Raw genomic sequence first — 56,991 nt, forward strand, 5'->3', positions numbered from 1 at the left:
GCCGCTGCGCGACCCGGCGTCGTACGGTCGCACCGTCGAGCATCCCCTCTTCACGCCGATTCTCGGCGACGAGGACAACGCAGCCGACCCTCGCTTCGCTCAAGAGCGGGAAAGCCTGTTGGCCCGCCTCCGGCCGGCGGCGCCCGCCGAACGACTCAGCAGCCCCTGAACTTCAGGCGAGGGCGGAGGGGCCCGGTACGAAATCCGGGTCCACCTGGGCGGCGAGGTCGAGGCCGGTCGCCTCGTTCGCCCAGGAGCGCGCGTTGCGCAGGTGGAACTCGACGGCGTGGCCGTGCATCGCGGGCCAGTCCTTGGCGTGGGCGTCGACCGTCTCGCGCAGGATGTTCAGGGCGTGGACGTTGTGGGACTCCAGCTCGCCCTGTTCCCGGCCCTGTTCGGCCGCGCGGATCCAGGAGGAGTGAACCAGGTGGGTGAGGAGGTCGTCGCCGACCTCTTCCTTGAGGAAGAGCAGGTCGTCCTCGCACGTCACCTTGTTGCCGATGACCGCGATGCGGATCCCGAACTCCCGGGCGTGGTCGCGGTACTGGCGGTAGACCGAGACGCCCTTGCGGGTCGGTTCCGCGACCAGGAACGTCATGTCGAAGCGGGTGAACAGGCCCGACGCGAAGGCGTCCGCGCCCGCCGTCATGTCGACCACCACGTACTCGCCGGGGCCGTCGACCAGGTGGCCCAGGTAGAGCTCGACCCCACCGAGCTTGGAGTGGTAGCAGGCCACGCCCAGGTCGGTCTCGTCGAACTCGCCCGTCACCATCACCGGCACGTCGCCCACGCGCCGGACGTGCCGCGCGTGCAGTTCGTCGTCGCCGAGCAGGGTCAGTAGTCGGGAGCCTCTGCCGGGCGGAGTGGTCTTGATCATGGCGTCGGCGGAGGGGATGCGCGGGTTGGTGCCGCGCAGGAACTCCTTTATGTCCCTCAGGTGGGCGCCCAGGGGCGGCGCGTCCAGGGTGTCCCCGTCGTGGCCGAGCGCCTCGGCGAGATGCTGGTTGATGTCGCCGTCGATGGCCAGCACGGGCGCGCCGGCGCGGGCGAGGTGGCGGGAGAAGAGCGCCGACAGGGTGGTCTTGCCGCTGCCGCCCTTGCCGACGAACGCGATACGCATCAGCGAACCGCCTTCGGGACCAGAGTACCCTTGTTGAAAATGGATGTCATATGGCCAGGCTGGCCGGGCTCGTGATCACTGTCAAATCGCTTGGTCCGTAAGGGGGTTGCGAGGGTCGAGGGGGCTGCGACGATCACTGCTTTTGCTTAATGCATATGATGTGCAAGTGCACGACTACAGCATCAGGGCGGCGAGCCCGGACGACCTCGACGGTGCGCGAGCCCTGATGCTCGACACCGTCTACCACGACTTCGGCACGGGCTATGTGCCCCGTTGGCACGCGGACATCATCGACCCGGCCGCGGCCTACCTCGCCCCGCGCCGCCACACCCTCCTCGTCGCCCTCGCCCCCGGCGACAACGCTGTCGTGGCCACCGCGGCCCTCGACTCCCGCGGCCCGGCCCACCCGCCGAACCCGCGCCACCTCGCCGAGCGCTACCCCTGCGGCGAGACCGCGCAGCTGCGCCGCGTCTACGTCCGCCCCGAGCACCGCAGGCGCGGCCTCGCCCGGCGGCTCGTCGACGAACTCCTTGCCTTCGCGGCCGCGGACGGCGGCTACCGCGCCGTCTATCTGCACACCGACCCGAAGGTGCCCGGCGCCGAGGGTTTCTGGCGCTCGCTCGGCAAGGTCGTGCACGACGAACGCGAGGACACCGGCGGCGCCGGCGGCGTCGTCCACTTCGAGATACCGTTCGACACACCGATGGAGCGATAGACCGTGCCACGCCGAACCCGTCCGCTCCTCGCCGCCCTCGCGCTGGCGCCTCTCCTCGCCGGCTGCTTCGCCTCCGGCGGCGGCACCGACGCCACGGGCGACGCCCAGGACGGCTCCCGCCTCCGCGTCGCCCTCGCCTTCCCGCCCGCCGAGAACCTCTCGCCGTACGGCGCCGACTCCACCATCCTCAGCCGACTCGGCGTCACCGAGGGCCTGACCGCGCTGGACGCCAACGGCACCGCGGCTCCCGCCCTCGCCGCCTCCTGGCGTCAGGAGAACGACCGCACCTGGCTGTTCACCCTGCGCGAGGCCACCTTCCAGGACGGCTCCGCCGTCACCCCGGCCGCGGTCGCCGCCGCCCTCACCCACGCCACGCAGGCCGAGCCCGCCCCGGCCGCCCTCGCCGGCGTCACCCTCACCGCGAAGACCGAGGGCAGCACCGGCGTACGGATCACCACCGGGGACCCCGACCCCGTCCTGCCGTTGCGCCTGTCCAGCCCCTCCCTCGCCATCCTCTCCACCAGGGCGTACGACAAGAAGGACGACGTCGACCCCGTCGGCACCGCCACCGGACCCTTCGAGCTCACCAAGGTCATGGGCGCCACCGCCGCCACCCTCGACCGCTACGACGACTACTGGGGCGGCCGCGCCCAGGCCGCCGGCATCGACGTCAAGTTCGTCGCCGACGGCACCGCCCGCGCGAGCGCCCTGCGCACCGACCAGGTCGACCTCGCCGAGGCGATCCCCGTCGCCCAGGCCGCCACCCTCGACAAGGCGACCCGCGAGGCCACCGCCACGACCCGCACCACGAGCCTGCTCCTCAACACCGAGAAGGGTGCCTTCAAGGACGCCGGGCTCCGGGCCGCCGCTCGGCAGGCGGTCGACACCTCCGCGTTCGCCAAGGGGGTCTATGAGGGGTACGCCGATGCCGGCGTCGGTATCTACGGGCCTGCCGTCACGTGGGCCGCCGGCAAGCGGACCGAGCCGGTCGGGCGGGCCGAGCCCGAAAAGCCCGAGGGGACTCGTATCACGCTCGCCACCTACGACAACCGGCCCGAACTCCCGGAAGCCGCCCAGGTGTTGAAGCAGCAGCTGGAGAAGGCCGGGTTCGACGTCACGCTGGAGGTGCGCGAGTACTCGCGGCTGGAGAGCGACGCGCTGGCCGGAAAGTTCGACGCCTTCGTCCTCGCCCGCAACACCCTCGTCGACACCGGCGACCCCATCTCCGTCCTGGCCAGTGACTACACCTGCGACGGCGGCTACAACATCGCCCAGCTCTGCGACAAGGACGTCGACCGGGCCGTGGCCAAGGCCGAGGACACCGGCGACACCGCCGAGCGGCAGGACGCGGCGATGGCCGCCGAGGCCCGCATCCTCGGCACGGACGCCGTCGTACCGCTGGTGCACCAGCGCATCATCACCGGCGTCGGGACCCACGTCCGGGGCGCGCTCCTCGACCCGTACGAGCGCACCCTCGTCGGCATCGGCACCCGGCGCTGACGCGTGCGGGGTCAGGTAGTCACGCTCCTGTGGCGTGCGGGGATCGCGGCCGCCCTGGTGTGCGCCATCGGCGTACTGCCCTGGCTCTCGCACGCCGACCCGGCGCTCACCGTGCTCAAAGCCCGGTCGGCGGACCGCGATCCCACCCCCGAGGTGCTCGCGGACATCCGCGCCCAACTCGGCCTGGAAGACGGCCCGTTGCATCTGCTCGGGCGGTGGCTGGACGGGCTGTGGCGCGGGGACGCCGGCCGGTCGTGGATCTCCGGCAGCGAGGTCACGCCCGCGGTGCTCCAGGCCCTGGGCGTGTCCCTGCTGCTGATGGCGGTGGCCCTCGCGGTCGCCGTCGTCGTCGCCGCGCTGATCTGCGCCCGCACCCTGTGGCTCGGCGCCCACCGGCGGCTCGACGGGCGGCGCGCGGGAGGCAGCGGCTCTGCCGTCCTCGCCGCGCTGCCCGAGTTCCTCACCGCTTCCGTGCTCGCCACGGTCGTCGGCGTGCAGCTCGGCTGGCTGCCGGCGCTGGGCTGGTACGGCCCCCAGTGGACCGTGCTGCCCGCACTCGCCCTCGGCCTGCCCGCCGGGGCGGTACTCGGCCGGCTCCTCGACGACCTGCTGCCCGGCGCCTTCGCCGAGCCCTGGGCCCTGGCCGCGACGGCGCGCGGACTGCCCGGCCGCACCGTCGCCCGCCAGGCCCTGCGCCGCTGCCTGCCCGGGCTCCTCCCCAACACCGGCCTGTTCGTCGTGGGGCTGACCGGCGGATCGGTCACCGTCGAGCAGATCTTCGACATCCCCGGCCTGGGCCGCACCACCCTCCAGGCCGCCCTCGCCCAGGACCTGCCCGTCCTCCAGGCCGGCACGCTCGCCCTCGTCCTGCTCGCTGCGGCCGCCGCCGGACTGGCCCACCTGCTCGCCCGCCTGCTCACAGGACCGGCCCTGCGCGACGGGGCACTGCCGTCCCTGCACCGGCCGTCGCCGCCCACCCACACGATCCTGCCGTTCGCCCACGGTGGCCTGCTCGCCGGCGTCATCGCCCTCGGCCTGCCCCGCGATCCGCTCGCCCTCGACACGGCCGAGCGGCTCAAGGCACCCTCCTGGGCGCACCCGTTCGGCACCGACGCGCTCGGCAGGGACGTCCTCGCCCGCGTCGCCCACGGCGCCCTCGACACCCTGCTGCTCGCCTTCGCGATCACCGTCGCCACCCTGCTCACCGGAGTGGCGCTCGGCCTGCTGCCCCGGCTGACCGGCCCGCTCGTCGACACCGTCACCGCGCTGCCGCCGGTCCTCGTCGCCCTGCTCGTCACCGCGGTCGTCGGCAGCGGAACCGCCACGCCCGCGCTCGCCGTGGCCGCCGTCGCCTGGACGCCGCTCGCCGCCCACACCTCCGCGCTGCTACGGCAGGAACGCGCCGCATTCCACCTGACCGCCACCCGCGCCCTGGGCGCCGGCCCCTGGTATCTGCTGCGCCACGAACTCCTCCCCGCCGTCGTGCCGCCCGTCACCCGCCACGCCCTGCTCCGCCTGCCCGGCATCGCCCTCGCGCTCGCCTCGCTGGCCTTCCTCGGCCTGGGCGCCCAGCCGCCCTCGCCGGAGTGGGGCCTGCTCCTCGCCGAGAACCAGCCCTACGCCGAGCGCGCCCCCTGGGCGGTCCTCGCCCCCGCCGCCGTACTCGCCCTGCTGGGCGCGCTGGCGGTGACGGCGGCGAGCGGAGCGCGATGGGCCTCCCCCCGGACGAAGGCCGGTGGAGGCGTACGGCTCGGGCGGCGACGGCGCCGTAGGACCGAGCCCGTCGTGCCCCTGCCCGAACAGCCCTCAGCCACCGAGAAGATGGTGAAGACCGGATGACCTCGCTGCTCTCGCGCGGCCTGCGCAAGGCGCCGGACCGGCCCCGCCTCTCGCCTCTCCTGCGCCTGCTCATCCTCACCCAGCTCGCCTTCAACATCGGCTTCTTCGCCGTCCTGCCCTTCCTCGCCGAGCACCTGGGACAGGCCGTCGGCATGGCGGGCTGGCTGGTCGGGTTCGTACTGGGGCTGCGGACGTTCAGCCAGCAGGGGCTGTTCGTGGTGGGCGGGGCGCTGGCCGACCGGTACGGCATCCGGCCGGTCGTACTCACGGGCTGCGTCCTGCGGATCGCCGGGTTCGCGTGGCTCGGGTACGCGCGGGAGACGTGGGCGGTGATCGGTGCCGTCCTGATCATCGGGTTCGCCGCCGCGCTGTTCTCGCCCGCAGTGGAGTCCGAGGTCGCCCGGCAGGCGGTGGTGTGGGAGGAGTCCGGCGCCGGCTCCCGCACCCGCGTCCTCGCGCTGCTGACCGTGGCCGGGCAGGCGGGCGCGTTCGTCGGACCGCTGCTGGGCGCGCTGCTGCTGTCGGTGGACTTCCGTACCGTCTGCCTCGCCGGCGCCGGGATCTTCGTACTCGTCCTCGCCGGGCACGCGTGGCTGCTGCCCCAGCACATACCCGGGCGCGGAGGCGTCCGGCTCGGCGGAGGCATGGGGAAGCTGCTGCGCAACCGCCGCTTCCTCGCCCTGTGCTGCGCGTACGGCGCCTACCTGCTCGCCTACAACCAGCTGTATCTCGCCCTGCCCGACGAGGTGGAGCGCGCCACGGGCTCCCAGGCCGCGCTGGCCTGGCTGTTCGCCCTGTCCTCGCTGCTGGTGGTGATCGCCCAGCTGCCGGTCACCCGCTGGGTGGGGGAGCGGCTCAGTCTGCGCCGGTCCATGGTGGCCGGACTGCTGCTGATCGGGGCGGGGTTCGCGGTCGTGGCCGTGGCCCGGCCCGCCGACTGGACCGGTACGGCAGGGCTGTTGCCCGCGGCCGGCTTCGTCGTGCTGCTCACGCTCGGCCAGATGCTCGTCGCACCGGTCGCCCGCGCCTGGGTTCCCGACCTCGCCGAGGAGGGGCGACTCGGGCTCTACACCGGCGCGTTGTCGTCGGTCTCCGGCCTGATCGTCCTGGTCGGCAGCTCGGCGACGGGTACGCTTTTGGACACGGGCCTCCCGGCGGCGGTGCCCTGGCTGGTGTTGGCGGCCGTACCGGTGGCGGCGATCGGGTTGCTGCCGCGCCGGTAACCGACCGGCTGCTGCCGATGCCCTCGCCCCCGCCGCCCCTACCCGTCCCATCCCCAGGGGCTCCGCCCCTTCGACCCCGCCAGGGGGCTCCGCCCCCTGGACCCCCGTCGGCCTGAACGGCCTCGTCCTCAAACGCCGGACGGGCTGACATTGCCTGGACCGGCGCCGAAAGGTGGCCGTCGGGCCCGTGAGGCGAAGCCCCTGTGGGTGGGTGGGGGCCAGGGATGGCTCGGCGTCGAGAGATGACCGCCTCCGCCCGTGATGCCACGCCCCCCTTCGGCGCGGCCCGCCCCCCAAAGGCCGCGCGGGCCGCCGCAGGCATCTCAGGGGCGCGGGGAACTGCGCGATCAGCCCCCACCCACCGAGACGGGCCGCCGCAGGCATTCTCGCTCAACCGCCGGAGGCACCCGCAGGCATCTCAGGGGCGCGGGGAACTGCGCGATCAGCCCCCACCCACCGAGACGGGCCGCCGCAGGCATCCCCGCTCAACCGCCGGAGGCACCCGCAGGCATCTCAGGGGCGCGGGGAACTGCGCGATCAGCCCCTACCCACCGAGACGGGCCGCCGCTGGCATCCCCGCTCAACCGCCGGAGGCACCCGCTCAGGACGCCACCAGCTCCCGCACCTCAGCCACCGGCGCCTGCCGCACACGTGACGGCCGGTTCCGGTACAGCCACAGGATGTCCCGGCCGAACGACCAGACCAGCGCTGCCAGAGCCGTCGCGGTGACCGCGAGCGTCGCCGCGTAAGGGAAGAAACCGGACGCGGCCATGAGCAGGAACACGCCCTGCATCGCGGCGACCGTCTTGCGGGCCGTGCTCGGCGGGAGCGGGGCGTTCAGCCAGGGCCAGAGGCGGGCGGCGGCGACGAAGCCGTAGCGCATGGCGCCGATGAGGAGGACCCAGGGGCCCAGCGACATCGAGACGTACACGCTCAACACCAGGATCAGGAACGCGTCCACCTCCATGTCGAAGCGGGCGCCCAGGGCTGTCGACGTGCCGGTGCGGCGGGCCACCTTGCCGTCCACGCCGTCGAGGATCAGCGCCACCGCCGTCAGGCCGACGAACAACGTCACCGGCGGTGAGCTCTCGAAGGAGTCCGCCACCAGAGCCGTGACGCCGCCCACCAGCGTCGCGCGCCCCAGGGTGACCCGGTTCGCCGGGCCGAAGGAGCGCAGCCTGGACCGGTGCAGGGCCAGCGAGAGCAGCGCCCAGGAGGCGATGGCGAAGACGAGGCCGGTCAGCAAGCCCGCCGGCCCCATACCGATCGCCGAGCCGAGCAGGGCCAGCAACAGGATCTGCACGCCCGCTCCCACCGCGGTCTCCTGCTGGACCAGCCTTGCTTCGTAAGTGTTGTTCAGGGCCACCGCACATTCCTCCGGCCAGATGACAGAGTCGATCAAGGCCGCGTACTGTGCGCGACCTGTGCACACCTCGGTACGTGAACAGCTTCCCGATCGTTCAGGAGGATTCCGATGAACCGCACCGCACGTGCGTTCTGGCTCAGCTCTCCGGGTGAAGGAGAGATCCGGGAGGTCACACTGCCGGAACGGGGCGAGGACGAAGTGCTGGTGCGGTCGCTGTACTCCGGAGTCAGCCGGGGCACGGAGACGCTCGTGTTCCGGGGCGGGGTCCCCGAGAGCCAGTACGCGGCCATGCGAGCGCCGTTCCAGGAGGGCGAGTTCCCCGCCCCCGTGAAGTATGGGTACCTGAGTGTCGGGGTGGTGGAGGAGGGGCCGGACACGCTCGTCGGGCGCACCGTCTTCTGCCTCCATCCGCATCAGACGCGGTACGTCGTCCCCGCGAGCGCGGTGACCGTCGTACCGGACACCGTGCCCGCCGCTCGGGCCGTCCTCGCCGGCACCGTGGAGACCGCCGTCAACGCGCTCTGGGACGCGGCTCCCCTGGTCGGCGACCGGATCGCCGTGGTCGGCGGCGGCATGGTCGGCTGCTCGGTGGCCGCCCTGCTGGCGCGCTTCCCGGGCGTACGGCTGCAGTTGGTCGACGCCGATCCGGGCCGGGCCGAGGTTGCGGGGGCCCTCGGTGTCGGATTCGCCTCGCCCGAGGACGCGCTCGGTGAGTGCGATCTCGTCGTCCACGCCAGCGCCACCGAGCAGGGCCTGGCCAGGGCCCTGGAGTTGCTCACCGCCGAGGGCACGGTCCTCGAACTCAGCTGGTACGGCGACCGCGAGATCAGCCTGCCGCTCGGCGAGGCCTTCCACTCCCGGCGGCTCGTCATCCGCAGCAGCCAGGTCGGCACCGTCTCCCCGGCCCGCCGCGCCAGCCGTACGTACGCCGACCGGCTCGCCCTCGCCCTCGACCTGCTCGCCGACCCGGCTCTCGACGCGCTCGTCACCGGGGAGAGCGCCTTCGAGGATCTGCCCGAGGTCATGCCGAAGCTCACCTCCGGGGAGGTCCCGGCGCTCTGTCATCGCGTCAGGTACGCGGACACGCCCTGACGGGCTCGTTCAGTCCGGGACGACAAGAGCGCCTGACCTGAGAAAAGAGTGAGAGACGGCTGAACAACGGGAAGCCAAGAGCCGTACTACACGGCATCCTCGGCAGCGATGAGCCGGGGACTAGGCGTACCGCACCTGGAGGGTCGTCCGTTGTTCAGCATCACCGTCCGCGATCACATCATGATCGCCCACAGCTTCCGCGGCGACGTCTTCGGACCCGCGCAGCGCCTGCATGGAGCGACGTTCCTGGTGGACGCCACGTTCCGGCGCGAGCAGCTGGACGACGACAACATCGTCGTCGACATCGGACTGGCCACGCGGGAGCTGGGCGCCGTGGTCGGCGAGCTCAACTACCGGAACCTGGACAACGAACCCGACTTCGCCGGGATCAACACCTCCACCGAGTTCCTGGCCAAGGTCATCGCCGACCGGCTCGCCGAGCGGATCGAGAAGGGCGCGCTGGGTGAGGGCGCCAAGGGTCTCGCGGGCCTCACCGTCACCCTGCACGAGTCGCATGTCGCGTGGGCGAGTTATGAGCGTGCGCTGTGACCGACACGACCATCGACCGGGCGGCGGCCCCGACCCGCCTCGGCTATGTGCCCGTACAGCACTCCGTCCTGAAGAACGCCGAGATCATCCCCATGTCCCTGCGCTCCGTGCACTTCGTCATGCCGGGCGGCGTCGACGACCCCGTCGCGCCGAGCGGCGGCAACGCCTACGACCGGCGCGTGAGTCTGGATCTGCCCGGCTTCGGCTGGCAGGTCCACAAGCACGCGGTGGACGGGAGCTGGCCCAGCCCCGGGGCGGCGGCCCGTGCGGAACTCGCCCGTACGCTGCGCGAGTTCCCGGACGGCACGGTCGTCCTCCTCGACGGGCTGGTCGCCTGCGGCGTGCCCGAGATCATCGTTCCGGAGGCGGAGCGGCTGTGCCTCGCGGTCCTCGTCCACCTGCCGCTCGGCGACGAGACGGGGCTGGACCCGGCCGTCGCCGCGGAGCTGGACGCCCGGGAACGCACCGTGCTGCGGGCCGTCCCCGCCGTCATCGCCACCAGCGACTGGGCGGTCCGTCGCCTCGTCGCCCACCACGGCCTCGCCCCCGAGCGGGTCCATGTCGCCGCCCCCGGCGCCGACATCGCGCCCCTCGCGTCCGGCACGGACGGCGTTTCGCGGCTGCTGTGCGTGGCCGCCGTGACGCCGCGCAAGGGACAGCACCGGCTGGTGGAGGCGCTCGCGGCAGTGACCGACCTGCCGTGGAACTGTGTCTGCGTGGGCGGGCTGAACCAGGATCCCGAGTACGTGGCCGGGCTGCGGTCCCTGATAGCGAAGCACGGCCTGGAGGACCGGCTGATCCTGGCGGGCCCGCAGTCCGGCGCCGAACTCGACGCCAGCTACAACGCCGCCGACCTCATGGTGCTCACCTCCTACGCCGAGACATACGGCATGGCGGTGACGGAGGCGCTCGCGCGTGGCATCCCCGTGCTGGCCACGGATGTCGGTGGCCTGCCGGAGGCGGTCGGCCGGGCCCCCGACGGCGGAGTCCCCGGCATCCTCGTCCCGCCGGAGAACCCCGCCGCGATCGCCGCCGAGCTGCGCGGCTGGTTCGGCGAGGCGGACGTACGACGCCGACTGAAGGCGGCGGCCCGGGGACGCCGGGCCGCCCTGAACGGCTGGGCCGGCACGGCCCGCAGCCTGGCCGCGGTACTGGGCCGACTGCCGAGTGAACCCCGGAGGGCGGCATGAGGAAGACGGCAACGACACAGAGCGGGGGGACGATTCCTGCCCAGCCGGGCCCACGGGACGCGACGGATTCGACGCGCCGGGAGGCCGCGGTGAGTGGTGGATCGTCGTCGGTGGTGGCCGCCGGGGAGTCCGGGCCGCAGAGCGGGATCGTTTCGGCGGAGGGTGACATGAGCGGTGCGTCCGTATCGGCGGCGGTTGACGCGGACGCCGTGATTCTCGGGGCCGGGCCCAGCTTCCGTCCCGGTGAGCGGGCCACCGTACGGCTGCGGGACGCCGATCCTGACGACCCGCCCCGCTACGCCCCCGAGTGGCTGGAGCTGCGCGAAGGCGCCGATGCCGCCGCGCGGGCGCACGACCTGCTCGATCCGCTGCGGATCCGGCTCGCCAACCTGCCGGGACGGTCCGGAGTGGTCATCCACGACGTGGGCTGCGGCACCGGCTCCATGGGCCGTTGGCTCGCGCCCCACCTCGACGGCTCCCAGCACTGGGTCCTGCACGACCGCGACCCCTACCTCCTGCACTTCGCCGCCGTGGCCTCCCCCCGCTCCTCCGCCGACGGCAGCCGCGTCACGGTCGAGACGCGCCGCGGCGACATCGGCCGCCTCACTCCGGACGCCCTCGTCGGCGCCTCGCTGGTGACGGCCTCCGCACTGCTCGACGTCCTCACCCGCGAGGAGGTCGCCACCCTCGCCGCCGCGTGTGCGGGCGCGGGTTGCCCGGCGCTGCTGACGCTCTCCGTCGCCGGCCGCGTCGAACTGAGCCCGTCCGACCCGCTGGACACGGAGATCGCCGAGGCGTTCAACGCCCACCAGCGGCGCTCGGGGATGCTGGGCCCGGACGCGGTCACGGCGGCGGCCGAGGCCTTCTCCGAGTACGGCGCGACCGTCCAGGTGCACCCGAGCCCCTGGCGTCTCGGCCCCGGCGAGTCGGCGCTCACGGCCCAGTGGCTGCGCGGCTGGGTCGGCGCGGCGGTCGAGCAACGCCCCGAACTCCGCGAGCGCGCCGACCGCTACCTGCAGGACCGCCTCGCCGCCTGCGAGGCGGGCGAGCTGCACGTCGTGGTCCACCACAGCGACCTACTGGCGCTGTGCCGACCGACGGGCGGAGCGTCATGAGCGTGGAGACGGTGGCGAAGGCGCGCGCCGCGCGACGGGGCGCCAAGCCGCGAGGGCCGCGAGAACAGCGAGAGCAGCGAGTGAAGGCATTGGCCGCGAGCGCGGTCGTCGCCCTCCCCGAGGCGCCCTCCGCCGCCCGACTCACCACCAAGCCCTCGGCACCCTCCACGCCCACTCCCAGCCTCACGCCCACCCCCGTCGCCGTAGCCGTCTCCCCCTCCCGCATCGGCGTCATCGTCGCCGAGCCCCGCAAGGAAACCCCGACCCCGAGCACAGAACGCCCCCGTACGTCGCTGCGCACCCTCCTGTCCCGCCTCAACACCCCCGCCTTCCGCACCCACCTCGGTACGGCCGTCGGCGTCGTCATCCTCGCGGTGCTGTTCTGGCGGCTCGGTACCGGCGTCTTCCTCGACGGGCTGCGGCGGATCGACGGGCCGGCACTGGTCGCGGCGCTCGGGATCGGGGCCGTCACCACCGTGTTCAGCGCGTGGCGTTGGCAGTTGGTGGCCCGAGGGCTGCGGATCCGGCTGCCGCTCGGGCCGGCCGTCGCCGACTACTACCGCGCCCTGTTCCTCAACGCGGCCCTCCCCGGCGGCATCCTCGGCGATGTGCACCGGGCGGTGCGGCACGGGCAGAGCGCCGGTGACCTGGGGCGCGGTGTCCGCGCGGTCGTCCTCGAGCGGACGGCCGGCCAGGTCGTCCTCGCGGTCGTCGGCGCCGCCGTACTGCTGACCATGCCGTCGCCGGTGCTGAACGAGGCCCGGGACCTCACGCCCGTCCTGCTGTTCGCCGCGGTGGGCGCGCTCGCCGTGGTGGCCGCCGTACGCATGAACCGCGCGCCCTCCCGCCGAGACCGTGCGAACCCCACGGCGCTGCGCAGCACGCTCGGTGAGGCGCGGGAAGCCCTGCTGTCCCGCCGCAACGGGCCCGGGGTCGCCGTCTCCTCCGTCGTCGTCCTCGCCGGCCACATCGCGATGTTCGTGGTCGCCGCCCGGATCGCCGGCTCCGCCGCCTCCGTGGCCGTCCTGCTGCCGCTCGCCGTCCTCGCCCTGCTCGCCATGGGCCTGCCCCTGAACGTCGGCGGCTTCGGCCCCCGGGAGGGCGTCACCGCCTGGGCGTTCGGGGCGGCGGGGCTGGGCGCCGAAAGCGGCCTGGCCGTCGCCGTCGTGTACGGCGTGCTCAGCTTCGTGGCGGCCCTGCCCGGCGCGCTCGTCCTGGTCGCCCGCTGGTACTCCGGCCTGCGCGCCGGCCCCAGGACCGCCGCCGTCGAGGCGGCCCCGGAACCCGGGCGCTATGCCCTTGCGTCTCCCGTGTCCCGTACGGAATCGTCCGCGGAGGTCAGCAGTGACACATACGCGCCGAAGGAATCCGCGAGGCTCTCCAGCAGCCGCTTTCCCTTTTCCGCGGAGCCCAGCGAAGGACGGCCTATGACACCCGAATCGGTATAGGCGGACATACCGAGGGTCAGTAGATGCCGGCGGTCGTCCGCCACGAAATCGGAAGTCTCATAACCGGGTCGGATCAATTCGGGATGAGTGTGCAGAAGGATGGAGGTCTCAATTTCCCCCGCGTGCATGTCGGTGAGCAGCGAGGTCTCCACCCCCGCCCGCTCCCGCGCCGCCTCCCAGTCCTCCGGGGCCGGGAACAGCGCCATCCGCTCGCCCCGCGCGGAGGACTCCTGAACGACATTGCCCAGTACGTAGTTTCCGCCGTGCCCGTTGACCAGCACCAGGGCGTCCACGCCGGAACGGCGGAGCGAAGCCGCTATGTCCCGTATCACCGCATGAAGGGTCACTGAGGAGATGCTGACGGTCCCCGGCCAGGCCGCGTGCTCGTGCGAGCAGGAGATCGTCACCGGTGGCAGGAGGTGCACCGGGTGCGTGGCGGCTATCTCGCGCGCGACGGCACAGGCCACGAGCGTGTCGGTCGCCAGCGGAAGGAACGGACCGTGCTGCTCGAAGCTTCCGACGGGCAGGACCGCGACCTGTCGTGAGACGCCCGCGCCGCGCGTCCGTACGTCTTCGGTGGTGTCCGCCGGCACCAACGAGTGTGCCGTCGGCCGCGTTTGTGAACCACTCATCTTTTCCCGGCCTTTCGTCTCTGCTTAGGAACTGAAGAATCATGACAGAAAAAATTGGTGTGCTCGGCAAGAAGTCCGCACAGCTTACGCAGCGTTCCGGCGTGGAACGCGTGGTGAATGCCCCCCTGCCCACCGTGTACGGGGAATTCCGCGCGATCGGTTACCTCGACCACGACCGCGGTGACGAACAAGTGGCCCTCGTCTACGGCGAGATCGGCACGGACGACGTCCTGACCCGGCTGCACTCCGAGTGCCTGACCGGCGACGCGTTCGGCTCCCAGCACTGCGAGTGCGGCGACCAGCTGGCCTCCGCCTTGCGCGCGGTCGTCGCCGAAGGAAGCGGCATAGTCGTCTACTTGCGGGGCCACGAGGGTCGCGGCATCGGTCTGCTCGGCAAGCTGCGGGCGATGGCCCTGCAGGCGGAGGGCCTGGACACCGTCGAGGCCAACCTCGCGCTCGGCCTGCCGGTGGACGCCCGCGACTACGGCGTCGCCGCCGAGATCCTGCACGACCTGGGGGTGTCGAGCGTCCGCCTGATGTCGAACAACCCGCGCAAGCGCGAGGCGTTGCTGCGGCACGGCATCCAGGTGGCCGAGCAGGTCCCGCTGCTGATCCCGCCGTGCGAGAACAACATCACCTACCTGCGCACCAAGCGGGAGCGCCTCGACCACCACCTGCCCCATCTGGACGCGGTCGCGCACCTGTCCTGATTTTCGTCTGCGGCAACGTCGTGGCTGGTCGCGCAGTTCCCCGCGCCCCTTTGGGGCGCTGCTCGCCCGGCTGGGGCTGCGCCGTACGGCTGTGGAGTCCGACCGCGCGGAACCGTGTCCGCGTGGCAGAGTTTCCCGAGAGCCGGACCCGGCGACATCGTCTGCTACAACAGCGTCGGCCAAGGAGGTCCGCCCGTGAACACGAGCGCGAGTGTCGTCGTCATCGGAGGCGGTGTGATGGGCACCAGCATCGCCTACCACCTCGCCCGCGCCGGAGTACGGGACGTCGTCCTGGTCGAGCGGGACGAGCTGGCCTGCGGCTCCACCTCGAAGGCGGCCGGCGGGGTGCGGGCGCAGTTCTCCGACGAGCTGAACATCCAGCTCGGGGCGCGCAGTCTGGAGGCGTTCGGCCGGTTCGAGGAGGAGACGGGGTACGACATCGGGCTGCACCGGGTCGGGTATCTGTTCCTGCTCTCCACCGCGGAGGAGGTCGCCGGCTTCGAAGCGAGCGTCCAGCTGCAGAACTCCCTCGGTGTGCCGAGCCGGATGATCGACCCCGCCGAGGCGCAGCGGCTCTCCCCGCTGATCACCACCGACTCACTGCTGGCAGCCGCGTTCTCCCCGGACGACGGCCACTGCACCCCCGAGTCCGTGGTCCACGGCTATGCATCCGCCGCCCGCCGGTACGGGGCACAGATCCTGCGCCACACCGACGTCACCGGCATCGAACTGCGCGGCGACCGCATCACAGCCGTGACGACGACCATCGGCCGGATCGCCACCGGCACGGTGATCTGCGCGGCCGGCCCCTGGTCACGGGCGGTCGGGGCGATGGTCGGCGTGGACCTGCCGGTGGAGCCGCTGCGCCGCCAGATCGCGGTCACCGAACCGGTCGACGGCCTGCCGCCGAACCTGCCCATGACCATCGACTTCAGCACCAGCCTCTACTTCCACGGCGAGGGCCCAGGACTCCTCCTCGGCATGTCCGACCCCGACGAGCGGCCCGGTTTCGCCACCGACCCCCACGACCGGTGGATCCCTCGTCTGGCCGCCGCCATGGAGCACCGCGCCCCCGCCCTGCTCGACCTGCGCCGCACGGGCGGATGGGCGGGCCTGTACGAGGTCACCCCGGACCACAACGCGCTGATCGGCGAGGCGACTTCCGTATCCCGTTTCCTGTACGCGACCGGCTTCTCCGGCCACGGATTTCTGCAGGGACCGGCCGTCGGCGAGGTCGTCCGCGACCTGTACCTCGGCCGCGTACCCTTCGTGGACGTCAGCCCCTTGAGCGCCGGCCGGTTCGCGGCCGACGCCCCGCGCCCGGAGGCCAACCGCGTATGACCGATCTCCACCTGTGGCTGCGCCACGAGGTCCGTTCCACCGAGCGACGCACCCCGATCGTGCCGTCCGACGCCCGGCGGCTCGTCGAGAGCGGAGTGACGCTGACCGTCGAGGAGTCCCCGCAGCGGATCTTCCCCATCGAGGAGTACGAGGCGGCCGGCTGCCGTATCGCGCCCACCGGCTCCTGGGTGTCGGCCCCCGCGGACGTCGTCGTCATCGGGCTGAAGGAACTCCCGGACGGCCCAGCCGAACTGACGCACCGGCACATCTTTTTCGGCCACGCCTACAAGCAGCAGCCCGGCGCCGCGGACCTGCTCCGTCGGTTCGCCGACGGGGGCGGTGCCCTGCTCGATCTGGAGTACCTGGTGGACGACCAGGGCCGGCGCCTCGCCGCCTTCGGCTTCTGGGCCGGCTATCTCGGTGCCGCCCTGGCCGTCCTCCAGCACCGGGGCAGGCTGGTCGCGCCGCTGACCCCCACGTCGAAGGAGGAACTGGACGCGGCCCTCCAACCGGCCCCCGACGACGAGGAGTTCACCGCCCTCGTGATCGGCGCCCTGGGCCGCAGCGGCCGCGGCGCGTGCCTCGCGTTCCTGACCGCCGGCATCGAGGCCACGCCCTGGGACCTCGCCGAGACCCGCGACCTGGACCGCCCGGCCCTGCTGGCGCACGACGCGATGGTGAACGCCGTCCTCGCCACCACCCCCGTCCCGCCCTTCCTCCGCGAGCAGGACCTCGACGACCCCGCCCGCCGACTGCGCACCCTCTGCGACGTCACCGTCGACGTCGGCTCCCCACTGAACGTCCTGCCGGTCTACGACCGCACCACCGAGTGGACCGAGCCCGTACGCCGCCTGCGCAAGGAGCCTGCGCTCGACCTCATCGCCATCGACAACCTGCCCTCCCTGCTGCCCCGGGAGTCCAGCACCGACTTCTCCTCGGCGCTGCTGCTCCAGCTGCTGGAGTTCGAGACGGGTGGGCCGTGGGGGCGCTGTCTGGACCGGTTCCACCAGGCCTGCCGTGAACTCGGCATCGCAGAAGGGGAGTTCCCCCATGTCTGACCACTCCGCCGTGCCTGATCGTCCCGCACGCGTGCCCGCGAGCGGCACCGTCCACTGGGTGGGCGCCGGTCTGTCCACCGGCAGCGGTCTGGCCCGGCTCTGCGACACCGCCGACCGCGTACGGCTGTGGCACCGCACCGAGGACCGCGCCGCCGACGCCCTGGCCCGACTGGGACTCACCGGACGCGCCGAGCCCCGCGCCTACACGCTCCCCGCGCTCACGGCCGAACTGGCGCCCGGTGACGTCGTCGTATCGATGCTGCCCGCGCCGGAGCACGCCGCGATCCTGGCGGCCTGTATCCGGCAGCAGACGCACTTCGCCTGCTCCAGCTATGTGTCGGACGCGGTCGTGGAGCAGGTACCCGCGGCCGTCGCGGCCGGGCTCGTCGTCCTCACCGAGGCCGGCCTCGACCCGGGCATCGATCACCTCTTCGCCCACTGCCTCGTCGGCCGCGCCCGGGAGGCCGTCGGCGACGACACGGCAGCCTCGTACAGCCTGACGTCGTACTGCGGTGGCGTGCCCGCGGTTCCGAACGACTTCAAGTACCGCTTCAGCTGGGCGCCTGCCGGTGTGCTCAACGCCCTGCGCTCACCGGCGCGTTATGTGCGCGACGGTGCCGAGACGGTCGCCGAGCGGCCGTGGGAGGTGACGCGGCGGCATGTGGTGGACGGGGAGGCGTTCGAGGTCTACCCCAACCGCGACAGCGTTCCGTTCGTCGAGCAGTACGGGCTGCCGCCGGCCTGGAAGCCGCAGGCCTTCGTGCGCGGCACGCTGCGTCTGGAGGGCTGGCTGCGTGCCTGGGACGCCGTCTTCGAGGAGCTGAAGGCCGGCGACGACGCCCGAATCGCCGCCCTGGCGGGGGAGTTGGCGGCGAAGTACCCCACGACGGACGCCGACCGCGACCGCGTCGTCCTCGCCGTGTCGCTGGACGTGCGCGGCGGGGACGGGCGGGCGTGGTCCGGCAGTTACCTCCTCGATCTGGTGGGCGACGAGGAGGAGAGCGCGATGGCCCGCTGTGTCTCCCGTCCCCTCGCCCTGGGCGTGCGCCACATCCTGGACGGCTCCCTGCCGGCGGGCCTGAGCCGTGCCGCCGAGACGGCGGCCCGCTCGGAGGAGTGGCTGCGCGAACTCGCGCTGGAGGGCGTGGAGTTCGCGCTGCGCGTGGACCGGTAGGGGCTCAGTCGCCCGTGACGGCCTCGTGCACGAGCCGCTTGAGGTCCTGGAACATCGTGTGCGAGGTCCTCGGCCGCACCTGCGTCATGAACTGCACCGTCAGGTCGCGGCCCGGGTCGACCCAGAACGTGGTGGTCGCGACCCCGCTCCAGCCGTAGGTGCCGAGGCCGGCCGGGGCCCTCGTACGGGTCGGGTCGATCACCACGGAGACGCCGAGGCCGAAGCCGAGGCCGTCGTTGCCGGGCTCGTCATGGGCGGGGCGGCTGCCGAAGGCGCGCAGGTCGACGCCGCCCGGGAGGTGGTTGGACGTCATCAGGTCCACGGTCCCGGGGGACAGCAGACGGGTGCCGTCGAGTTCGCCGCGGCGGCGCAGCAACTCCATGAAGCGGTGGACGTCGTGCGCGGAGGCCGCCATGCCGCCGCTGCCCGACAGGAAGCGGGGGCGGCCGTGCAGGGGGAGACCGGGGATCGGCTCGATGCCGCCGTCGTCGGTCTCGCCGTACAACTCGGAGAGCCTGCCCGCCTGTTGGTCGCTCACGCAGAACCCGGCGTCGGTCATCCCGAGCGGCCCGAAGATGCGCTCGGCGAAGAACTCGTCGAGCGGCTGCCCGGACACGACCTCGATGACCCGGCCCAGGACGTTGGTGGCGACCGAGTAGTTCCACTGCGTCCCCGGCTCGAACTGCAGTGGCAGGCTCGCGTACACGTCGACCGTCCCGGCCAGGTCGGAGCCGGGCAGCACCGCCGAGTCCAGGTTGGCGTCGCGGTAGAGGGCGTCGACGGGGTGCGTGCGGTAGAAGGCGAAGGTCAGTCCGGCGGTGTGGGTCATCAGGTGCCGGATGCGTATCGGCCCGTCGGCCGGGCGGGTCACGGTGTCGGCGCCGGATCCGCTGACGTACACCCGAGGCTCGGCGAAGGCGGGCAGATGACGGTCGACCGGGTCGTCGAGCGACAGCTTGCCCTCCTCCACCAGCAGCAGCGCGGCCACCGAGGTGACCGGCTTGGTCATGGAGTAGATCCGCCACAACGTGTCGGCCTCGACGGGAAGCCCGGCCGCCAGGTCCCGGTGGCCGTGCGTGTTGAGGTGGGCGACGCGTCCACGGCGGGCGACGGACACCAGGTAGCCGGGCAGCCGCCCCTCGTCGACGTAGTGGGCGAAGTACTGGTCGAGGCGGTCCAGCGCCTTCCCGTCCAGCCCGACCTCGCCCGGGTCGACCTCTTGTGTCAGCAGTGCCATCGCTCTCCTCCGAATGCGTACGACGAGGTGCGCTCCGGCATACCCCGCCGGAACGGCCTCACATCTCATCGTCCCGCAGGAACACGTGTACGGTCCTTCGATTGGCCATGATCGTCTCTTGCGGTACCGGGTCGTCCCGGCAGCTTGCGGCCCAGCGCCGCACCGGCCAGGGCGACGGCGGCCAGCACGCTCAGCGGCAGCTCAGGGCCACGGCCCGGCCCCATGAGGGCGGTCGCTGCGGCCACGCCCAGCACCGGCCCGAGGTTCATCGCGGTCTGCTGCAGTCCGCCCGCCACCCCGGCCGACTCGACGGCGGCCTCGCGTACGACGACGTGGGTCGCCGCCACCATCACCGTGCCGAACCCGGCCCCCACCAGGGCGAACGCGGCGCAGAGGGCCGGCGTGGCCGACGCGCGGGACAAGGCGAGGATCCCGAGCGCGAGGACCGCCATCGCCGCCACGCTCGTACGACGGGCCCCGGCCCGGCGCAGCAGCACCGCGCACGAGGCCGCCGCCGGCACCATCAGCACGGCCAGCGGCAGGCTGACCAGAGCGCTGCGGAACGGGTCCAGGCCGAGCGTGCCCTGCATCAGGAACGTGGCCACGAACAGCGCCCCCGACAGCGCCGCCGACGCGGCCACCAGCATGCCGAGCGCCGAACCGACCGCCGCCGAGCCGATTACGTCGGGCGGCAGGAGAGGGCTCGCGGTACGGCGCTCGTGCCGGACGAAGGCGGCGCCGGTGAGCGTGGCGGTCGCGGCCGTCCAGGGCCACCCCGGCAGCGCGACGAGCGCGTGGACCAGGCAGGCGAGGGGCACCGCGAGCAGGAGGGCGCCGGGCACGTCGAGCCGGGCGGGGGAGGTGGTGCGCGGGGACCGCACGGCGAGGGCGAGACCGCCGAAGACGAGGGCGGGCACGACGTTCAGCAGGAAAACGGCCCGCCACCCCGGCCCCGCCACCAGCGCACCGCCAAGGACCGGCCCGGCAGCGGCCGCCACCCCGATCGCGGCGGTCCGTACGGCGATCGGCGTCCGCAGCCGGTCGGGCGGGTACGCGGCCCGCAGCATGCCCAGCGTGGCCGGCTGCAACAGCGCCCCGAACACGCCCTGCACCACCCGCAAGCCGATCACCCAGCCGACACCGGGCGCCAGCGCGATACCGGCCGACGCGGCCCCGAAGCCGAGCATGCCGATGCCGAAGACCCGATGGTGCCCGTACCGGTCCCCGAGCCGCCCGGCGAACACCAACAGGCTTGCCACCGCGATGAGATAACCGGTACTGGTCCACTGCACCTGCGCGAACGAGGCACCCAGGTCGCGTTGCAGAGTGGGCTGGGCGAGGGTCAGGACGGTCCCGTCGAGCGCGACGATCACGGCGCCGGCGACACTGCTCGCGAGAGTGAGGCGGGGGTTCATTCGCCCTCCTGCCCGAGATGCGCGTCCAGGGTCGAGTGCAGGAGGGGTGCGAAGTCGTCGGACCCCGTGGCGAGTTGGAGGCTGCCCCAGCCCCACAGCTGGGCGATGCCGTGGAGGTTGGCCCACAATGCGCCCGCGACGAGCCGGGCGTCGGCGCCGGGGCGGGCCCGGGCGACCAGGTCCACCAGGCGGCCGAAGAGGGGGAGACTGGTGTCCCGTAGGCCCAAGTGGCCACTCTCCAACAGGTCGTGACGGAACATCAGCTCATACATGCCACGGTTGCTCAGCGCGAACTCCAGGTAGACACGCCCCAACGCGGTCAGCTCCGCCCGAGGGCTCGCCGTGTCGTCACCGGCGCCGGCAGCCGCCGTCGCCCTTTTCGCCAGCTCGTCGAAGCCGCGCCGTGCGATGGCCGAGAGCAGCTCCAGGTGAGTGGGGAAGTAGCGGCGTGGTGCGCCGTGCGAGACGCCGGCCCGGCGGGCGATCTCCCGCAGGGTGAGCGCCTGGGCCCCTTCCCGGGTCACCAGATCCACGCCCGCGTCGACCAGCCGGGCCCGCAGCCCCGTATCGGATTCCTGCCTGTCGGATTCCTGCATAGACACTGTCTACCATGATAGAGTAGACAGTGTCTACGAGTGCCTGGGAGGGAATGCGCAGGCACTCCGGCAGGGTTGATCCGGGTATGACTGAGGACGCCACCCAGAACGCACTGCTCGCACTGCTCTCCGAGGGTCACGGCGGGGTGCTGGTCACCCTCAAGCGCGACGGCCGGCCGCAGCTGTCGAACGTCAGCCACGCCTACTACCCCGACGAACAGATCATCCGCGTCTCCATCACCGACGACCGCGCCAAGACGCGCAATCTGCGCCGCGACCCCCGGGCGTCGTACCACGTCACGTCCCCCGACCGGTGGGCGTACGTCGTCGCCGAGGGCACGGCGGAGCTCTCGCCGGTCGCGAAGGATCCGTACGACGCCACGGTCGAGGAGCTCGTCCGTCTCTACCGGGACGTCCTGGGCGAGCACCCCGACTGGGAGGACTTCCGGACCGCGATGGTCCGGGACGGGCGGCTGGTGCTGCGGTTGAACGTGGAACGGGCTTACGGGATTCCGAAGGGGGCCAACCGGGGGTGAGTCTGGGGTGAGCCTGGGGTGAGCCGGGGTGCGCGTCCCTCGCGCCTCCGTATGTGACAGGTGATGCTGCGTCACTTCCCCTCCGTCCGACTAGGGTTGATCCACAACGAGCCGAGCGGAGACGCGGGCGCGCGGCGGGACGGACGGGGGAGTGGACGGCATGATGGATCTGCTTTCGGTGGGCGCGATCAGTGCGGTCCTCACGACCGTCGGAACGGGATTCCTGGGCGAAGCCGGCAAGTCGGCCTGGGTGACCGCGGGTGGACTGGTCCGTCGGATCGCCGGGCGCGAGGTGGCGGCGCCCACGACACCCGGCGAACGGGACGACGTGGCCCGGCTGCTGCACCAGCGCCTGCACGACGATCCCCAACTCGCCCGCTCCTGGCTCTCGTTCGCTCGCAGCGTGCCCGCCCCCGGCGTGGTCCAAGGACTTCTGCGTCCCTCGCTTCCCGCCGGCCCGCGCTACTTCACGGACCGGGAGCAGGCCCTGAAACTGCTGGACAAGGAAGCGACCCGCGCCTTCGACGGACGCCCGAGGCTGGCCCTCCTCCACGGTCCCGAAGGCATCGGCAGCAGCACGCTCGCCATCCACTGGGGCTGGCGGCAGATCGCCCGGTTCCCAGACGGGCAGCTGTACGTCGATCTGCGCACTCTCGGGCCCGAGGAGGCCGTCAGCCATGTGCTGCGCCAACTGGGGCTGCAACAGCAGGAGATACCCCAGACCGCTCAGGGCCGCGCCGACCTGCTGCGGCGCTGTCTGGCCGACCGCCGGGTCCTCCTCGTGCTCGACCACGTCCGGTCCGTCGCGCAGATCGAACCGCTGCGCACTTCGGCGCCCGGAGTCTTCACCGTCGTCGTGGCTCGTCAGCCGCTCGTCGGCTTGGGTGCACTGTCCGTCCCGGTCGGGCCGTTGGCGAAGCGTGACGCCCTTGTGCTGCTGAAGCGTCTCCTGGACGAGTCCGTCGTCACCGCGGCCCGTGGCGTTCTGCCCGCCGTACTCGACCGTTGCGCCGGTTCTCCCTATGCCCTGCACGCCGCCGCGCTGCGTCTGCCGTCCCTGCCCGAGCACCCGGAGGTCCCCGCCGTGTCCGAGAGCGACGACCCGGTCCGTGCCGCCGCCGAGGACTCGTACCGCTCGCTGACACCTGGCGCCGCGCGTCTGTATCGCCTGGCCGGACTCCGGGACTGGCCCGCACTCGATGCCGCGGCGGCAGCGCGCGCCGCCGATGTCGACGAGACGGAGGCCGCCCGGCTCCTGGAGGAACTCGCCGAGGCGCTGCTCATCGAGCGCACGAGCAGCGGCCGCTACCGCTACCGCCCTTCCGTCCGTGCGCACGCCGAACGTATGGCAGCCGAGGTCGACCGCATCCCGGCCTGCTCCGCGGCCGTCACCCGTGTGGTCGAGCGCTACCGGGCCCTGGCGGTCGGGGCGGCCCACTCGGCGCTGCCGAAGAGCTGGCGGGTCCCGCCGTCGACAGCCTCGTCGTTCACCTACCCCGATCACGGCGCGGCCGTCGCCGCCCTCGCTGCCGAGGCGCCGAGCCTGGTCCAGGCGATCCGCACGGCGGAGGAGTTCCACGACTGGGACACCGTCGTCGCGCTCGGCCAGGCCCTGTGGCCGCTCCAGCTCAAGGCCGGCCACCTCGACGTCGTACAGCCCGCGCTGGAGGCTGCGGCACGCATCGCCGACGAGCACTTCCCCGGCACCCGCACGGCCGGTGCCCTGCACTTCCAACTCGCCCACTGCCTCATGGAGTCGGGGCGCTGGGTGGACGCCGAGCGCGAGGCGCACGCCGCCGCACGCGAGGAACAGGCGGCCGGCCATGTACGCGGTCACGCCTCGGCGGTCGAGATCCTGGGCCTCCTGCGGCTGCGGCAGTGGCGGTTCGACGAGGCGTATGCCTGCTTCGAGGACGCGTACGGCATCTACGACACCATTGGCCCCGACGATGTCGGCGCCGACGACCTCCCGCGCGCCCGGGCGCTGCTCGACCGCCACAGGGGGCATGCCCTGGGCCACCTCGGACGCCCGGACGAGGCCGTGGAGTACCTCGAACGCGCTCTGCGCTTCTTCCGAGGCGAGCGCGAGGGTGAGCGCGAGGCCTACAACCAGGCCCGTACGCTCACCGACCTGGCCGCATTCCACCTGGAGGCCGGCGCGCCCCGCACCGCGCTGCCGTTGATCGACGAGGCGCTCGGCCTGCTGGGCGAAGAGAACGCCGAGTACCACGTGGAACGGTTGCGTGAGCTGCGGGAGCGGTGCCTCACGCCGGAGTGACGAGCACCGGGTGGGCGCTCCCACCCGTGCGGACCGTCAGCCCCTGCTCGAAAAGCTCCTCCGGTGACTTGCCCGCCCCCAGCCACGCGTGCAGGGCCGAGGCGTACACGGCCGGATCCGCGTCCGCCCCGGACCCCGACGCCAGCCGCAGCAGCACCCCGGCGCGGCTCCGGACGACGCAGGCCCCGGGCCCGGTGACGTACGCGGCGAGCGCGCAGTGCGGATGCCGGTCAAGGACCTCCGCCGTCCAGCGCGCGGGGGACACGAAACGTGGGTCGTCAGCTGCTCCGTCCCGGAACACCATGTCGGCGAGGGCGAGTTGGTCCACCTCACGAGTGTCCTCGTGGACGGCCATGTGCGCCTCGCCGGTGCCGTACGGCGCCGGGTGCGGGCCCGCGTACCGGGTGACCGCGACCTCGCCGGAGCCCAGGAGCCGGGTGAGCACCCAGAGGGGCACGGTGTGCGCGGCGGGTTCGTACGGCGGCAGGGGCAGTGGTTCGAGGCGAGCGGGGCCGTCGGGCTCGGGGATGCCGATCAGGTCGTAGAACAGGCGCCGCAGGAGGGCCGCCGACTCGCCGGGTGCGGAGCTGATGAACTCGGCGGCTTCCGGCTGGAGGCGATGCCGATCGAGCAGGGACTCGATCTGTGGGCGCAGGGGGAGTGCGGGGTCGAGGCGCGGTGCCGTGCGGACGAACGCGTGGACCGGGGCGTCGGGGGCGAGGCCGGTGAGAGGAGCCGCGCCCAGGAGAACCGGGATGCCGAGGGCGGCGGCGTAGTAGGTGACCGAGCCGTGGTCGCCGATCACGGCGTCGGCGGCGATCAGCGCCTGCCGCCAGCCCTCCAGGGGGTCGATCAGAGCCAGGCCCGCACGCCGGGCGCGGTCGAGCCAGGCACGGATCTGGCCGGGGCCGTGCCCGTGCCAGACGTTGGGGTGCAGCACGGCCGCGAGACGGTACTCGTCGGCCGGGAACTCCGAGGTCAGGCGGGGCAGGAGGGAAGGCAGTACGTCATCGTCGCCGCCGTCCCCGAACAGCGACTCGGGGTTCCAGGTGGAGTTCAGGACGATCAGACGCCGGCCCCGGCCCACACCGAGGGCACGGCGGTAGCGCTCGCGGTACGGGCGGGCCGCCAGGATGCGGTCCCAGCACGGGTCCCCGGCGAGCACGGCCGTGTGCGCGGCCTCGGGGCAGACGGTGCGCAGCCGCTCGTACTGCTCGGGATGGGAGAGGACGAGCGCGTCGACGATCGGCTTGCCGGTCTCGTCGAGCAGCCACTCCGGTGACAGCCCGAAGACCGGATTTGACCCCGCTCGCGGCCCGCTGACCGTCGGGTGTCGGGTGTCGGGTGTCGCCAGCCTTTTAGTGTATCCGACCCCGTGCGACAAGACGGTCAATACGCCGGAAACTGCCCGGAGTTGACCGCCGAAGCTCGCTGACACCGCCAATGCGACCGGAGTCGCGATCGCCTGCTCCCAGGCCAGTACGGGCACCCCTGTGTCTGCCAGCAGATCCGCGACTCCGGCCCGGAAGGCCGACGATCCCGGGCAGGTGACGAGCAGCTGCACCCGGAGGTCGTCGTGAAAGAGGGGGATGACGTCCAGCAGCCGGGTGGCCGAGGTCACGTTGTGGACGACGAGGAGCACCTTGCGGGTCTTCCCCCGCGTGGCCCACCGCGCCGCGTCGTCCCCGACCGGCACCCGTATCCACCCGGCCCCCCTGTCCTGGGACCCCACCACGTGCCGTCCGCCTCTCGTCCCCGATCGAGTGATCGGGCAACGATAGTCAACACCCACTCCGCGCGCACCGCCCGCCCCTGGCCGGTGGCGACCTGCAACCACCACCGCTGCGGCTCAATACACCTAGGACCCGGGGTGCAGGACCTGCGACCGATGGTCCCGGCGCATGCGAACTGCCTACGCTACCGAGCGGATCACCCATTGATCAGGACGCCCACAGGGAGAGTCGACCATGCCGGTCAACGGCCGCAGCCACATCCGTATCGCCCGCCCGTCCCGCGACCTCGTCGCGGCGGAGCGCTTCTGGGGTGAGGGGCTCGGGCTCGGCGTCGTATGGCGGGCGGTGGGGGGCTCGGAGCCCGGCGAGCACGACCTGTTGATGCTCGGCTGGCCGGACGCAGACTGGCACCTGGAACTCGTCCACGAGCCCGCCCACCCCGTCGAGCCCCGGCCGACCGAGGAGGACCTCCTCGTCATCTACGTCGACGGTCCCGTTCCGGACGACCTGGTGGCCCGGCTGGAGGAACACGGCGGCAAGCGGGTCCCCTCTCCCAATCCCTACTGGAACGAGTGGGGCGTCACGATCGAGGACCCGGACGGGTACCGGCTGGTGCTGTGTCGGAGGGGTTGGTCCAACGCCTAGCGGGCGTCGGGTTCGCGGACGCCTCCTTCACCCAGGCCTCCAGGCACATCGCGAACTCGGTCGCCCGGTCGGCCCAGTTGAGGTCGGAGAGCGCTGCCACCCAGCCGCGCGTGGCCGCGCGTCGGCGCATCTCCGGGTCGGCGCGCAGCCGCCGTACGGCCTCTGCCGCCGTGGCCGGATCCTCGTACGGTACGACGAGACCGCAGCCGTAGCGCTCGACCAGGTCGGCCGCGAGGGGGGTGGGTGTGGTGATGACGGGGACGCCGTGGGCCATGTACTCCACCGCCTTGGTGGGCCGTGAATGGCGGTAGTTGGGCTGGTCGTGCAGGAGGGAGAGGCCGGCCAGGGCGCCGGAGAGCAGGCCCAGGGCGCGGTCGTTGGGCAGGTACCCGTGCCAGCGCAGCACGCCGTCCCGGTCGGCCTCGGTGAGCGCGCCCCGTACCTCGGGGTCCGCCGCGCCGATGACCTCGACGTGGACGTCCGGTCCCAGCAGCCGTGCCGTCTCGATGAGCTCCAGCGTGCCCCGCGCCCGCGACAGTTGCCCGAGGTAGACGACCCGGTCGTCGCCCGGCGGCTCGGGTGGCTCGGGCGGCACCGTCGTGAGGTTCGCCACGACGGGATGCGGGCGGTGGAAGCGGTGCTGGTAGGCGTCCTCGGCGAGCAGGAGCCGCAGGTGCCGCTCCGCCAGCCGTTCCGCCGCCCGCACGGCCACCCGTAGCGGCGGCCGCAGCGGCCTCGGCACCCAGCGCTTCATCACCAGCGCCGCCGCGGTGTCCTCGTGCACGTCCCACACGGTGACGGGAGCACGTCCCTCGCGCCGCCAACGGCGCAGCGTGCCGGGCAGGGCCAGCAGCAACTCTGGGTCGTGCAGCAGCACCACGTCCACGGTCGGCCCGCGCTCGGCCAGCAGCGCGCGGGCCGCGCGGAGCGCCACCCGGCGGTCCCGGCCGGCGGCCCGGGGCAGATCCACGCCCTCGACGTACGGCCGCGGTGCCACCTCCCGTGCCGCGAACGGAGCGGCGTACACGACGCGGTGGCCGCGCTGCCGCAGGGCGGCGATCTCCCGGTGCAGGATCCGCGCGTCCTCGGGGTGATGGACGACGGTGACGACGAGTATCCGCATCAGCGCACCTTTCGAAGTGGCCCGAGGTAGACAGCCGGAGACGACTGCGCGAACCCGACTGCCCTGAGGGCCAGGCCGGTTACAGCACCTCGACCCCGGGCCGGAAGATCCGCCCCCGGGTGTCGAACAGCAGCCGGGCCGCGTCGCCGAGGGCCGGCAGGTCGTAGGCCGAGTGGTCCTGGAGCAGGATCGTCAGGTCGTACTCGCGCACCGCCGCCATGACGTCGTCGACGCGCGGGACGCTCACCCCGTCCACGGCCCACAGCCGTACGTTCGGGTCGTGGAAGGAGATCTCGGCCTCCCGCTCCCGCAGCAGCCGTGCCACCGGCACCGCCGGTGACTCCCGCTGGTCGGCCACGTCCGGCTTGTAGGTGACCCCGAGCAGCAGTACCCGGGAGCCGTGCAGCGGCCGGCCGGCGTGGTTGAGGAGGTCCTGGGCGCGGCGCACGACGTACTCCGGCATCCGCCGGTTGATCTCCTGGGCGAGTTCGACGAACCGGAACTCGTAGCCGAGCGACGAACGCACCTTGTAGGAAAGGTAGTTGGGGTCGATGGGGATGCAGTGTCCGCCGACTCCGGGACTGGGCCGGAACGCCTGGAACCCGAAAGGCTTCGTGGCGGCGCAGCGGATCGCGTCCCACAGGTCGACGTGCAACTCGTGGCTGATGACGGCGAGTTCGTTGACCAGGGCGATGTTGACGTGCCGGTAGGTGTTCTCCAGCAGCTTGGCCATCTCGGCCTCGCGGGTGCCCTTCGCCTGGACGACGGTGTCGACGAGCTTGCCGTAGAAGGCGACGGCGCGCGCCGCGCAGGACGGGGTGCAGCCGCCGACCACCTTCGGCGTGGTGCGCAGCCCGTGCGCCGTGTTGCCGGGGTCGATGCGTTCGGGCGAGAAGGCCAGCGCGAAGTCCACGCCCGCCCGTAGCCCCGACTCCTCCAGGAGCGGCCGCAGAACCTCCTCGGTGGTTCCCGGATAGGTGGTCGACTCCAGCACCACCAGCTGTCCGGGCCGCAGCCGGTCCGCCACCATCCGCGTGGCCGAGGTGACCGCGCCGAGGTCGGGCCCGCCGTCCTTGCCGAGCGGGGTCGGCACACAGATGACCACGGTCTGCGCCCGGGCCAGACAGGCGGCGTCCGTGGACGCGGTGAACCCGCCTGCCCGCATCCGCAGGACGTCGTCGTCGGAGACGTCGTCGACATGGGAGTGCCCGGTGTTGAGCGCCTCCACCACGCGGGGATCGCGGTCAAGGCCGACGACCCTCAGGCCGACCGACGCCGCCTCACGCGCGAGCGGCAGTCCGACGTAGCCGAGCCCGATCACCGCCAGATCGACGTGATCGGGCCGTTCTGCTTCCCCGAGCGGTTCGCTCTCTTCCCCGAGCGGTTCGCTCTCTTCCCCGAGTGGTTCGCTCGCTTCCCCGAGCGGTCCGGTCTGGTCCACCTGCATTGGGACTCACCCCGCATCAAGCGCATCAAGGCATCCAAGGGCGCGGTACGCGTCACGGGTTGTGGCGGCGATCCGCTTCCAGGTGCGGTCACGCGCGACCATCGCGCGGGCGGCTGCTCCCCACTCAGAGCGCCGATTTCGACTGTAAAGGAGTATTTCCAGCTCATCAGCCCAGGAATGTGGCGATCCAGGCTTGATTAACTGTCCGTTAACCTCCGGTTCGACCAGTTCTCGCAGTGCGGTGACGTCACTGGCGGCCACGGGGACACCGCTCGCCATCGCCTCGACCGGCTTGAGGGGGGTCACCAGGTGGCAGACGCGTTCGTCGGTGCGGGGCACCGCGAACACGTCCAACACGGCGTAGAAATCCCGCACTTGGGCGTGCGGCACGCGACCGGTGAACAGGGCGACCCCGTTGTCCAGGCCCAGCCGGGCGGCCAGCCGCTCCAGCTCGGCGCGCTCCGGACCGTCGCCGACGATCAGCAGTCGCAGCGGGATTCCACGCCGGATCAGCTCTTCACCCGCATGGAGCAATGTGTCGATCCCCTCGTGCGGGGTGAGGCTGCCGACCGTGCCCACGACGAACTCGTCCGGCGCGATACCGAGCCGGGCCCGCACGGGCGCCCCGTCCGGCAGTGGGCCCAGGAAGTCGTCGTCCACGGCGTTGGGCACGATCAGGACCCGCTCCTCGGGCACTCCGCGGCCCACGATCTCGGCCTTCATCGCCTCGCCCAGCGTCAGCACCACATCGGCCTCACGCATGCAGAACGTCTCCAGGGCGCGCCGCGCCCGGTACGTCTCGTCGTCCCGGCTGCGGCCCGGTGCCTGTGTCAGCCACGTCTCCTCCAGGAAGCCCCGCACCTCGTAGACCACCGGCAGCCCGAAGGTCTCCCGCAGGGCGAGCGCCACGCGCCCGTTGCCGTGGTCGGACGCGGCATGCAGTACGGCGGGCCGCAGCCGCTCCACCAGTCGGGCGGCCAGTTCGGCGTTGCGCGCCAGCGCCGCCGCCTGCCCGTACGGCAGCCACAGCGGCAGCAGCCGGTGCTGCGGCACCCCGCCCACGCACTGTGACGGGCGGGCGTCCAGCACCCCCTGGGTCACGGGGAAACCGATCCGGGTCACGACATACGGGTCCAGCCCGGCCGCCCATTGGGCCTCGGCGAGCTTCTGCGTGCGCACGGTGTAGCCGGCGTGCCGGAACGGCAGCCCGTTGGTGACCAGATGCAGCACCCGGCCCGGCACGGGGTGAAACCGGCGCCCGGTCGGCGCGGGCACCCGGGCGGCGGAGGGCGTCGCGACCGGTCCCGTGGGGCGGGCGCGTGAGGCGAGCCGCCGTTCGAGCGGCTGCAGCTCACGCCGGACGCGCCCCGGCAGCAGGCGTACGGCGAGCAGTGCCGCCCGCAGCGGGTCCTGGCGCAGTTCGCCAAGGGCTACTGAGGCGGCCAGACTGAGAGCGCGGGGGGCGTAACGGATATTGCTGTACATATCGCCAAGGTAGGTCGCCAGGGCGGCCACGGCCCGGCAGGGGCAAGCGCATGCAGCGTGCCCCGGAGGCGGAGGCAACATCAATGAACGGCTGCGTACTCCATGTGGTCGGCACCCGGCCCAACTTCGTCAAGGCCGCGCCCGTCGTCGCCGCCCTCGGCGCGGCGGGCTGCGACCAGGTGCTCGTCCACACCGGACAGCACTACGACGAGCGGATGTCGGACATCTTCTTCCGGCAACTGGGCCTGCCCGAACCCGACACCGACCTCGGCGTCGGCTCCGGCAGCCACGCCCGGCAGATCGCCGACCTGCTGGTGGCCCTGGAGGCCGAACTGACGGCCCGAGCACCCGCGCTGGTCGCCGTGTACGGCGATGTGAACTCGACGCTGGCCGCCGCGCTCGTCGCCGCCAGGCTGGGCGTCCCGGTGGCGCACGTCGAGGCCGGGCTGCGCAGCTTCGACATGACGATGCCGGAGGAGGCCAACCGGCGTCTGGTCGACCAGCTGGCGGAGCTGTTGTTCGTCACCAGCCCCGAGGCCGTCGGCCACCTCGCCCGCGAGGGGATCGCCGCCGAGCGGGTGCACTTCGTCGGCAACCCGATGATCGACACCCTGCTCACCCATATGGAGCACTTCGACCCGGTGGCCGCCCGTGCCGCCCACCGACTGCCCGAGCGCTACGGCGTCGTCACCCTGCACCGGCCCGCCAACGTCGACGACCCGCAGGCCGCCCGGGCCGCCGCCCGCGTCCTGGCCGAGGCCGCCCGCCATCTCGACCTGGCCGTACCGCTGCACCCGCGCGGCCGGGCGGCCCTGAGCGCGGCGGGCCTCGCGGACGCACCGGGCGTCCACCTCCTCGACCCGCTCGGCTACGTCGAGTTCATGAGCCTCGTACGTGGAGCCGCCGTGGTGATCACCGACTCGGGCGGCGTACAGGAGGAGACGACCGTGTTGGGTGTGCCGTGCCTGACCCTGCGCACGACGACCGAACGCCCGGTCACGGTGACCCACGGCACCAACCGGCTCGTCACCCATGGGGAGTTGGTGCCGGTGCTGCGCAAGCTGCTGGACGGCGGGGGAGCGGCGTCCGCGGAGGGACCGCCCCTGTGGGACGGCCGGGCGGGCGGCCGGATCGCCCGGGTCATCACCGCGTGGCTGGAGCGCCATGGCTGACGACACGCGGACCGGGGTCGCCGAGCGGACGCCTCAGGCCTACTGGGACACCCGCCACGCCGACCACGACGACCTGGCCTCCGGCGGGCACATCGGGCTCGACCGGCCGGGCAACGAGATCTTCTACGCCCAGCGGCTCGGCACGCTGCTCTCCCTCATCGGCGACCTGTCCAGCCCCGCCGCCCCGCTGTTCGTCCTCGACGCCGGCTGTGGCAAGGGGTACTTCGCCCGCGCCCTGGCCCGCTGCGGCCATCGGGTCGACGCCTTCGACATCAGCCCGGCCGCCGTCGAGCACGCCCGCGCCGAGGCCGGCGGCCCGCGCTACGCCGTCGCCGCGCTCGACGAGTGGCGCAGCCCGTGGCCGTACGACATCGTGGTCTGCGTGGACGTCCTGTTCCATGTACTGGACGACCAGGCGTGGGCGGCCGGTCTGCGCAACATGGCCTCCCTCATCCGCGTGACCGGCCGCCTGATCGCCACCGACATCGTCACCGATATCGCCGCCGACGAGGCCACCGCCGAGCGCACGACCCACGGCGCCCGCATCGTGCACCGCCCGATCGCCGCCTACCGCGCCGAACTCGAGCCGCTCGGCCTGCGGCACACCCTCTCCAGGCCGTACGGCTTCCGGGAGAACCGGGTCGGCTTCCACGTCTTCACGAGGATCCGCTGATGCGCCTGACCGACCTGCTCCATCCGCACCTCGACGGCGTCACGACCGTGGTGGACGCGACCCGCGGCGGCCTGAGCCTGGAGCCCTACCTGCACCTGCCGCCGGGCGTCGCCCTGCGCGAGGACGACGAACAGCCCGTCGCCGAGGGGGAGTTGGCCCTCCTCTCGTACGGGCCCGACGCCGAGCTGCACGGAAGCGAGGACGCCTGTCGTGCCGTACTGGCACGCATGCGGCCCGGGGCGCGCGGGCTGATCGTGCTCGGTCACCGCGCATCCGAGCTCCCCTACCACCGGCTGCTCGACCATCTCGTGGCCCACCGCTGCCAGGTCCTGCGCGCGGCACCCCTCGACTACGTCCATCTGCACGCGGGCGCGGTCATCGCGCGCACCGACGAGCTCCTGCCGCCGCACGACTTCTTCGGCCGGCCCGTCCCCGCCGACGGCCACGCCACGGCGCTGCGGATCGCCGACGAGTACGTCTTCGCCGACCTCGCCTCCCGGTCCCTGCGCGCCCGGGTGCTGGATCTGGAACGGACCGTCGAGGAGGCGGAACGCACCCGGGGTGCGGCCGGGCAGGACGGGCTCGCCGAGCGGCTCGCCGCCGCCGTACGGGAGAAGGATCAGCTCGCCGCCGCGCTGCGGGCCGCCCGGGACCGGGTCGAGGTGCTGCGGGCGCGCGTGGCCATGCTGGAGGGCTCGACCTCGCTGCGGGTGGGAAAGGCGCTGGTGACGGCCGCGCGCTCGCCGAAGCGGGGCGCGGTCAGGCTGCCGGGGGAGTTGTACGGACTGTGGCGCGGGCGGCGGCGCTCGGCCGGGCCGGTGTCCGGGAGTGCGCCGAAGGACGGGGTCGCCGAGCCGGACGCGCCCATGGACGGCCGTTTCCACCTCGCCCATCGCGCCCTGACGGTGGCACCCCGCGACCGCCTCGTCGTCGCCGGTGTCCTCACCCCCGCCACCGCTGAGGACTTCGCGGCGGACGTGGTCGTGAACCGGTTGCTGCCGCACGACGGACGGCTGCTCGTGCAGCGCACCGACCCGGATGTGCTCGTCGTGCAGCTGAGCGCCTGCACGGGCGACGGTCCCTGGTCGCTCACCGGCACCGGGCTCGCCCCGGATCTGGACCGCACGCTCGCCGAACTGCTCGCCGAGACAAGGGCGTTGGGGCGGTCGGCCGTGCTGTGGCGGGACGGTCCCCCGTCCGCCGCGCCGGGGCTCGCCCGGCTCGCCTGGGACTCCGTCGTCGACGCGGACACCGGAGTACGGCTCGGCCGGCTCGACCCGGTCGCGGAAGGGCGGGAGCGGCTGCGCGAGCTGTTCCGGGCGGACAGCACACGGGTACGGCTCTCCCGGCTGGCGCGCCTGGCCGGGGCCCCGGATCCACTGGACGAGCGGCGCGTCGCCGTCCTCGCCGCGCCCCGGGACCGCACCGACGTCGCCCGCCTCGTCGGGCAGGTGCTCGGCCAGCTGCACCGCCCGGTCGAGGTCGTCGTACCCGACCCGGCGGGACTCGACGAACTCACCGCCGCCGGAGTGACCGTGCGCCGAGGGCAGCCCCTGGCGCCCTGGGTCGCCGACTGGACGGACCTCACCGAGGACCGGCCGGACACCCTGCTGCTCGATCTGATGTGCGCCCAGGAGTACTCCGGCGCCGACGCGGTGGGCCACACGCCGACCGCCGACGACTACGTGTTCGTACCGTCGCTTCGACCACTGCTGGTACGCCGGTCACTGCACATGTCCGGTACGGGGCCTGGACGTTGGGCCGGTCAGGGACACCGTCTGTTCGCCGTGCGCGGGAAGGAGCCGTCATGAGCCGTACGCTGCGGGCGCTCGTCTACGGCGACGTGGACCTCAACCTCATCGACGGCTCCGCCGTGTGGGCGCAGTCGACGGTGCAGGCCCTGTCCCGGGCGGGCTGCGACAGCCGACTCGTCCTCAAGTCCCCGGTCCGGACGGGCCGGTTGACCGATCCGCTGGCCGAGCTGCCCGGAGTCACCCTGGTGCACCCGCACGAGGAGCGGCTGCTGCCGGGCCTCGCCGACCGGCCCATGTCGCCGGTACAGGCCGCGCAGGTGCTCACCCGGCTCGACGAGGACGAACCCTGCGACCTGCTGGTGCTGCGCGGCCGGCGGCTGGTCACGCGGATCGTGGCCGACGGACGGTTCGACGGGCGGATCTGGGCCTACCTCACCGACATCCCGCAATCTGCCGCCGAGATGACCGAGGCGGCCCGCGCGGAACTCGCCCTCATCGCCGAGGCCTCGCAGCGACTCCTGTGCCAGACCGAGGAGTTGCGCTGCTTCCTGGAGACCTGGGTGCCCGAAGCCTGCGGCAAGTGCGTGCTCAGCCCCCCTGCGGTGCCCGAGCCCGGATTCCCGCTGCCGGACCGGGACGGGCCGCACGATCCGCTGCGGCTCGTCTACACCGGCAAGTTCGCACCCCGCTGGAACACCCTGCCCATGACCCGGCTGCCGGAGCTGCTCGCCGAGCGAGGCGTCCCCGCCGAACTGCACACCGTCGGCGACAAGATCCACGACGACGCCGCCCACCCCGACTTCCAGGCCGACATGGCGCGGGCCCTGGCCGGCACCCGGGGCGTCCACCACCACGGCGGACAGCCGCGCGAGGAGGCCATGCACATCGCCGCGGACTGCGACGTGGGCCTCGGCTGGCGCGACCCGGAGCTCGACTCCAGCCTCGAACTGTCCACCAAAGTCCTGGAGTTCGGGGCGCTGGGCCTGCCCGTGGTCCTCAACCGCACCCCGGCGCACGAGGCGTTGCTCGGCACCGACTATCCGCTCTTCGTGCCCGGACGCGCCGGACTCGACGACGCCGCCGAAGCCGTCGCGCGGGTCGCGCGCGAGCCGGAGGCGCGGCGCCTCGCGGCCGACCGCTGCCGCGAGGCCGCCCGCCACCACACCCTCGACGGAGCGGCCGCCCGCTGGCGCGCCCACCTCGACCGGGCCTTCCCGACCGCACCCACCGAGGTGACCGCCCGCAGCCGACCCCTGCGCGTGGGAGTCGCCGGCCACGACCTGAAGTTCCTCACCCGGCTGCTCGACCACTTCCGCTCGCTGCCCGGTCTGGAGGTACGGGTGGACGCCTGGTCGGCACTGTCCCGCCATGACCCGGACGCGAGCCGTGAGCTCGCCGACTGGGCGGACGTGGTGGTCGTCGAGTGGTGCGGTCCGGCCGCCGTCTGGTACAGCCGCCACAAGCGGCGCGGCAGCCGGCTCGTCGTACGGCTGCACCGCTTCGAACTGGACGCCCCCTGGCCCCAGCAGGTCGACATCGACGCCGTCGACCGGGTGGTGTGCGTCAGCCCGTACTACGCCCGCCGCACCCGCGAGCACACCGGCTGGCCCGCCTCCAAGGTCGTGGTCGTCCCCAACTGGGTCGACACCGACCAGCTCGACCGCCCGAAGGCACCGGGCGCCCACCACCGCCTCGGCATGATCGGCATCGCCCCCAGCCGCAAACGCCTCGACCTCGGCCTCGACGTACTGGAGGCGCTGCGCGCCCGGGACCGGCGCTGGCACCTGTCGGTCAAGTCCAAGCCGCCCTGGGAGTACTGGTGGATCTGGAACAAGCCCGAGGAACGTGCGCACTACGACGCCGTACTGCGCCGTATGCAGACCTCGCCGCTCCTCGAAGGTGCCGTCGTCTTCGACACGTTCGGGCCGGACGTGGCGGGCTGGCTGCGGCGGGTCGGGCATGTGCTGTCCACCAGCGACGACGAGAGCTTCCACCTCGCGCCCGCCGAGGGGATGGCCTCCGGCGCCGTGCCCGCACTGCTGCCGTGGCCCGGGGCGGACGAGATCTACGACCGACGGTGGATCCACGACAGCCCCGAGGCGATGGCCGAGGCGATCGCCGAGCTCGGGGAGGACGGCTGGCGCTCCGCCGCCGAGCTGGCCCGCACCCAGGTACGCGAGGGCTTTTCCCTGGACCGGGTCGCCGAGACCTGGACGGAGCTGCTCGTGACGGGATGATGCCCGAGTCCCCGGAGCCTTCGCGGCGTCCGGGGACTCGGGAGTTCGTGCAGGATCAGCGCCGGATCAGGCCGTCACCGTCTCCGGCTGCGCGGCCTTGCGGGCCGTGTGCTCGCCGAGCTGCTCCGTCGGGATCTTGGCGGTCTCGCGGGCCGAGAAGGCGGCCACCACCGGCGGCACACACAGGGCGGCCGTGAACAGGGCCACCGCGGACCAGTCGTCGCCGTTCGGGCCGGCGATCTGCGCGGCGAACGTGACCGCGAACCCGGCGACCGCGAAGCCGATCTGGGTGCCGATGGCCATGCCGGACAGGCGGACCCGGGTGGAGAACATCTCGCCGTAGAAGGAGGGCCACACGCCGTTCGCGGCGCTGTAGACCACGCCGAAGGTGACGATGCCCAGCAGCAGGGTCAGCGGGTAGGAGCCGGTCGAGATCGACCACAGGTAGAGGAACATCATCACCGCGCTGCCTGCCGCGCCGATCAGGTACACCGGGCGGCGGCCGATGCGGTCCGACAGCGTGGCCCACAGGGGGATCGCGGCGAGCGCGACCAGGTTGGCGAGAGCGCCCACCCACAGCATGGAGGACCTGCTCATCCCGACCGAGTCACTCGTGGCGTACGACAGCGCCCACACCGTGAAGATCGTGCTGACCGAGGCGACCAGCGCACCGGCGATCACCCGCAGCACATCCGCCCAGTGCTCCCGCATCAGCACCGCGAGCGGCATCTTGGCGACGCCCTCGCTCGCGGCCTGCTGCTCGAAGGCCGGCGTCTCGTCCAGCTTGCGGCGGATGACATAGCCGACGACGGCGACCGCGATGCTCATCCAGAACGGAACCCGCCATCCCCACGACAGCAGCTGCTCCTCCGGCAGCGCGGCGACCGGGATGAAGACCAGGGTGGCCAGCAGCTGCCCGCCCTGTGTGCCGCTCAGCGTGAAGCTGGTGAAGAAGCCACGCCGGTGCGGTGGCGCGTGTTCCAGGGTCATCGAGTTGGCGCTGGCCTGCTCGCCGGCCGCCGAGATGCCCTGCAGCACCCGGCACAGCACCAGCAGCACGGGTGCCAGGGTGCCGACCTGGTCGCGGGTCGGCAGACAGCCGATCAGGAACGTCGACACGCCCATCAGGATCAGCGTGAAGACCATGATCTTCTTACGGCCCAGCCGGTCGCCGAAGTGGCCGAGGAACAGCGCGCCGACCGGCCGCGCGGCATACGCGACACCGAACGTGGCCAGCGACAGCAGGGTGGCGGTCGCCGGGTCGGACTCGTCGAAGAAGACCTCGGGGAAGATCAGCGCGGCGGCGCTGCCGTAGATGAAGAAGTCGTAGTACTCCAGGGCGCTGCCGATCCAGGCAGCCATGGCCGCTTTCTTCGGCTGGCCGGCGGGGGTGTCGGGGACGGACACAGGGGTGCTCCTTCGAGGGAACTCCACCTTACGGGGAGTGAGTGCTGAGGAGAGGTGCCGGATCCCTGGGGTGACGGGTCGGCCGCACCGGGAGCTACCCGGTTAATTAACCCACTGGATAGTTAGTAGCGGATGGCTACGGATGTTGCGCCGACGTTTCCCGGCTGTCAAGAGGTCGTGCCGAAGGATCTTGGGGGAGCGGTGTCCGGGTCAGGCCTCGGCTCGCGGTGCCGTCAGGTACGCGATCACCATGTCGCCGAGCATCGCGCGGTAGTGCTCGCGCTGGGCCGGATCCACCAGGTCGCGGCCGAACAGGGCGCCGAAGGTGTGCCGGTTGGCGACCCGGAAGAAGCAGAAGGAGCTGATCATCGCGTGCAGGTCGACGGCGTCGACGTCGGCCGTGAACAGGCCGGACTGCTGCCCCGACTCCAGGATCCGGCGGATCACGTCCAGCGCCGGAGAGCCGATCTTGCCGAGCTTCTCGGAGGCGGCGATGTGCTCGGCCCCGTGGATGTTCTCGATGCTGACCAGGCGGATGAAGTCCGGGTGCTGCTCGTGGTGGTCGAAGGTCAGCTCGGCCAGGCGGCGGATGGCCGCGACCGGGTCCAGGTGCTCGACGTCGAGCTGCTGCTCGGCCTCCCGGATCACGCCGTACGCGCGCTCCAGCACGGCCGTGAACAGCTGCTCCTTGCCGCCGAAGTAGTAGTAGATCATCCGCTTCGTGGTGCGGGTGCGGGCGGCGATGTCGTCGACCCGGGCGCCGGCGAAGCCGACCCGGGCGAACTCCTGCGTCGCGACGTCGAGGATCTCGGCCTGGGTGCGGGCGGCGTCACGGATCCGCCCGTTGGGTCGTGCCGGTTCGTCGACGCTGGTCATCGGGTTCCTTCGGCGAGGGGCGAGCGCGCCCCCGGTGGCTTGCTCGCGTGCCGGTGATTGTAGAAGGCCGCTCGCATCGCGTGCGGGGCCAGGCCTTCCCAAGCGCCCGCTCCCCCTGCTATGACTAACTCACCAGTTCGTACATTAGTGAGCCGCTCAGGAGGTCCCCCGGTGGCCAAGGACGCCAAGGACTCGTATCTCGTCGGGCTGATCGGTTCCGGCATCGGCCCGTCGCTCAGCCCGGCTCTGCACGAGCGGGAAGCCGACCGGCAGGGTCTGCGCTATCTGTACCGGCTCATCGACATCGATGCGCTCGGCGTTCCCCCCGAGGCGGTGGGCGACCTGCTGCGCGCCGCCCGTGACCTGGGCTTCGACGGGCTCAACATCACGCACCCGTGCAAGCAGCTCGTCATCGAGCACCTGGACGCGCTCGCCCCGCAGGCCGAGGCGCTGGGCGCGGTCAACACCGTCGTCTTCGAGGGCGGCCGGGCCGTCGGCCACAACACGGACGTCACCGGCTTCGCCGCATCCTTCGCGCGCGGACTGCCCGACGTGCCGCTGGAGCGGGTCGTGCAGCTGGGCGCCGGGGGCGCGGGAGCGGCCGTCGCACACGCCATGCTGACGCTCGGCGCCGAGCGGGTCACCGTGGTCGACGCACTGGCCGACCGGGCCGCCGGTCTCGCCGCCTCCCTGAACCGGCACTTCGGCGCCGGCCGCGCGGCCGGCGCCGCTCTCGACGCACTGCCCGTACAGCTGAGCCACGCCGACGGCCTCGTGCACGCCACCCCCACCGGTATGGCCGCCCATCCCGGCCTGCCCCTCCCGGCCGAGCTGCTCCACCCGGGGCTGTGGGTCGCCGAGGTCGTCTACCGCCCGCTGGAGACAGAGCTGCTTCGCACCGCCCGCGCCCTGGGCTGCGCCACCCTCGACGGCGGCGGCATGGCGGTCTTCCAGGCGGCGGACGCGTTCCGCCTGTTCACCGGGCGCGAGCCCGACAGCGCGCGGATGCTCGCGGACATCGCCGAACTGGCGGGTCCCGTAGGAACCCCGAGGTAGGACAGCCAAGGACAGGTAGGAAGAGGTATCGGCATGCGTACGTCCATCGCCACCGTCTCCCTCAGTGGCTCCCTCACCGAGAAACTCACGGCCGCTTCCCGGGCCGGTTTCGACGGTGTGGAGATCTTCGAGAACGACCTGCTGGCCAGCCCCCTCACCCCCGAGGAGATCCGCGGCCGGTGCGCCGACCTCGGCCTCACCATCGACCTCTACCAGCCGATGCGGGACATCGAGGCCGTGCCCGCCGAGGAGTTCGCCTGCAATCTGCGCCGCGCCCGGCACAAGTTCGAGCTGATGCGGCGGCTGGGCGCCGACACCGTCCTCGTCTGCTCCAGCGTCCACCCACTGGCCGTCGACGACGACGCACTCGCCGCCGAGCACCTGTCCCAACTTGCCGACCTCGCCCAGGACTTCGGCATCCGCGTCGCCTACGAGGCGCTCGCCTGGGGACGGCACGTCAGCACGTACGACCACTCCTGGCGCATCGTCGAGGCCGTCGGCCACCCGGCGCTCGGCACCTGTCTGGACAGCTTCCACATCCTCTCCCGCGGCTCCGATCCCAAGGGCATCGAGAACATCCCCGGCGAGAAGATCTTCTTCCTCCAGCTCGCCGACGCCCCGCTGCTCGCCATGGACGTCCTGCAGTGGAGCCGCCACTACCGCTGCTTCCCCGGGCAGGGCGGCTTCGACGTCGCCGGACTGGTGCGTCACGTCCTGCACACGGGGTACGACGGCCCACTCTCCCTCGAAATCTTCAACGACGTCTTCCGCCAGGCCGAGGCCGGCCCGACGGCCGTGGACGCCCACCGCTCCCTGCTGGTCCTGAAGGAGACGGTCGGCCTGGCCACCCCGCCCGCCCCCGTCGTCCCCACCGGCGTCGCCTTCGCCGAACTGGTCACCCCCGACGCCGAACCGGTCTCGGCCGTACTCGGCGCCCTCGGCTTCGCCCGCACCGCACGGCACCGCAGCAAGCCGGTCGACCTCTGGGAGCTGGGCGAGGCCCGCGTCCTGGTGAACACCGCAGGCTCGGCCCGCCGCGACGGCACCGGACTCGCCGCCATCGGCCTGGAGTCACCGGACCCGGCCGGAGCGGCCCGCCGAGCCGAGGCCCTCCTCGCCCCCCTCCTGCCCCGCCGACGCGCCCCGGAGGACGCCCCGCTGGACGCGGTCGCGGCACCCGACGGCACGGAACTCTTCTTCTGCGCGACGGACCGCCCCGAACTGCCCAACTGGCGCGCCGACTTCGTGGAGGTCGAGCACGAGGCAGGGCCCGCGGGCATGCACCGCGTCGACCATCTCGCCCTCGTCCAGCCCTGGCACCACTACGACGAGGCGACCCTCTTCCACCGCAGCGTCCTCGGTCTGCACGCCCAGGAGAGCGTCGACGTCGCCGACCCGTACGGCCTGATGCGCAGCCGCGCCGTCACCAACCCCGACGGCAGTGTCCGTATCGCCCTGAGCGTCGGCGCGGCGCCGACCGACGACACCGTGCACGCCCAGCACATCGCGCTGGCCACGGACGACGTGGTCGCCGCGGCCCGGAGCTACCGGGAGGCGGGCGGGCGTCTGCTGCCGATCCCCGCCAACTACTACGACGACCTGGGGGCTCGGTACGAGTTCGCGGACGGCGAGCTGGAGACGTACCGCGAACTGGGCATCCTCTACGACCGTGACGCGCACGGCGAGTTCCGGCACTGCTACACGGTGACGGTCGGCCGCGTCTTCTTCGAACTCGTGCAGCGCGACGGCTACCGGGGCTACGGCGCCCAGAACGCGCCGGTGCGGCTGGCCGCCCAGCACGTTCTCAGGCCCGGCCGGTGAACCGGCCTACTGGCGGCTGACGGTGCGGGTCACGCCGGCGATGACCGTCGTGGCCAGGATCCAGCCGGTGAGGACGAGGACGTACGACAGCCACTGCTGCCCGCCCTGCGGGGCGAACGCCTGCTCCTGTCCGAAGGAGATCACCGGCAGCAGCAGGTCGAGGGTGTAGAAGAGCGGGTTGAAGTGCGGTGCCTCGTCGGCTTTCAGGGCTGGGGGCGCGTCCAGCGCGAACGCGACCGAGCCGACGGCGAGCAGGGACAGCAGCCAGCCCAAAGCCCGCATCGGCCGGAAACCGTAGCCGACGGTGGCGTCCTGGACGTGGCCCCAAAGGCGGCCGTACCAGGCCAGGGTCGTACGGTGGCGGCGCTGCTTGGCGAGCTGGACGAGGCGGGCCGCGTGGTCGTCGCCGGTGCGGCGGTAAGCGGCGGTCAACTGCTCGTATCCGTGCGGGTCGAACGTGTCCTCGTCCCGCTCCAGCATGGGCAGCCGGCGCTCCGGCGGCTCGTGCGGGGTCAGGGACGTGTAGGTGAGGTCGAGCAGGCGGACCTGGTCCGGCAGCATCTCCGGCTCCAGGTTGAGGTGTTCTATCTGGGAGCGGCGCAGATTGAGCCTGCCCTCGATCGGCGGGCCCTTGCGCAGCCACACCTCGCCGATGACACAGCTGCTCGCCCGCATCGCGGTGCCGCCGGGGTTGGAGAGCCTGCTGTACAGCAGGTCGAGCCGACCGGGTATGCGGGCGCCGCGCATGTCGATGCGGCCATGGGCGCGCAGCCGTCTGCCGAGCACGTTGGTGCCCACTTCGAGGGCCTCCGCGTCGATGACGTTGCCGCCGGGGTTGTGCAGCTCCGCGTCCTCCAGGTCGAGCGAGCCCGCCACGGTGGCGCCGTCCAGCCGGATCCGCCCCCGTGTGCGCAGGTGATGCGCGCACAGGTCGTCGTCGACGGACACCTGGTTGAGCTGGAGGGCGGTCTGCGCGGTGTCGCCGACGGTGATCTCCGCCTGATCGAGGAAGAGGGCGCCCGCGATCTGAGCGCCGTCGACGCGGACGGCCCCGTCGAACCGGCAGCGTGTCAGCCGCAGGCTGCCGTCGATCCGGGCACGCGTCACCGAGAGGCCGGGCAGCTCGGAATCCCGCAGGCTGACGTAGCGCAGCTGGGCACCGACGAAGTCCGGCGCGTGCTCGAAGCGGCAGTGGGTGAGATGGATGACGCTGTCGACCGTCGCATACCTCAGGTCCAGCGGACCGGTGATGCGCGCGCCTCTGACCTTGAGGGCCGCGATCTCCCCGGGTTCCCTGGGGCCGTTGAGCAACAAGGTCCGCAACACCCCGGCACGAAGGGTACGTTCGGGTGCCCCTTCCGGTTCGGTGCCCTCACGAAAGTCCACCTCCGTGGCCGTGGCGAAGGCCTGCCACACCCGCAGTTCGGCCGGCGTCAGATCGTTGATCTCCATCAGCCGGGACTCTGACGCCGGCCGCCGAACCTGTCAACTCGAGGGTGCTGCCTACAGCCTGGTGTTCAACGCCGCGATCACGGGTCGGCCGTGCTCCGTCGACAGACGGCTCACCGTGCCCGTCGCCAGCTGGAACAGCCGCCCGTCCGCCGGTGCCAGCCCCAGCCGGCGGGCCATCACGACGCGCAGGAAGTGCCCGTGGGCCACGAGGATCACATCGCCGTCGAGCAGCGCCACGTCCACTCGGGCGAGCACCCGGTCGGCACGCGCCCCCACGTCGGCCGGTGACTCGCCGGGGTGACCGTCCGGTCCGGGCGGCACTCCGTCGGTCCACAGGTACCAGTCGGGGCGGGAGCGGTGGATGTCGACGGTGGTGACGCCCTCGTAGCCGCCGTAGTCCCACTCGTGCAGGTCCGGTTCCGGTACGGCCCCGCTCACGCCCGCCAGTTCGGCGGTGCGCACGGCCCGGCTCAGCGGGCTGGTGAGCGCCAGGGAGAAGGTCCGGCCGGACAGGAGCGGCGCAAGGGACTTGGCCTGTTCCTCGCCGTCCTGGGTGAGGGGCAGGTCGGTCCAGCTGGTGTGCTGTCCCGACCTGCTCCACTCCGTCTCACCGTGGCGGACCAGCAGGAGATCCCCCACGGCGGGCTACTCCTTCGACTCGACGGCGTGGCCGCCGAACTGGTTGCGCAGCGCCGCGATCATCTTCATCTGCGGGGAGTCGTCCTGGCGGGACGCGAACCGCGCGAAGAGCGAGGCCGTGATCGCGGGCAGCGGTACGGCGTTGTCGATGGCCGCCTCGACGGTCCACCGGCCCTCACCGGAGTCCTCCGCGTAGCCGCGCAGCTTCTGCAGGTGCTCGTCCTCGTCGAGGGCGTTCACCGCGAGGTCCAGCAGCCAGGACCGGATGACCGTGCCCTCCTGCCAGGAGCGGAAGACCTCGCGGACGTTGTCCACCGAGTTGACCTTCTCCAGCAGCTCCCAGCCCTCGGCGTAGGCCTGCATCATGGCGTACTCGATGCCGTTGTGGACCATCTTCGAGAAGTGCCCGGCGCCGACCCGGCCGGCGTGGACATAGCCGTAGGGGCCCTCCGGCTTGAGCGCCTCGAAGATCGGCTTCAGGCGCTCCACGTGCTCCTTGTCGCCGCCGACCATCAGCGCGTAGCCGTTCTGCAGGCCCCACACGCCGCCGGAGACGCCCGCGTCGACGAAGCCGATGCCCTTGATGCCGAGTTCGGCAGCGTGCTTCTCGTCGTCCGTCCAACGGGAGTTGCCGCCGTCGACCACCGTGTCGCCCGGGGACAGCAGGTCCTTGAGCTCGTCGATGACGGTCTGGGTGGCGGTTCCGGCCGGGACCATCACCCAGACCGTGCGCGGCGCGTCGAGCTGCTGCACCAGTGCTTCGAGGCTCTTGACGTCGGAGACCTCGGGGTTGCGGTCGTAGCCGATGACGGTGTGGCCGGCGCGGCGGATCCGCTCGCGCATGTTGCCGCCCATCTTGCCGAGGCCGATGAGGCCCAACTGCATGGCTGTCATGTCAGTTCACTTCCTTGAGTTCACGGTAGGCGGCCACGAGAGCGGCGGTGGAGGCATCGAGACCAGGGACGTCAGCGCCCTCGGTCAGCGCGGGCTCGACCCGCTTGGCGAGGACCTTGCCCAGCTCCACGCCCCACTGGTCGAAGGAGTCGATGTTCCAGACGGCGCCCTGGACGAACACCTTGTGCTCGTAGAGAGCGACCAGCTGGCCGAGGACCGACGGGGTCAGCTCGGGGGCGAGGATCGTGGTCGTGGGGTGGTTGCCCTGGAATGTGCGGTGGGCTACCTGATGCTCCGGGACACCCTCCGCGCGCACCTCGTCCGCCGTCTTGCCGAAGGCGAGCGCCTGGCCCTGGGCGAAGAGGTTCGCCATCAACAGGTCGTGCTGCGCCTTGAGTTCGTCACTGAGCTCGGCGACCGGCCGGGCGAAGCCGATCAGGTCGGCCGGGATCAGCCGGGTGCCCTGGTGGATCAACTGGTAGTAGGCGTGCTGCCCGTTGGTGCCGGGCGTGCCCCACACCACCGGACCGGTCTCCCAGCCCACGACATGGCCGTCACGGTCCACCGACTTGCCGTTGGACTCCATGTCCAGCTGCTGCAGATACGCCGTGAACTTCGACAGGTAGTGCGAGTACGGCAGCACGGCATGCGACTCGGCGCCGAAGAAATTGCCGTACCAGATGCCCAACAGGCCCAGAAGCAGCGGGGCGTTGGACTCGGCGGGTGCGTTCTTGAAGTGCTCGTCGACGGTGTGGAAGCCGTCGAGCATCTCCCGGAAGCGGTCCGGGCCGATGGCGATCATCAGGGAGAGGCCGATCGCCGAGTCGTAGGAGTAGCGGCCGCCGACCCAGTCCCAGAACTCGAACATGTTGTCCGGGTCGATGCCGAAGTCCGTCACCTTCTCGGCGTTGGTCGACAGCGCCACGAAGTGCTTGGCGACCGCCTTGTCCTCGCCGCCGAGCCCGGCCAGCAGCCAGGAACGGGCCGAGGTGGCGTTGGTGATCGTCTCGATCGTGGTGAACGTCTTGGACGCGACGATGAACAGCGTCTCCGCCGGGTCCAGGTCCCGCACCGCCTCGTGCAGGTCGGCCCCGTCGACGTTGGAGACGAACCGGAACGTCAACTCCCGTGCCGTGAACGGGCGAAGAGCCTCGTACGCCATGGCGGGACCGAGGTCGGAGCCGCCGATGCCGATGTTGACGACATTGCGGATACGGCGGCCCGTGTGGCCGGTCCACTCGCCGGAGCGGACGCGGTCCGCGAACGCGCTCATCTTGTCGAGCACCGCGTGCACGGCGGGTACGACGTTCTCGCCGTCGACCTCGATCACCGCGTCGGCCGGGGCACGCAGGGCGGTGTGCAGTACCGCCCGGTCCTCGGTGACGTTGATCTTCTCGCCCCGGAACATGGCGTCCCGCAGACCGAACACATCGGTGGCGGTGGCCAGTTCCTGGAGCAGGGCGAGCGTCTCGTCGTTGATCAGGTGCTTGGAGTAGTCGATGCGCAGATCGCCGACGCGCACGACGTAACGCTGCGCGCGGGCGGGATCGGCCGCGAACAGCTCACGCAGCCGCGGGCGCTGCAGCGTGTCCGCGCGGTGATCCTCCAGCGCCACCCACTCGGGGCGCCGGGTGAGCCGGGGGGAGTCGGACAGCGAGTCAGACATGGTCGGGGGTCTCCTTGGTGCCCTCGCCCCGCAGGGCGATGGCGTACATCTCGTCCGCGTCGAGGCGCCTGAGCTCCTCGGCGATGAGTTCGGAGGTGGTGCGGACCTTCAGCGCGAGGGTGCGCGACGGCTGGCCCGGCAGGGACAGCGTGGCCAGCGGGCCCTCGGGGCGGTCGATGACGATCTCGCCGTTGTCGGTGCCGAGCCGTACGCCGGTGACGACCGGTCCGGCGGTGACGACCCGCTCGGCCGTGACGTGGAGGCGGGCCTCCAGCCAGCGGGCCAGCAGCTCGGCGGCCGGGTTGTCGGCCTCGGCCTCCACGGCCGCCGAGATGATCGGCACCCGGGCCTGGTCCAGGGCCGCGGCGAGCATCGAGCGCCACGGGGTGAGCCGGGTCCAGGCGAGGTCGGTGTCGCCGGGCGCGTAGGAGCGGGCGCGCAGCTCCAGGTCCGCCAGTGGGGTCTCGGTGGTGTACAGATCGGTGATCCGGCGCTGGGCCAGCGCCCCCAGCGGATCCTTCGCGGGGTTCTCCGGCGCCTCCACCGGCCACCACACCACGACCGGCGCGTCCGGCAGCAGCAGGGGCAGCACCACCGAGTCGGCGTGCTCGGACACCTCGCCGTACATACGCAGCACGACCGTCTCGCCGGTACCGGCGTCGGCGCCCACCCGGACCTCGGCGTCGAGGTGGGAGCGGGTGCGGTCGCGCGGGGTCCGGGCGTGCCGCTTGATCACGACCAGGGTGCGCGCGGGGTGCTCGTGCGAGGCCTCCTCCGCCGCCTTGATCGAGTCGTAGGCGTTCTCCTCGTCCGTGACGATCACCATCGTCAGGACCATGCCCACGGCCGGCGTGCCGATCGCTCGGCGGCCCTGCACCAGCGCCTTGTTGATCTTGCTTGCCGTGGTGTCGGTCAGGTCGATCTTCATGGCCTGCGCCAGCTCCGTCCGTCTCGTGCGAGCATCTCGTCGGCTTCCTCGGGTCCCCAGCTCCCGGACGCGTACTGCGCCGGCTTGCCGTGGGTGTCCCAGTACTCCTCGATCGGGTCGAGGATCTTCCAGGACTCTTCCACTTCCTGGTGACGGGGGAACAAATTGGCGTCCCCGAGGAGGACATCCAGGATGAGCCGCTCGTACGCCTCCGGGCTGGACTCCGTGAACGACTCGCCGTAGGCGAAGTCCATCGTCACGTCCCGGATCTCCATCGAGGTGCCCGGCACCTTGGAGCCGAACCGCACCGTCACGCCCTCGTCCGGCTGGACCCGGATGACGATCGCGTTCTGGCCGAGCTCCTCGGTGGCGGTGGAGTCGAACGGGGAGTGCGGCGCCCGCTGGAAGACGACCGCGATCTCGGTCACCCGCCGCCCGAGCCGCTTGCCGGTGCGCAGGTAGAACGGCACGCCCGCCCAGCGCCGGTTGTCGACGTTCAGCTTGACGGCGGCGTAGGTGTCGGTCTTCGACCGCGGGTCGATGCCGTCCTCCTGGAGGTACCCGAGCACCTGCTCGCCGCCCTGCCAGCTCGCCGCGTACTGCCCGCGCACGGTGTGCTTGCCCAGGTCCTGAGGCAGCTTCACCGCCTTGAGCACCTTCAGCTTCTCGGTGAGCAGCGACCCCGCGTCGAACGCGGCCGGCTCCTCCATGGCGGTGAGCGCCATCAGCTGGAGCAGGTGGTTCTGGATGACGTCACGGGCCGAGCCGATGCCGTCGTAGTAGCCCGCCCGGCCGCCGATGCCGATGTCCTCGGCCATCGTGATCTGTACATGGTCGACGTACGACCGGTTCCAGATCGGCTCGAACATCTGGTTCGCGAACCGCAGCGCCAGGATGTTCTGGACGGTCTCCTTGCCGAGATAGTGGTCGATCCGGAAGACCTGCTCCGGGTCGAACACGTCGTGCACGATCGCGTTCAGCTCACGGGCGCTCGCGAGGTCGCGGCCGAACGGCTTCTCGATGACCGCCCGCCGCCATGACCCCTCGGGGGCGTCCGCCAGGCCGTGCTTCTTCAGCTGCTGCACGACGTTCGGGAAGAACTTCGGCGGTACGGAGAGGTAGAAGGCGTAGTTGCCGCTGGTGCCGCGGGCCTTGTCGAGCTCGTCGACGGTGCTGCGCAGCTGCTCGAACGCTTCGTCGTCGTCGAAGGCGCCGGGGATGAACCGCATGCCCTCGGCGAGCTGCTGCCAGACCTCCTCGCGGAACTCCGTACGGGCGTGCTCGCGCACCGAGTCGTGCACGACCTGTGCGAAGTCCTGGTCCTCCCAGTCCCGGCGGGCGAACCCGACGAGGGAGAAGCCCGGCGGCAGCATGCCGCGGTTGGCGAGGTCGTACACGGCCGGCATCAGCTTCTTGCGGGACAGGTCGCCGGTGACGCCGAAGATGACGAGCCCGGACGGGCCCGCGATCCGGGGCAGACGGCGGTCGCGCGCGTCGCGCAGGGGGTTGTCCCAGTCGGGGGTCATTCTGCGTCAGCTCCCTTGCTGCCGAGCGACTTCTTGACGGCGTCCAACAGGTCCTGCCACGCCACCTCGAACTTGGCGACGCCCTCCTCCTCCAACTGGGTGACGACCTCGTCGTAAGAGATCCCCAGCGCCTCTACGGCGGCCAGGTCGGCGCGGGCCTGCGCGTAGCCGCCGGTCACCGTGTCGCCGGTGATCTCGCCGTGGTCGGCGGTGGCGTTCAGGGTGGCCTCGGGCATCGTGTTGACGGTGCCGGGCGCGACCAGCTCGTCCACGTACAGGGTGGACTTGTACGCCGGGTCCTTCACACCGGTCGAAGCCCACAGCGGGCGCTGCTTGTTGGCCTTGGCACCGGCGAGGGCGGTCCAGCGGTCACCCCCGAAGACCTCTTCATAGGCCTCGTAGGCGAGACGGGCGTTGGCGAGGGCGGCCTTGCCCTTGAGCGCGAGGGCCTGCTCCGTGCCGATCCCCGTAAGCCGCTTGTCGATCTCACTGTCGACGCGGGAGACGAAGAAGGAGGCGACGGAGTGGATGACGGAGAGGTCCAGGCCCTTCGCGGCGGCCTTCTCCAGACCGGCCAGGTAGGCGTCCATGACCTCGCGGTAGCGCTCCAGGGAGAAGATCAGCGTGACGTTGACGCTGATGCCCTGGCCGATGACCTCGGTGATGGCGGGGAGACCGGCCTTGGTCGCCGGGATCTTGATCATCACGTTGGGGCGGTCGACCAGCCAGGCGAGCTGCCTGGCCTCGGCGATGGTGGCCGCCGTGTGGTGGGCGAGCCGCGGGTCGACCTCGATGGAGACCCGGCCGTCGCGGCCGTCGGTGGCGTCGTACACGGGCCGCAGGATGTCGGCGGCGGCGCGGACGTCGGCGGTCGTCATCATGCGTACGGCCTCGTCGACCGTGACGCCTCGCACCGCGAGGTCGGCGAGCTGCTCCTCGTAGCCCTCGCCGGAGCCGATGGCGGCCTGGAAGATGGACGGGTTGGTGGTGACGCCCACGACGTTCTTGGTCTCGATCAGCTCGGCGAGGTTGCCCGACTCGATGCGCCTTCGCGACAGGTCGTCCAGCCAGATCGAGACGCCTTCGTCGGCAAGGCGCTCGAGGATTCCCGCGGTCGCGGTTGCTTCGGTGCTCACTGTGATCATCTTCCTTCTGGCGGTCGGATCAACCGCGGGCGGCGGCCAGCGATTCGCGGGCTGCGGCGGCGACGTTCTCGGGGGTGAAGCCGTACTCGGCGAACAGGGTCTTGGCGTCGGCGGAGGCACCGAAGTGCTCCAGGGAGACGATGCGTCCGGCGTCGCCCACGAACCGGTACCAGGTCAGACCGATACCGGCCTCGACGGCCACCCGCGCCTTCACGGCCGACGGCAGGACACTCTCGCGGTACTCGCGCGGCTGCTCCTCGAACCACTCCACGGACGGCATCGACACCACCCGGGTACCGATCCCGTCGGCCTCCAACCGCTCCCGCGCGGCGACGGCGAGCTGGACCTCGGAGCCGGTCGCGATGAGGATCACCTCGGGCGTCTCGCCGGAGGAGTCCTGAAGGACGTAACCACCCTTCGCCGCATCGGCGTTGACCGGCAGCGTCGGCACACCCTGGCGGGTGAGCGCGAGGCCGTGCGGGGCCGGGTTGGTGGAGTGCCGCTCGAGGATCTCGGCCCAGGCGACCGCGGTCTCGTTGGCGTCGGCGGGGCGGACGATGTTCAGGCCCGGGATGGCGCGCAGCGAGGCCAGGTGCTCGACCGGCTGGTGGGTGGGGCCGTCCTCGCCGAGGCCGATGGAGTCGTGCGTCCACACGTACGTCACCGGCAGCTGCATCAGGGCCGACATGCGTACGGCGTTGCGCATGTAGTCGGAGAACACCAGGAACGTGCCACCGTAGATGCGGGTGTTGCCGTGCAGCGCGATGCCGTTCATCTCCGCGGCCATCGAGAACTCGCGGATGCCGAAGTGGACGGTACGGCCGTAGGGGTCGGCCTCCGGCAGCGGGTTGCCCTTCGGCAGGAACGAACTCGTCTTGTCGATCGTGGTGTTGTTGGAACCGGCCAGGTCGGCCGAACCGCCCCACAGCTCGGGGACGACCGCGCCGAGCGCCTGGAGCACCTTGCCGGAGGCGGCGCGGGTGGCGACCGACTTGCCCTCCTCGAAGACGGGCAGGGTGTCCTGCCAGCCCTCCGGGAGCTGACCGGCGACGATCCGGTCGAACAGCCGGGCGCGCTCGGGGTTGGCGGAGCGCCACGTGGCGAGCTGCTTGTCCCAGGCCGCGTGCGCCTCGGCGCCCCGGTCGAGGGCACGGCGGGCGTGGGCGAGGACCTCGTCGGCGACCTCGAAGCTCTGCTCGGGGTCGAAACCGAGGATGGCCTTGGTGGCGGCGATCTCGTCGGCGCCGAGGGCGGAGCCGTGGGAGGCCTCGGTGTTCTGGGCGTTGGGGGCGGGCCAGGCGATGATCGTGCGCATCGCGATGATCGAGGGGCGCTCGGTCTCGGCCTGCGCCGCCTTGAGCGCCGCGTACAGAGCGGCCACGTCGACGTCACCGCCGAGGGCGGGCTCGATCCGCTGCACATGCCAGCCGTACGCCTCGTACCGCTTCAGCACGTCCTCGGAGAACGCGGTCGCGGTGTCGCCCTCGATGGAGATGTGGTTGTCGTCGTAGAGGAAGACGAGGTTGCCGAGCTTCTGGTGGCCGGCGAGGGAGGAGGCCTCGGCGGAGACGCCCTCCTCCAGGTCGCCGTCGGAGACGATCGCCCAGATGGTGTGGTCGAAGGGGGACTCCCCCTCGGGTGCCTCGGGGTCGAACAGACCGCGCTCGTAGCGGGCGGCCATCGCCATGCCGACGGCGTTGGCGACGCCCTGACCCAGCGGGCCGGTCGTCGTCTCGACCCCTGCCGTGTGCCCGTACTCGGGGTGACCCGGCGTCTTCGAACCCTGGGTCCGGAACGCCTTGAGGTCGTCGAGCTCCAGCTCGTACCCGGCGAGGAACAGCTGGGTGTAGAGGGTCAGCGAGGTGTGGCCGGGGGAGAGGACGAAGCGGTCACGGCCGGTCCACTCGGGGTCGGCCGGATCGTGTCGCATCACCTTCTGAAAGATCGTGTAGGCGGCCGGGGCGAGGCTCATCGCGGTGCCCGGGTGGCCGTTCCCGACCTTCTGCACGGCATCGGCCGCCAGGAGGCGGGCCGTGTCGACGGCACGCCGGTCGAGTTCGGTCCATTCGAAGCTGTCCGGTGTCTGCGTGCTCATCTTCAAAAAGTCCTCGATCGGAGCGAAGTGGCTGGTCCAACGCGTTCAAAAGTAAAAGTCTGACTTTTATGAGGGAAGGTCGGCGTGTGTCAGGCTGTGGTGAAAGTGGGACACCGCCGCCGGCGCAGCGCACGGCTGAGCATGGGCGGCGCGCAACTGAGGCGGCACGAGACGGACATGGTGGACACAAGGGTCGAAGGCGGCGACGGAGGGATCAGAACGTTCCCCTTCCCCGTCGAGCTGAGCGTCGGCGGCGTCGGCATGCAGATCGGCCCGATGGGCAGCACCGACCACACCTGGCACGCCGACGAGGCGCCGCTGGAGCGCGTGCACCGCATCGACTTCCACGTCGTGATGCTCTTCAGCCGGGGACCCGTGCGCCACATGATCGACTTCACGGAGTACGAGGCGAGCGCCGGCGACCTGCTGTGGATCCGCCCGGGCCAGGTCCACCGCTTCTCCCGGGCCGGCGACTACCGGGGCACCGTCCTCACCATGCAGCCCGGCTTCCTGCCCCGCGCCACGGTCGAGGCCACCGGCCTCTACCGCTACGACCTCCCACCCCTGCTGCGCCCCGACGATGCCCAACTCACCGCGCTGCGCTCGGCCCTCGCCCAACTCCAGCGCGAGTACGAGGACACCACGACCCTCCCCCTGAGCCTGCACACCTCAGTTCTGCGTCATTCCCTCACGGCATTCCTGCTGCGCCTGGCCCACCTCGCCGCGAGCTCGGCGGAGGCCGCGCGCCAACAGGCCGACACGACCTTCACGCTCTTCCGGGACGCCGTGGAGAAGGGCTTCGCCACCAACCACAGCGTCAGCGCCTACGCCGACCAACTCGGCTACTCCCGCCGGACCCTCGTCCGCGCGGTCCGCGCCGCCACCGGTGAGACGCCCAAGGGCTTCATCGACAAGCGCGTGATCCTGGAGGCGAAGCGGCTCCTGGCCCACACGGACATGCCGATCGGCCGGGTGGGCGCGGCCGTAGGGTTCCCCGACGCGGCGAACTTCTCCAAGTTCTTCCACCAGCACACGGACGTGACGCCGGCATCATTCCGAGCGGACCTGCGCTGAAGCGCCCCGCAGGGGCAACGTGCGCCCCTGCGCCTGTAAACGGTCAGGTCGCCTGCCATGATCGTCATCATGGGGATACACATCGCACCGGCCGCGGTGGCCGACTTCCACCAGGTCCTGGCTGACCACTCCCGTTACTGGGGCGAACGCGACCTTCGGTCGCTGCATCTTCTGGCCCTGGTGCAGGAGTTCGGTTCCACCTGTTTGGTTGCCCGGGCCGAGGACGGAATCCGCGGGTACGTCTTCGGGTTCGTCACCCCGGACGGCACCGGGTACGTGCATCTGATCGCCACGCGGGACGATGCCCGTGGCACCGGTCTCGGGCGTCGTCTGTACACGGCGTTCGCTGAAGCAGCGGAACGTCACGGTGCACGGAAGTTGAAGGCGATCACGTCAGTCGGGAACACCGGCTCGATCGCCTTCCATCGCAGCCTCGGCTTCGACGCGAAGATCGTCGACGACTACAACGGCCCCGGCCAGGCAATGGCCGTGTTCCACCGAGATCTGCCGCTCGACGTCTCGCGGCCCTGACCCACCAACCGTCACCGAGAATCCAGCATTGGGCGGTACTGGTCCGACGACAACTCGTATACCCGTACTCGCCGACCGCAGGTGGGATTGACGGTCTCACGGACCGGATGCATCCCCAGTTTGGTCATGATCCGTTCGGAGGCGTCGTTGCCCACTTGAGTGATGCTGACGATCCGCTCCAGTCCTCGCTCTTCGAACGCGAACCGTACAGCGGCCGCAGCGGCCTCGGTGGCCAACCCCTGCCCCCAGTGGGAACGTCCCAGCCGCCAGCCGACCTCAACCGCCGGCAGTACCTCCGGCAAGAAGTGGGGCACCGAAAGGCCGGTGAACCCGGCCAGCTCGCCAGTGGACCGGATCTCCACGGCGAACAGGCCGAAGCCCTGTGACTCCCACTCGCTCTCCCACGCCTGGATCCCGCTGCGAGTCTGCTGTTCGTCGCGGACGCTGCCGTCACGGATCCACCGCATGACCTCGGGGTCGGCATTGACGGCAGCCATGGGCGCAACGTCTTCCTCGCGCCACCGACGCAGGATCAAACGACGAGTCTCGAGCGTGACCATCCCATCATTCTGGATCACACATGGGAGTTGCTGCCGGCCAGGGCTGACAGACCGATGCCCCGCGAGGCCGCGGAGGGCTCGCAGGGCATCGGCAACGGCACTGTCAGCGGCCGAAGTTGAACCAGTTCACGTTCACGAAGTCGGAAGGCTGACCGCTGGTGAAGGTGAGATACACGTCGTGCGTGCCGGTCACGCCGGTGATGTTCGCCGGGACGGTCCGCCACGACTGCCACCCGCCGGTGTTGGCCACCGCGAAACTGCCGACGGGCGCGTTGCTACGGCTGTCCAGGCGGACCTCGACCAGCCCGCTGACGCCGCCCGTCGCACCGCTCGCCACCCGGCCGACGAACTGAGTGGCCGCCGTGGAGCCGAAGTTGACACCCTTGTACAGCGCCCAGTCGCCGTTCGCGAGGGCCCCGATGTTCTGTCCGCCGCCCGAATCCGACGTGGACTCGGTGCTCGCGCCGCTCTGGCCGTCGTACGACTCGGCCTGGATGGCGCTGTAGGCGTCACGGTTCCCCGAGGGCGGGGGCGTGGTACCGCTCCCACTGGCCGACAGCACCTGCACGTAGTCGACGACCATGGGGTTGCCGGGCTGGGTGTCGGCGTCCAGGCCGCCGCCGAACGCGTCCGGGAAGGCGCCGCCCATCGCCACGTTCAGGATGATGAAGAAGCCGTGGTTGGTGGCGTTGGACCAGGTCGTCGCGTCCACCTGGCTCGCGTTGACCGAGTGGAACTGGGTGCCGTCGACGTAGAAGCGGATCGTCTCGGGGCTCACCGAGCGGTCCCACTCCATGCTGTAGGTGTGGAAGGCCGACTGGCACGTCGAGCCCGGACATGCCGTGGAGCTGCCGAGGCCGGTGGTCTCGTTGCACGGGCCGCCCGGGTTGGTCCCGCAGTGCATCGTGGCCCACACGGTGTTGCGGCCCTGGACGTTCTCCATGATGTCCAGCTCGCCGACGCTCGGCCAGTTCTGGTAGTTGCCGCGGTAGGGCGCGCCCAGCATCCAGAAAGCCGGCCAGTAGCCCTCGGCGGCGGTGCCCGTGACGTTCGGCATCTGGATGCGGCCCTCGACGCGCAACTTGCCGCCCGCCGGGGGCTGGAAGTCGGTCCGCACGGTCTCGATACGGCCCGAGGTCCAGTTGCCGGCCGCGTCGCGCCGGGGCGTGATGCGGAGGTTGCCGCTGCCGTCCAGCGAGACGTTGTTCGTGCTGTTCGTCATCGTCTCGACCTCGCCGGTACCCCAGTTGGCGGGGCCGCCCGGATATGAAGTGCCGGTCGAGTACTGCCAGTTGGAGGTGTTGACGCCGGTGCCGGCGGAGCCGTTGAAGTCGTCCAGGAAGACCTGTGTCCAGCCCGAGGGGGGTGCGGGCGCGGAGGCGTTCGCGGACGGGACGGCGACGGTGGCGGCGGCCGCCGCGAGCCCGAGCGTGCCGAGCACGGCGACGAGCACGCGCCTGAGGGGGCGCCGTCTGCGGTGTATGCCGGAGGGTTCACTCATGGGGGGTGCTGCCTCTCGGTGTACGGGGAGTGGGGTGCGGGTGCCTTCGAGAGCGCCGCGAGTAACGTCTGAGAGCGCTCTCAAAGTGTCGCCAATGTGCTCCCCGGCGCTCTGGCCGTCAAGAGGTGAAGCAGAGAAAACCCTTCCGTCACAGCCGAGTTCACCCTATGAATAGGGAAAGTGAGGATGGCCGGGAGAGAGATTCGGCAGAGAGAAGAGGCCCAGACCGTATGGAGCTCGCCTTCACCGGCTCGGTGATCGAATGGCGCGGGCCGGCGCCGTACTACTTCGTCCGGGTGCCGGACGAGGAGTCCGCCGACATCCGCGAAGTGGCCGCGATGGCCACGTACGGCTGGGGCGTGATCCCGGTCGAGGCACGGGTCGGCGAGGTCGCCTTCGAGACGTCGCTCTTTCCCAAGGACGGGGGCTACCTGCTGCCGCTCAAGAACGCGGTACGGCGGCCGCAGGGTATCGGGTCCGGCGACGAGGTGGCCGTGGAGATGACCGTCCGCCTCTAGGCCCTGTCATTTGGATCATCCCGGCGTCGCGGGCCGGCTGAAGGCACTGCACCTCACAGCCGGCCTGATCCAAACGACAGGGCCTAGCCCGAGCAGGCCACCGGTCGGCTGCGCGGCGACGGGGGCGATCAGGGCCCCTACTCCTCCTTCTCCGGCTGCCACCCCAACCCCCGCGAGATCCCGCGCGCCGCGAGCCGCACCGCCGGCACCAGCACCGGGACCTGGGCGTCGGCCTGGGGGACGACGACGGACACGGCGGCGACCACCGAGCCGCCCGGGCCGCGCACCGGTGCGGCCACCGACAGTGCGTCGTCGGTGACCTGGCGGCTGCTCACCGCCACCCCCGTGCGGCGTACCTCGGCCAGGACGCGGCGCAGTCGGGCGGGTTCGGTGACGGTGTACGGCGTGAAGGCGGCGAGCGGCCCGGCGCAGTACTCCTCCTGGAACCCGGGGGCACTGTGCGCGAGCAGCGCCAGCCCCACCCCGGTGGCGTGCAGCGGCCAGCGCGCTCCGACCCGGATGTGCACGCCGACCGCCGAGCGCCCCGAGAGCCACTCGATGTAGACGACCTCGGGCCCGTCCTGGACCGCCAGCTGCACATTCTCGTGCGTCGCCTCGTACAGGTCCTCCAGATACGGCAGCGCGATCTGCCGCAGCGCGAGCCCGCGCGGGGCCAGCGCCGCGATCTCCCACAGCCGCAGCCCGACGTGGTAGAGCCCGGCCTCGTCCCGCTCCAGGGCGCCCCACTCGGTGAGGGCGGCCACGAGCCGGTGCGCGGTGGTCAGGCTCAGCCCGGCCCGCCGGCTGATGTCCGTCAGGGACAGCGCCGGGTGCTCGAGGTCGAAGGCCCCGAGGACGGACAGCAGCCGGTCGGGCGCGGAGCGGGTGGTCATGGCCGG

Annotated in this window: 49 protein-coding genes and 1 pseudogene (2 of these 50 running past the window's edge); 26 read left to right on the plus strand and 24 right to left on the minus strand. The window is 71.8% G+C overall.

Features of this window, described 5'->3' with window-relative positions:
• A protein-coding gene (locus EHO50_RS46130) for a hypothetical protein (RefSeq protein ID WP_128434343.1) crosses the window boundary here: on the plus strand, positions 1 to 169 show its 3' portion. It extends 11 nt beyond the left edge of the window; the window shows 169 of its 180 coding nt (coding positions 12-180); its start codon lies off the left edge, out of view; it ends in the stop codon at positions 167 to 169.
• A gap of 3 nt (positions 170 to 172) precedes the next feature.
• On the opposite strand, the gene EHO50_RS30075 is transcribed toward EHO50_RS46130, so the two are convergent.
• Entirely contained in the window at positions 173 to 1,120 is a 948-nt protein-coding gene (locus EHO50_RS30075) for an ATP-binding protein (protein ID WP_128434344.1), read from the minus strand.
• A 166-nt stretch (positions 1,121 to 1,286) separates the two neighbouring features.
• Between EHO50_RS30075 and EHO50_RS30080 the strand changes: the two genes are divergently transcribed.
• From EHO50_RS30080 to EHO50_RS30095, 4 genes are read left to right on the plus strand one after another with little or no spacing between them, the layout of a single operon-like run.
• Entirely contained in the window at positions 1,287 to 1,835 is a 549-nt protein-coding gene (locus tag EHO50_RS30080) for a GNAT family N-acetyltransferase (protein ID WP_128434345.1), read from the plus strand.
• 3 nt (positions 1,836 to 1,838) lie between these two features.
• Positions 1,839 to 3,335 (plus strand): ABC transporter substrate-binding protein, encoded by a 1,497-nt coding sequence (locus EHO50_RS30085; protein ID WP_128434346.1) that lies wholly within the window; start codon positions 1,839 to 1,841, stop codon positions 3,333 to 3,335.
• Between the two features lie 3 nt (positions 3,336 to 3,338).
• Positions 3,339 to 5,174, plus strand: a complete 1,836-nt coding sequence (locus EHO50_RS30090) for an ABC transporter permease subunit (protein WP_128434347.1) — start codon at positions 3,339 to 3,341, stop codon at positions 5,172 to 5,174.
• Positions 5,171 to 6,397, plus strand: coding sequence for an MDR family MFS transporter (locus tag EHO50_RS30095; RefSeq protein WP_128434348.1), 1,227 nt, complete (start codon positions 5,171 to 5,173; stop codon positions 6,395 to 6,397). The genes EHO50_RS30090 and EHO50_RS30095 overlap by 4 nt, the downstream gene beginning before the upstream one ends.
• A 601-nt stretch (positions 6,398 to 6,998) precedes the next feature.
• Here the strand turns inward: EHO50_RS30095 and EHO50_RS30100 are convergent.
• A complete protein-coding gene (locus tag EHO50_RS30100) occupies positions 6,999 to 7,763 on the minus strand; it encodes a CDP-alcohol phosphatidyltransferase family protein (RefSeq protein WP_128434438.1) in 765 nt (254 codons plus the stop codon).
• Between the two features lie 108 nt (positions 7,764 to 7,871).
• Between EHO50_RS30100 and EHO50_RS44200 the strand changes: the two genes are divergently transcribed.
• The 5 genes and pseudogenes from EHO50_RS44200 to EHO50_RS45335 all read left to right on the plus strand — a co-directional run.
• Positions 7,872 to 8,855 (plus strand): zinc-dependent alcohol dehydrogenase, encoded by a 984-nt coding sequence (locus EHO50_RS44200; RefSeq protein ID WP_164904979.1) that lies wholly within the window; start codon positions 7,872 to 7,874, stop codon positions 8,853 to 8,855.
• 150 nt (positions 8,856 to 9,005) lie between these two features.
• Positions 9,006 to 9,404, plus strand: coding sequence for a 6-pyruvoyl trahydropterin synthase family protein (locus tag EHO50_RS30110; protein WP_093747920.1), 399 nt, complete (start codon positions 9,006 to 9,008; stop codon positions 9,402 to 9,404).
• Positions 9,401 to 10,594: a glycosyltransferase family 4 protein gene (locus tag EHO50_RS30115; protein WP_128434349.1), complete on the plus strand. Its 1,194-nt coding sequence runs from the start codon at positions 9,401 to 9,403 to the stop codon at positions 10,592 to 10,594. The genes EHO50_RS30110 and EHO50_RS30115 overlap by 4 nt, the downstream gene beginning before the upstream one ends.
• A 167-nt stretch (positions 10,595 to 10,761) precedes the next feature.
• Positions 10,762 to 11,709 carry a class I SAM-dependent methyltransferase gene (locus tag EHO50_RS30120; protein ID WP_246101580.1) on the plus strand — a complete coding sequence of 316 codons (948 nt, stop codon included), beginning with the start codon at positions 10,762 to 10,764 and terminating at the stop codon, positions 11,707 to 11,709.
• A pseudogene (locus tag EHO50_RS45335) lies at positions 11,706 to 12,851 on the plus strand (lysylphosphatidylglycerol synthase transmembrane domain-containing protein); the annotation flags it as partial. The gene EHO50_RS30120 and the pseudogene EHO50_RS45335, both read left to right, overlap by 4 nt.
• 149 nt (positions 12,852 to 13,000) lie before the next feature.
• On the opposite strand, the gene EHO50_RS30130 reads toward EHO50_RS45335, so the two are convergent.
• A complete protein-coding gene (locus tag EHO50_RS30130) occupies positions 13,001 to 13,789 on the minus strand; it encodes a creatininase family protein (RefSeq protein WP_128434352.1) in 789 nt (262 codons plus the stop codon).
• 41 nt (positions 13,790 to 13,830) lie between these two features.
• Between EHO50_RS30130 and ribA the strand changes: the two genes are divergently transcribed.
• The 4 genes from ribA to EHO50_RS30150 all read left to right on the plus strand — a co-directional run bounded on the left by ribA (position 13,831) and on the right by EHO50_RS30150 (position 18,072).
• Positions 13,831 to 14,499, plus strand: a complete 669-nt coding sequence (ribA, locus tag EHO50_RS30135) for a GTP cyclohydrolase II (protein ID WP_128434353.1) — start codon at positions 13,831 to 13,833, stop codon at positions 14,497 to 14,499.
• A 195-nt stretch (positions 14,500 to 14,694) separates the two neighbouring features.
• Positions 14,695 to 15,840 carry an NAD(P)/FAD-dependent oxidoreductase gene (locus EHO50_RS30140; protein WP_128434354.1) on the plus strand — a complete coding sequence of 382 codons (1,146 nt, stop codon included), beginning with the start codon at positions 14,695 to 14,697 and terminating at the stop codon, positions 15,838 to 15,840.
• Positions 15,837 to 16,898: a saccharopine dehydrogenase gene (locus tag EHO50_RS30145; protein ID WP_128434355.1), complete on the plus strand. Its 1,062-nt coding sequence runs from the start codon at positions 15,837 to 15,839 to the stop codon at positions 16,896 to 16,898. Before EHO50_RS30140 ends, EHO50_RS30145 begins: the two co-directional genes overlap by 4 nt.
• Positions 16,891 to 18,072, plus strand: coding sequence for a saccharopine dehydrogenase family protein (locus EHO50_RS30150; RefSeq protein ID WP_128434356.1), 1,182 nt, complete (start codon positions 16,891 to 16,893; stop codon positions 18,070 to 18,072). The genes EHO50_RS30145 and EHO50_RS30150 overlap by 8 nt, the downstream gene beginning before the upstream one ends.
• A gap of 4 nt (positions 18,073 to 18,076) precedes the next feature.
• On the opposite strand, the gene EHO50_RS30155 is transcribed toward EHO50_RS30150, so the two are convergent.
• The 3 genes from EHO50_RS30155 to EHO50_RS30165 all read right to left on the minus strand — a co-directional run bounded on the left by EHO50_RS30155 (position 18,077) and on the right by EHO50_RS30165 (position 21,320).
• On the minus strand, positions 18,077 to 19,309 hold the full coding sequence (locus tag EHO50_RS30155) for a serine hydrolase domain-containing protein (RefSeq protein WP_128434357.1): 1,233 nt from the start codon (positions 19,307 to 19,309) through the stop codon (positions 18,077 to 18,079).
• Between the two features lie 65 nt (positions 19,310 to 19,374).
• On the minus strand, positions 19,375 to 20,724 hold the full coding sequence (locus EHO50_RS30160; protein ID WP_128434358.1) for an MFS transporter: 1,350 nt from the start codon (positions 20,722 to 20,724) through the stop codon (positions 19,375 to 19,377).
• A complete protein-coding gene (locus EHO50_RS30165) occupies positions 20,721 to 21,320 on the minus strand; it encodes a TetR/AcrR family transcriptional regulator (RefSeq protein WP_128434359.1) in 600 nt (199 codons plus the stop codon). Before EHO50_RS30165 ends, EHO50_RS30160 begins: the two co-directional genes overlap by 4 nt.
• 86 nt (positions 21,321 to 21,406) lie before the next feature.
• On the opposite strand from EHO50_RS30165, the gene EHO50_RS30170 reads away from it, so the two are divergent.
• Positions 21,407 to 21,856: a PPOX class F420-dependent oxidoreductase gene (locus EHO50_RS30170; RefSeq protein ID WP_128434360.1), complete on the plus strand. Its 450-nt coding sequence runs from the start codon at positions 21,407 to 21,409 to the stop codon at positions 21,854 to 21,856.
• Positions 21,857 to 22,016: 160 nt separating this feature from the next.
• Entirely contained in the window at positions 22,017 to 24,134 is a 2,118-nt protein-coding gene (locus EHO50_RS30175) for a tetratricopeptide repeat protein (RefSeq protein ID WP_128434361.1), read from the plus strand.
• Here EHO50_RS30175 and EHO50_RS30180 read toward each other — a convergent pair.
• Entirely contained in the window at positions 24,121 to 25,830 is a 1,710-nt protein-coding gene (locus tag EHO50_RS30180; RefSeq protein WP_246101561.1) for a hypothetical protein, read from the minus strand. The genes EHO50_RS30175 and EHO50_RS30180 overlap by 14 nt on opposite strands.
• Positions 25,831 to 26,101: 271 nt before the next feature.
• Between EHO50_RS30180 and EHO50_RS30185 the strand changes: the two genes are divergently transcribed.
• A complete protein-coding gene (locus EHO50_RS30185; RefSeq protein WP_128434362.1) occupies positions 26,102 to 26,512 on the plus strand; it encodes a VOC family protein in 411 nt (136 codons plus the stop codon).
• Here the strand turns inward: EHO50_RS30185 and EHO50_RS30190 are convergent.
• From EHO50_RS30190 to EHO50_RS30200, 3 genes are all read right to left on the minus strand, one after another.
• Positions 26,448 to 27,635 (minus strand): glycosyltransferase, encoded by a 1,188-nt coding sequence (locus tag EHO50_RS30190; protein WP_128434363.1) that lies wholly within the window; start codon positions 27,633 to 27,635, stop codon positions 26,448 to 26,450. The genes EHO50_RS30185 and EHO50_RS30190 overlap by 65 nt on opposite strands.
• 79 nt (positions 27,636 to 27,714) lie before the next feature.
• The gene (locus tag EHO50_RS30195) at positions 27,715 to 29,082 is read right to left on the minus strand and encodes a nucleotide sugar dehydrogenase (protein WP_128434364.1); all 1,368 of its coding nucleotides are present in this window, start codon (positions 29,080 to 29,082) and stop codon (positions 27,715 to 27,717) included.
• Between the two features lie 6 nt (positions 29,083 to 29,088).
• Positions 29,089 to 30,567 (minus strand): glycosyltransferase family 4 protein, encoded by a 1,479-nt coding sequence (locus EHO50_RS30200; protein ID WP_128434365.1) that lies wholly within the window; start codon positions 30,565 to 30,567, stop codon positions 29,089 to 29,091.
• A gap of 83 nt (positions 30,568 to 30,650) precedes the next feature.
• Here EHO50_RS30200 and wecB point away from each other — a divergent pair, with 83 nt between their 5' ends.
• Genes wecB through EHO50_RS30220 form a run of 4 tightly spaced genes read left to right on the plus strand, consistent with a single transcriptional unit; the run spans position 30,651 to position 36,403 of the window.
• The gene (gene wecB / locus EHO50_RS30205; protein WP_128434366.1) at positions 30,651 to 31,739 is read left to right on the plus strand and encodes a non-hydrolyzing UDP-N-acetylglucosamine 2-epimerase; all 1,089 of its coding nucleotides are present in this window, start codon (positions 30,651 to 30,653) and stop codon (positions 31,737 to 31,739) included.
• Complete coding sequence (locus tag EHO50_RS30210; RefSeq protein WP_128434367.1) at positions 31,732 to 32,412, plus strand: class I SAM-dependent methyltransferase; 681 nt, start codon at positions 31,732 to 31,734, stop codon at positions 32,410 to 32,412. Before wecB ends, EHO50_RS30210 begins: the two co-directional genes overlap by 8 nt.
• Positions 32,412 to 34,223 carry a hypothetical protein gene (locus EHO50_RS30215; protein WP_128434368.1) on the plus strand — a complete coding sequence of 604 codons (1,812 nt, stop codon included), beginning with the start codon at positions 32,412 to 32,414 and terminating at the stop codon, positions 34,221 to 34,223. The genes EHO50_RS30210 and EHO50_RS30215 overlap by 1 nt, the downstream gene beginning before the upstream one ends.
• On the plus strand, positions 34,220 to 36,403 hold the full coding sequence (locus EHO50_RS30220; RefSeq protein ID WP_128434369.1) for a glycosyltransferase: 2,184 nt from the start codon (positions 34,220 to 34,222) through the stop codon (positions 36,401 to 36,403). Before EHO50_RS30215 ends, EHO50_RS30220 begins: the two co-directional genes overlap by 4 nt.
• 66 nt (positions 36,404 to 36,469) lie before the next feature.
• Here EHO50_RS30220 and EHO50_RS30225 read toward each other — a convergent pair whose 3' ends face one another.
• Positions 36,470 to 37,810 (minus strand): MFS transporter, encoded by a 1,341-nt coding sequence (locus EHO50_RS30225; protein WP_128434370.1) that lies wholly within the window; start codon positions 37,808 to 37,810, stop codon positions 36,470 to 36,472.
• Positions 37,811 to 38,020: 210 nt separating this feature from the next.
• Positions 38,021 to 38,686 (minus strand): TetR/AcrR family transcriptional regulator, encoded by a 666-nt coding sequence (locus tag EHO50_RS30230; RefSeq protein WP_128434371.1) that lies wholly within the window; start codon positions 38,684 to 38,686, stop codon positions 38,021 to 38,023.
• Positions 38,687 to 38,857: 171 nt separating this feature from the next.
• Here EHO50_RS30230 and EHO50_RS30235 point away from each other — a divergent pair, with 171 nt between their 5' ends.
• Complete coding sequence (locus tag EHO50_RS30235) at positions 38,858 to 39,742, plus strand: shikimate dehydrogenase (RefSeq protein ID WP_128434372.1); 885 nt, start codon at positions 38,858 to 38,860, stop codon at positions 39,740 to 39,742.
• A 33-nt stretch (positions 39,743 to 39,775) separates the two neighbouring features.
• Positions 39,776 to 41,563, plus strand: coding sequence for a bifunctional sugar phosphate isomerase/epimerase/4-hydroxyphenylpyruvate dioxygenase family protein (locus tag EHO50_RS30240; RefSeq protein WP_128434373.1), 1,788 nt, complete (start codon positions 39,776 to 39,778; stop codon positions 41,561 to 41,563).
• A gap of 6 nt (positions 41,564 to 41,569) precedes the next feature.
• On the opposite strand, the gene EHO50_RS30245 is transcribed toward EHO50_RS30240, so the two are convergent.
• From EHO50_RS30245 to tkt, 8 genes are read right to left on the minus strand one after another with little or no spacing between them, the layout of a single operon-like run.
• Positions 41,570 to 43,015 carry a membrane-associated oxidoreductase gene (locus tag EHO50_RS30245; RefSeq protein WP_128434374.1) on the minus strand — a complete coding sequence of 482 codons (1,446 nt, stop codon included), beginning with the start codon at positions 43,013 to 43,015 and terminating at the stop codon, positions 41,570 to 41,572.
• Positions 43,016 to 43,066: 51 nt separating this feature from the next.
• Complete coding sequence (locus EHO50_RS30250) at positions 43,067 to 43,654, minus strand: histidine phosphatase family protein (protein WP_128434375.1); 588 nt, start codon at positions 43,652 to 43,654, stop codon at positions 43,067 to 43,069.
• A gap of 6 nt (positions 43,655 to 43,660) precedes the next feature.
• Complete coding sequence (gnd, locus tag EHO50_RS30255; protein WP_128434440.1) at positions 43,661 to 44,539, minus strand: phosphogluconate dehydrogenase (NAD(+)-dependent, decarboxylating); 879 nt, start codon at positions 44,537 to 44,539, stop codon at positions 43,661 to 43,663.
• 10 nt (positions 44,540 to 44,549) lie between these two features.
• Positions 44,550 to 46,202: a glucose-6-phosphate isomerase gene (gene pgi, locus EHO50_RS30260; RefSeq protein ID WP_128434441.1), complete on the minus strand. Its 1,653-nt coding sequence runs from the start codon at positions 46,200 to 46,202 to the stop codon at positions 44,550 to 44,552.
• 4 nt (positions 46,203 to 46,206) lie between these two features.
• On the minus strand, positions 46,207 to 47,142 hold the full coding sequence (opcA, locus tag EHO50_RS30265; protein ID WP_128434376.1) for a glucose-6-phosphate dehydrogenase assembly protein OpcA: 936 nt from the start codon (positions 47,140 to 47,142) through the stop codon (positions 46,207 to 46,209).
• Positions 47,139 to 48,668, minus strand: a complete 1,530-nt coding sequence (zwf, locus tag EHO50_RS30270) for a glucose-6-phosphate dehydrogenase (protein WP_128434377.1) — start codon at positions 48,666 to 48,668, stop codon at positions 47,139 to 47,141. Before zwf ends, opcA begins: the two co-directional genes overlap by 4 nt.
• On the minus strand, positions 48,665 to 49,813 hold the full coding sequence (gene tal / locus EHO50_RS30275; protein ID WP_128434378.1) for a transaldolase: 1,149 nt from the start codon (positions 49,811 to 49,813) through the stop codon (positions 48,665 to 48,667). Before tal ends, zwf begins: the two co-directional genes overlap by 4 nt.
• Positions 49,814 to 49,832: 19 nt before the next feature.
• Positions 49,833 to 51,908 carry a transketolase gene (gene tkt / locus EHO50_RS30280; RefSeq protein ID WP_128434379.1) on the minus strand — a complete coding sequence of 692 codons (2,076 nt, stop codon included), beginning with the start codon at positions 51,906 to 51,908 and terminating at the stop codon, positions 49,833 to 49,835.
• A gap of 177 nt (positions 51,909 to 52,085) precedes the next feature.
• On the opposite strand from tkt, the gene EHO50_RS30285 reads away from it, so the two are divergent.
• Positions 52,086 to 52,982 (plus strand): helix-turn-helix domain-containing protein, encoded by an 897-nt coding sequence (locus EHO50_RS30285; RefSeq protein WP_128434380.1) that lies wholly within the window; start codon positions 52,086 to 52,088, stop codon positions 52,980 to 52,982.
• 57 nt (positions 52,983 to 53,039) lie between these two features.
• Positions 53,040 to 53,513: a GNAT family N-acetyltransferase gene (locus EHO50_RS30290; RefSeq protein WP_128434381.1), complete on the plus strand. Its 474-nt coding sequence runs from the start codon at positions 53,040 to 53,042 to the stop codon at positions 53,511 to 53,513.
• 11 nt (positions 53,514 to 53,524) lie between these two features.
• Here the strand turns inward: EHO50_RS30290 and EHO50_RS30295 are convergent, their stop codons facing one another.
• Both EHO50_RS30295 and EHO50_RS30300 read right to left on the minus strand, forming a co-directional pair.
• Positions 53,525 to 54,073 carry a GNAT family N-acetyltransferase gene (locus EHO50_RS30295; RefSeq protein ID WP_128434382.1) on the minus strand — a complete coding sequence of 183 codons (549 nt, stop codon included), beginning with the start codon at positions 54,071 to 54,073 and terminating at the stop codon, positions 53,525 to 53,527.
• A 103-nt stretch (positions 54,074 to 54,176) separates the two neighbouring features.
• A complete protein-coding gene (locus tag EHO50_RS30300) occupies positions 54,177 to 55,574 on the minus strand; it encodes a glycoside hydrolase family 16 protein (protein ID WP_128434383.1) in 1,398 nt (465 codons plus the stop codon).
• A 230-nt stretch (positions 55,575 to 55,804) separates the two neighbouring features.
• Here EHO50_RS30300 and EHO50_RS30305 point away from each other — a divergent pair, with 230 nt between their 5' ends.
• Positions 55,805 to 56,092 (plus strand): DUF1905 domain-containing protein, encoded by a 288-nt coding sequence (locus tag EHO50_RS30305; RefSeq protein ID WP_128434384.1) that lies wholly within the window; start codon positions 55,805 to 55,807, stop codon positions 56,090 to 56,092.
• A 137-nt stretch (positions 56,093 to 56,229) separates the two neighbouring features.
• Here the strand turns inward: EHO50_RS30305 and EHO50_RS30310 are convergent, their stop codons facing one another.
• Entirely contained in the window at positions 56,230 to 56,985 is a 756-nt protein-coding gene (locus EHO50_RS30310; protein WP_128434385.1) for an IclR family transcriptional regulator, read from the minus strand.
• Positions 56,982 to 56,991 carry the end of a prolyl oligopeptidase family serine peptidase gene (locus EHO50_RS30315; protein ID WP_246101563.1) on the minus strand. 1,370 nt of this gene lie beyond the right edge of the window, so the window shows 10 of its 1,380 coding nt (coding positions 1,371-1,380); its start codon lies off the right edge, out of view — the gene reads right to left on this strand; it ends in the stop codon at positions 56,982 to 56,984. Before EHO50_RS30315 ends, EHO50_RS30310 begins: the two co-directional genes overlap by 4 nt.

This window comes from Streptomyces cyaneus (assembly GCF_004028635.1).
Taxonomy (GTDB): domain Bacteria; phylum Actinomycetota; class Actinomycetes; order Streptomycetales; family Streptomycetaceae; genus Streptomyces; species Streptomyces cyaneus.

Coding starts and splice junctions, on each gene's coding strand:
- EHO50_RS30305 (WP_128434384.1), top strand. CDS start 55,805: ATGGAGCTCGCCTTCACCGGCTCGGTGATCGAATGGCGCGGGCCGGCG.
- EHO50_RS30200 (WP_128434365.1), bottom strand. CDS start 30,567: ATGTACAGCAATATCCGTTACGCCCCCCGCGCTCTCAGTCTGGCCGCC.
- EHO50_RS30245 (WP_128434374.1), bottom strand. CDS start 43,015: ATGGAGATCAACGATCTGACGCCGGCCGAACTGCGGGTGTGGCAGGCC.
- gnd (WP_128434440.1), bottom strand. CDS start 44,539: ATGCAGTTGGGCCTCATCGGCCTCGGCAAGATGGGCGGCAACATGCGC.
- EHO50_RS30160 (WP_128434358.1), bottom strand. CDS start 20,724: ATGAACCCCCGCCTCACTCTCGCGAGCAGTGTCGCCGGCGCCGTGATC.
- tal (WP_128434378.1), bottom strand. CDS start 49,813: ATGATCACAGTGAGCACCGAAGCAACCGCGACCGCGGGAATCCTCGAG.
- opcA (WP_128434376.1), bottom strand. CDS start 47,142: ATGAAGATCGACCTGACCGACACCACGGCAAGCAAGATCAACAAGGCG.
- EHO50_RS30120 (WP_246101580.1), top strand. CDS start 10,762: ATGAGCGGTGCGTCCGTATCGGCGGCGGTTGACGCGGACGCCGTGATT.
- EHO50_RS30145 (WP_128434355.1), top strand. CDS start 15,837: ATGACCGATCTCCACCTGTGGCTGCGCCACGAGGTCCGTTCCACCGAG.
- EHO50_RS30240 (WP_128434373.1), top strand. CDS start 39,776: ATGCGTACGTCCATCGCCACCGTCTCCCTCAGTGGCTCCCTCACCGAG.
- tkt (WP_128434379.1), bottom strand. CDS start 51,908: ATGAGCACGCAGACACCGGACAGCTTCGAATGGACCGAACTCGACCGG.
- EHO50_RS30295 (WP_128434382.1), bottom strand. CDS start 54,073: ATGGTCACGCTCGAGACTCGTCGTTTGATCCTGCGTCGGTGGCGCGAG.
- EHO50_RS30285 (WP_128434380.1), top strand. CDS start 52,086: ATGGTGGACACAAGGGTCGAAGGCGGCGACGGAGGGATCAGAACGTTC.
- EHO50_RS44200 (WP_164904979.1), top strand. CDS start 7,872: ATGAACCGCACCGCACGTGCGTTCTGGCTCAGCTCTCCGGGTGAAGGA.
- EHO50_RS30190 (WP_128434363.1), bottom strand. CDS start 27,635: ATGCGGATACTCGTCGTCACCGTCGTCCATCACCCCGAGGACGCGCGG.
- EHO50_RS30210 (WP_128434367.1), top strand. CDS start 31,732: ATGGCTGACGACACGCGGACCGGGGTCGCCGAGCGGACGCCTCAGGCC.
- zwf (WP_128434377.1), bottom strand. CDS start 48,668: ATGACCCCCGACTGGGACAACCCCCTGCGCGACGCGCGCGACCGCCGT.
- EHO50_RS30290 (WP_128434381.1), top strand. CDS start 53,040: ATGATCGTCATCATGGGGATACACATCGCACCGGCCGCGGTGGCCGAC.
- EHO50_RS30195 (WP_128434364.1), bottom strand. CDS start 29,082: ATGCAGGTGGACCAGACCGGACCGCTCGGGGAAGCGAGCGAACCACTC.
- ribA (WP_128434353.1), top strand. CDS start 13,831: ATGACAGAAAAAATTGGTGTGCTCGGCAAGAAGTCCGCACAGCTTACG.
- EHO50_RS30175 (WP_128434361.1), top strand. CDS start 22,017: ATGATGGATCTGCTTTCGGTGGGCGCGATCAGTGCGGTCCTCACGACC.
- EHO50_RS30095 (WP_128434348.1), top strand. CDS start 5,171: ATGACCTCGCTGCTCTCGCGCGGCCTGCGCAAGGCGCCGGACCGGCCC.
- EHO50_RS30310 (WP_128434385.1), bottom strand. CDS start 56,985: ATGACCACCCGCTCCGCGCCCGACCGGCTGCTGTCCGTCCTCGGGGCC.
- EHO50_RS30075 (WP_128434344.1), bottom strand. CDS start 1,120: ATGCGTATCGCGTTCGTCGGCAAGGGCGGCAGCGGCAAGACCACCCTG.
- wecB (WP_128434366.1), top strand. CDS start 30,651: ATGAACGGCTGCGTACTCCATGTGGTCGGCACCCGGCCCAACTTCGTC.
- EHO50_RS30130 (WP_128434352.1), bottom strand. CDS start 13,789: ATGAGTGGTTCACAAACGCGGCCGACGGCACACTCGTTGGTGCCGGCG.
- EHO50_RS30150 (WP_128434356.1), top strand. CDS start 16,891: ATGTCTGACCACTCCGCCGTGCCTGATCGTCCCGCACGCGTGCCCGCG.
- EHO50_RS30230 (WP_128434371.1), bottom strand. CDS start 38,686: ATGACCAGCGTCGACGAACCGGCACGACCCAACGGGCGGATCCGTGAC.
- EHO50_RS30215 (WP_128434368.1), top strand. CDS start 32,412: ATGCGCCTGACCGACCTGCTCCATCCGCACCTCGACGGCGTCACGACC.
- EHO50_RS30220 (WP_128434369.1), top strand. CDS start 34,220: ATGAGCCGTACGCTGCGGGCGCTCGTCTACGGCGACGTGGACCTCAAC.
- EHO50_RS30165 (WP_128434359.1), bottom strand. CDS start 21,320: ATGCAGGAATCCGACAGGCAGGAATCCGATACGGGGCTGCGGGCCCGG.
- EHO50_RS30170 (WP_128434360.1), top strand. CDS start 21,407: ATGACTGAGGACGCCACCCAGAACGCACTGCTCGCACTGCTCTCCGAG.
- EHO50_RS30300 (WP_128434383.1), bottom strand. CDS start 55,574: ATGAGTGAACCCTCCGGCATACACCGCAGACGGCGCCCCCTCAGGCGC.
- EHO50_RS30185 (WP_128434362.1), top strand. CDS start 26,102: ATGCCGGTCAACGGCCGCAGCCACATCCGTATCGCCCGCCCGTCCCGC.
- EHO50_RS30155 (WP_128434357.1), bottom strand. CDS start 19,309: ATGGCACTGCTGACACAAGAGGTCGACCCGGGCGAGGTCGGGCTGGAC.